General features: G+C 69.5%; 49 protein-coding genes, 2 tRNA genes and 1 pseudogene (2 of these 52 only partly in view). 8 read left to right on the top strand and 44 right to left on the bottom strand.

The window, feature by feature from the left end; all coding sequences use genetic code 11:
* The 6 genes from NRF20_RS30590 to hrcA form a co-directional block, all read right to left on the bottom strand.
* On the bottom strand, positions 1-1171 hold the 5' portion of the coding sequence (locus NRF20_RS30590; protein ID WP_413753678.1) for a S41 family peptidase. It extends 2063 nt beyond the left edge of the window; the window shows 1171 of its 3234 coding nt (coding positions 1-1171); the start codon lies at positions 1169-1171; the stop codon falls past the left edge of the window.
* 80 nt (positions 1172-1251) lie between these two features.
* Positions 1252-1785: a hypothetical protein gene (locus NRF20_RS30585; RefSeq protein WP_398628686.1), complete on the bottom strand. Its 534-nt coding sequence runs from the start codon at positions 1783-1785 to the stop codon at positions 1252-1254.
* 313 nt (positions 1786-2098) lie between these two features.
* A complete protein-coding gene (locus tag NRF20_RS30580) occupies positions 2099-2845 on the bottom strand; it encodes a 16S rRNA (uracil(1498)-N(3))-methyltransferase (protein WP_413753677.1) in 747 nt (248 codons plus the stop codon).
* Positions 2842-3918 (bottom strand): nitronate monooxygenase, encoded by a 1077-nt coding sequence (locus NRF20_RS30575; protein ID WP_413753676.1) that lies wholly within the window; start codon positions 3916-3918, stop codon positions 2842-2844. The genes NRF20_RS30580 and NRF20_RS30575 overlap by 4 nt, the downstream gene beginning before the upstream one ends.
* A gap of 124 nt (positions 3919-4042) precedes the next feature.
* Positions 4043-5179 carry a molecular chaperone DnaJ gene (gene dnaJ / locus NRF20_RS30570; RefSeq protein WP_398628689.1) on the bottom strand — a complete coding sequence of 379 codons (1137 nt, stop codon included), beginning with the start codon at positions 5177-5179 and terminating at the stop codon, positions 4043-4045.
* Positions 5180-6196 carry a heat-inducible transcriptional repressor HrcA gene (gene hrcA, locus NRF20_RS30565; protein ID WP_072483581.1) on the bottom strand — a complete coding sequence of 339 codons (1017 nt, stop codon included), beginning with the start codon at positions 6194-6196 and terminating at the stop codon, positions 5180-5182.
* A gap of 197 nt (positions 6197-6393) precedes the next feature.
* On the opposite strand from hrcA, the gene NRF20_RS30560 reads away from it, so the two are divergent.
* Positions 6394-7116, top strand: coding sequence for an MBL fold metallo-hydrolase (locus NRF20_RS30560; protein ID WP_398628690.1), 723 nt, complete (start codon positions 6394-6396; stop codon positions 7114-7116).
* 25 nt (positions 7117-7141) lie between these two features.
* A complete protein-coding gene (locus tag NRF20_RS30555; protein ID WP_398628691.1) occupies positions 7142-7963 on the top strand; it encodes a DUF3097 domain-containing protein in 822 nt (273 codons plus the stop codon).
* A 144-nt stretch (positions 7964-8107) separates the two neighbouring features.
* Here NRF20_RS30555 and hemW read toward each other — a convergent pair whose 3' ends face one another.
* From hemW to lepA, 4 genes are all read right to left on the bottom strand, one after another.
* Positions 8108-9349 (bottom strand): radical SAM family heme chaperone HemW, encoded by a 1242-nt coding sequence (hemW, locus tag NRF20_RS30550; protein ID WP_398628692.1) that lies wholly within the window; start codon positions 9347-9349, stop codon positions 8108-8110.
* 119 nt (positions 9350-9468) lie between these two features.
* Positions 9469-11394 (bottom strand): SpoIIE family protein phosphatase, encoded by a 1926-nt coding sequence (locus tag NRF20_RS30545; protein WP_398628952.1) that lies wholly within the window; start codon positions 11392-11394, stop codon positions 9469-9471.
* Positions 11395-11599: 205 nt separating this feature from the next.
* On the bottom strand, positions 11600-13489 hold the full coding sequence (locus tag NRF20_RS30540) for an AMP-dependent synthetase/ligase (protein ID WP_398628693.1): 1890 nt from the start codon (positions 13487-13489) through the stop codon (positions 11600-11602).
* A 366-nt stretch (positions 13490-13855) separates the two neighbouring features.
* Positions 13856-15730, bottom strand: a complete 1875-nt coding sequence (lepA, locus tag NRF20_RS30535) for a translation elongation factor 4 (RefSeq protein WP_398628694.1) — start codon at positions 15728-15730, stop codon at positions 13856-13858.
* A 215-nt stretch (positions 15731-15945) separates the two neighbouring features.
* On the opposite strand from lepA, the gene rpsT reads away from it, so the two are divergent.
* Positions 15946-16212 carry a 30S ribosomal protein S20 gene (gene rpsT, locus NRF20_RS30530; RefSeq protein WP_093897085.1) on the top strand — a complete coding sequence of 89 codons (267 nt, stop codon included), beginning with the start codon at positions 15946-15948 and terminating at the stop codon, positions 16210-16212.
* A gap of 276 nt (positions 16213-16488) precedes the next feature.
* Here the strand turns inward: rpsT and holA are convergent, their stop codons facing one another.
* On the bottom strand, positions 16489-17475 hold the full coding sequence (holA, locus tag NRF20_RS30525) for a DNA polymerase III subunit delta (protein ID WP_093897084.1): 987 nt from the start codon (positions 17473-17475) through the stop codon (positions 16489-16491).
* Positions 17476-17552: 77 nt separating this feature from the next.
* On the opposite strand from holA, the gene NRF20_RS30520 reads away from it, so the two are divergent.
* Complete coding sequence (locus tag NRF20_RS30520) at positions 17553-17798, top strand: hypothetical protein (RefSeq protein WP_176740249.1); 246 nt, start codon at positions 17553-17555, stop codon at positions 17796-17798.
* Positions 17799-17822: 24 nt separating this feature from the next.
* Here NRF20_RS30520 and NRF20_RS30515 read toward each other — a convergent pair whose 3' ends face one another.
* The 6 genes from NRF20_RS30515 to leuS all read right to left on the bottom strand — a co-directional run bounded on the left by NRF20_RS30515 (position 17823) and on the right by leuS (position 27506).
* The gene (locus NRF20_RS30515; protein ID WP_398628695.1) at positions 17823-18707 is read right to left on the bottom strand and encodes a YceI family protein; all 885 of its coding nucleotides are present in this window, start codon (positions 18705-18707) and stop codon (positions 17823-17825) included.
* 247 nt (positions 18708-18954) lie between these two features.
* A complete protein-coding gene (locus tag NRF20_RS30510; protein ID WP_413753675.1) occupies positions 18955-21528 on the bottom strand; it encodes a ComEC/Rec2 family competence protein in 2574 nt (857 codons plus the stop codon).
* Entirely contained in the window at positions 21525-22025 is a 501-nt protein-coding gene (locus NRF20_RS30505; RefSeq protein ID WP_413753674.1) for a helix-hairpin-helix domain-containing protein, read from the bottom strand. The genes NRF20_RS30510 and NRF20_RS30505 overlap by 4 nt, the downstream gene beginning before the upstream one ends.
* Positions 22026-22732: 707 nt before the next feature.
* Entirely contained in the window at positions 22733-23578 is an 846-nt protein-coding gene (locus NRF20_RS30500) for a DegV family protein (protein WP_266361565.1), read from the bottom strand.
* 130 nt (positions 23579-23708) lie between these two features.
* Positions 23709-24434 carry a hypothetical protein gene (locus NRF20_RS30495; RefSeq protein ID WP_413753673.1) on the bottom strand — a complete coding sequence of 242 codons (726 nt, stop codon included), beginning with the start codon at positions 24432-24434 and terminating at the stop codon, positions 23709-23711.
* 198 nt (positions 24435-24632) lie between these two features.
* Complete coding sequence (leuS, locus tag NRF20_RS30490) at positions 24633-27506, bottom strand: leucine--tRNA ligase (protein ID WP_413753672.1); 2874 nt, start codon at positions 27504-27506, stop codon at positions 24633-24635.
* A 369-nt stretch (positions 27507-27875) separates the two neighbouring features.
* Here leuS and NRF20_RS30485 point away from each other — a divergent pair.
* A pseudogene (locus tag NRF20_RS30485) lies at positions 27876-28829 on the top strand (ferredoxin); the annotation flags it as partial.
* Between the two features lie 60 nt (positions 28830-28889).
* Here the strand turns inward: NRF20_RS30485 and NRF20_RS30480 are convergent.
* The 3 genes from NRF20_RS30480 to NRF20_RS30470 form a co-directional block, all read right to left on the bottom strand.
* Positions 28890-28962 (bottom strand) — tRNA-Ala (locus tag NRF20_RS30480).
* A gap of 135 nt (positions 28963-29097) precedes the next feature.
* Positions 29098-29331, bottom strand: coding sequence for a hypothetical protein (locus NRF20_RS30475; protein ID WP_015608461.1), 234 nt, complete (start codon positions 29329-29331; stop codon positions 29098-29100).
* 259 nt (positions 29332-29590) lie between these two features.
* Positions 29591-31039: an MFS transporter gene (locus NRF20_RS30470; RefSeq protein WP_413753671.1), complete on the bottom strand. Its 1449-nt coding sequence runs from the start codon at positions 31037-31039 to the stop codon at positions 29591-29593.
* Between the two features lie 108 nt (positions 31040-31147).
* On the opposite strand from NRF20_RS30470, the gene NRF20_RS30465 reads away from it, so the two are divergent.
* A complete protein-coding gene (locus NRF20_RS30465; RefSeq protein ID WP_413754623.1) occupies positions 31148-32002 on the top strand; it encodes a helix-turn-helix transcriptional regulator in 855 nt (284 codons plus the stop codon).
* Positions 32003-32105: 103 nt separating this feature from the next.
* Here NRF20_RS30465 and NRF20_RS30460 read toward each other — a convergent pair.
* The 7 genes from NRF20_RS30460 to NRF20_RS30430 form a co-directional block, all read right to left on the bottom strand.
* Positions 32106-32178 (bottom strand) — tRNA-Ala (locus tag NRF20_RS30460).
* A 166-nt stretch (positions 32179-32344) separates the two neighbouring features.
* Positions 32345-32998, bottom strand: a complete 654-nt coding sequence (locus tag NRF20_RS30455) for a histidine phosphatase family protein (RefSeq protein ID WP_398628953.1) — start codon at positions 32996-32998, stop codon at positions 32345-32347.
* Positions 32995-33426: a ribosome silencing factor gene (gene rsfS / locus NRF20_RS30450; RefSeq protein WP_266361561.1), complete on the bottom strand. Its 432-nt coding sequence runs from the start codon at positions 33424-33426 to the stop codon at positions 32995-32997. The genes NRF20_RS30455 and rsfS overlap by 4 nt, the downstream gene beginning before the upstream one ends.
* Before the next feature lie 114 nt (positions 33427-33540).
* Positions 33541-35307 (bottom strand): LytR C-terminal domain-containing protein, encoded by a 1767-nt coding sequence (locus tag NRF20_RS30445; RefSeq protein ID WP_413753670.1) that lies wholly within the window; start codon positions 35305-35307, stop codon positions 33541-33543.
* 19 nt (positions 35308-35326) lie between these two features.
* Positions 35327-35944, bottom strand: a complete 618-nt coding sequence (gene nadD / locus NRF20_RS30440; protein ID WP_093897071.1) for a nicotinate-nucleotide adenylyltransferase — start codon at positions 35942-35944, stop codon at positions 35327-35329.
* Positions 35945-35982: 38 nt separating this feature from the next.
* Entirely contained in the window at positions 35983-36147 is a 165-nt protein-coding gene (locus NRF20_RS30435) for a hypothetical protein (protein WP_093897070.1), read from the bottom strand.
* Positions 36148-36231: 84 nt separating this feature from the next.
* The gene (locus NRF20_RS30430) at positions 36232-36384 is read right to left on the bottom strand and encodes a hypothetical protein (RefSeq protein ID WP_176740246.1); all 153 of its coding nucleotides are present in this window, start codon (positions 36382-36384) and stop codon (positions 36232-36234) included.
* A 110-nt stretch (positions 36385-36494) separates the two neighbouring features.
* Between NRF20_RS30430 and NRF20_RS30425 the strand changes: the two genes are divergently transcribed.
* The gene (locus tag NRF20_RS30425; protein WP_398628702.1) at positions 36495-37622 is read left to right on the top strand and encodes a M48 family metallopeptidase; all 1128 of its coding nucleotides are present in this window, start codon (positions 36495-36497) and stop codon (positions 37620-37622) included.
* Here NRF20_RS30425 and NRF20_RS30420 read toward each other — a convergent pair.
* The 17 genes from NRF20_RS30420 to rplU form a co-directional block, all read right to left on the bottom strand.
* Positions 37555-38676, bottom strand: coding sequence for a hypothetical protein (locus NRF20_RS30420; protein ID WP_266361558.1), 1122 nt, complete (start codon positions 38674-38676; stop codon positions 37555-37557). The two genes, NRF20_RS30425 and NRF20_RS30420, sit on opposite strands and share 68 nt — an antisense overlap.
* A gap of 248 nt (positions 38677-38924) precedes the next feature.
* Positions 38925-39530: a hypothetical protein gene (locus NRF20_RS30415; RefSeq protein WP_413753669.1), complete on the bottom strand. Its 606-nt coding sequence runs from the start codon at positions 39528-39530 to the stop codon at positions 38925-38927.
* Between the two features lie 67 nt (positions 39531-39597).
* On the bottom strand, positions 39598-40881 hold the full coding sequence (locus NRF20_RS30410; protein ID WP_383070360.1) for a glutamate-5-semialdehyde dehydrogenase: 1284 nt from the start codon (positions 40879-40881) through the stop codon (positions 39598-39600).
* Between the two features lie 83 nt (positions 40882-40964).
* Complete coding sequence (locus NRF20_RS30405) at positions 40965-41465, bottom strand: hypothetical protein (RefSeq protein ID WP_413753668.1); 501 nt, start codon at positions 41463-41465, stop codon at positions 40965-40967.
* Between the two features lie 144 nt (positions 41466-41609).
* A complete protein-coding gene (gene proB, locus NRF20_RS30400) occupies positions 41610-42695 on the bottom strand; it encodes a glutamate 5-kinase (protein ID WP_398628954.1) in 1086 nt (361 codons plus the stop codon).
* Between the two features lie 165 nt (positions 42696-42860).
* A complete protein-coding gene (rfbC, locus tag NRF20_RS30395; RefSeq protein WP_266361554.1) occupies positions 42861-43457 on the bottom strand; it encodes a dTDP-4-dehydrorhamnose 3,5-epimerase in 597 nt (198 codons plus the stop codon).
* A gap of 63 nt (positions 43458-43520) precedes the next feature.
* Entirely contained in the window at positions 43521-45494 is a 1974-nt protein-coding gene (locus NRF20_RS30390; protein WP_413753667.1) for a glycosyltransferase family 2 protein, read from the bottom strand.
* A gap of 136 nt (positions 45495-45630) precedes the next feature.
* Complete coding sequence (locus NRF20_RS30385; RefSeq protein WP_398628706.1) at positions 45631-46425, bottom strand: class I SAM-dependent methyltransferase; 795 nt, start codon at positions 46423-46425, stop codon at positions 45631-45633.
* 155 nt (positions 46426-46580) lie between these two features.
* Positions 46581-47465, bottom strand: coding sequence for a dTDP-4-dehydrorhamnose reductase (gene rfbD / locus NRF20_RS30380; protein ID WP_398628707.1), 885 nt, complete (start codon positions 47463-47465; stop codon positions 46581-46583).
* On the bottom strand, positions 47462-48448 hold the full coding sequence (gene rfbB / locus NRF20_RS30375; RefSeq protein WP_114244465.1) for a dTDP-glucose 4,6-dehydratase: 987 nt from the start codon (positions 48446-48448) through the stop codon (positions 47462-47464). The genes rfbD and rfbB overlap by 4 nt, the downstream gene beginning before the upstream one ends.
* Positions 48445-49515: a glucose-1-phosphate thymidylyltransferase gene (locus tag NRF20_RS30370; RefSeq protein WP_266365607.1), complete on the bottom strand. Its 1071-nt coding sequence runs from the start codon at positions 49513-49515 to the stop codon at positions 48445-48447. Before NRF20_RS30370 ends, rfbB begins: the two co-directional genes overlap by 4 nt.
* A gap of 143 nt (positions 49516-49658) precedes the next feature.
* Positions 49659-50876: a glycosyltransferase family 2 protein gene (locus NRF20_RS30365; protein ID WP_413753666.1), complete on the bottom strand. Its 1218-nt coding sequence runs from the start codon at positions 50874-50876 to the stop codon at positions 49659-49661.
* Positions 50877-51028: 152 nt separating this feature from the next.
* On the bottom strand, positions 51029-53053 hold the full coding sequence (locus NRF20_RS30360; protein WP_398628708.1) for a hypothetical protein: 2025 nt from the start codon (positions 53051-53053) through the stop codon (positions 51029-51031).
* A gap of 153 nt (positions 53054-53206) precedes the next feature.
* Positions 53207-54706 (bottom strand): bifunctional cytidylyltransferase/SDR family oxidoreductase, encoded by a 1500-nt coding sequence (locus NRF20_RS30355; protein WP_266361548.1) that lies wholly within the window; start codon positions 54704-54706, stop codon positions 53207-53209.
* Between the two features lie 289 nt (positions 54707-54995).
* Complete coding sequence (obgE, locus tag NRF20_RS30350; RefSeq protein ID WP_398628710.1) at positions 54996-56432, bottom strand: GTPase ObgE; 1437 nt, start codon at positions 56430-56432, stop codon at positions 54996-54998.
* Positions 56433-56594: 162 nt separating this feature from the next.
* On the bottom strand, positions 56595-56852 hold the full coding sequence (gene rpmA / locus NRF20_RS30345; protein WP_018103204.1) for a 50S ribosomal protein L27: 258 nt from the start codon (positions 56850-56852) through the stop codon (positions 56595-56597).
* Positions 56853-56866: 14 nt separating this feature from the next.
* Complete coding sequence (rplU, locus tag NRF20_RS30340) at positions 56867-57187, bottom strand: 50S ribosomal protein L21 (protein WP_030921216.1); 321 nt, start codon at positions 57185-57187, stop codon at positions 56867-56869.
* A gap of 274 nt (positions 57188-57461) precedes the next feature.
* Here rplU and NRF20_RS30335 point away from each other — a divergent pair, with 274 nt between their 5' ends.
* Positions 57462-57671, top strand: the beginning of a protein-coding gene (locus NRF20_RS30335; protein WP_413753665.1) for a hypothetical protein. It continues 1065 nt past the right edge of the window; the window shows 210 of its 1275 coding nt (coding positions 1-210); it begins with the start codon at positions 57462-57464; its stop codon lies off the right edge, out of view.

Raw genomic sequence — 57671 nt, 5'->3', positions numbered from 1 at the left:
CCGCCTCCAGGTCGAGGACCCTGCCGATACGGCCCGCGGCGAGGCGGCGCGGTACGGCGCCCGGCGCGGTGCCGGTGGCGGGTGCGCACTCCAGGGCGTCGTCGCCCTCGGCGTCGGTGACCCAGACGGCGTGCTGGTCGCCGTCGGCCTGGAAGGTGCGGGGCATCCGGGCACGTACGCCCGGTTCGACGGCGAGCGCCCGGGCCGGGCCCTCGCGGTGGGTGACCCAGTGGACGGCGCCGCGCGTCCCGACGGCACTGCCGCGGCCCGTACGGTCCGGGCACGCGGAGTCGAGGTGGCTGCCGGCGTGCACCGAGTGGGGCTGGAGGTCGGCGCGCTGGCCGCCGAGCCGGATGTCGACACGACGGGGCTCGGAGCCTTCGAGGTCGTCCAGCAGCCGGAGTTCACCCGCCGAGGAGTAGCCGACGCGGGTTCCGTCGGTGGTCGCGTGGCGGGCGTAGAACCCCTCGATGCCGGTGTGCCGGCGCAGATCCGAGCCGTCGGGGAGCGAGGAGTAGAGCGCGCCCACGCCTTCGTGGTCGGAAAGGAAGGCGACGCGGTCACCCACCCACATCGGGGATTCGATGTTCCCGTCGAGGTCCTCGTGCAGCCGTACGAACTCCGCCGGGCCGTCGGTCGCGCCCGCTCCCGCGATCCACAACTTGCCCGCGGTGCCGCCCCGGTAGCGCTTCCAGGCGGCGGCCTCGCGCCCCATGGTGGCCGAGAGCAGCAGGACCCGTCCGCCGGGCCCGTACGCGAGGGAGCCGACCGGCCCGTACGGCAGGGTCCGCGCGGGCCCGCCGTCGACCGGGACGGCCCTGGCCCAGCTGCGCCGCAGCGACGCCTGCCCCTGGGTGCTGATGACCAGTACGTCGCCCTCGGGCGTCCAGCCGCGTACGGAGGTCCGCGGGTCGCCCCAGTACGTGAGCCGCTTGGAGGGGCCACCGTCGACCGGTGCGACATGTACTTCGGGCACCCCGTCCCGGGTGGACGTCCAGGCGACGCGGGTTCCGTCGGGAGATATCCGCGGGTTGGTGACAGGTCGGTTGTCGGCGCTGACGCGCCAGGCTCGGCCGCCGTCCAGCGGCGCCAGCCAGACATCGTCCTCGGCGGTGAAGGCGATCAAATCGCCCTGGACATGGGGGTATCGGAGGTAGGCAGGCTGCGTCACACGGATCACCCTAGGCCGCTGACGTGCTCCGCGGAACTGGGTTGGCCGGAGTCCGCCGGGTGGTCCGGTGCCGGGCACACTCACTTGCCCAGGGGTGATTCGGTCACCGTGACCGTCACGGTGACCGTCGGCCGGGCGCCGCCACTGCCGCTGCCCCGGGGCGGATTCGCCCCGAAGGTCGACGGGGCGGCGTTGCAGTTGCCGAGCACATTTGCCCGGAAGACGGCCTTCCCGCCGGTCCTGGCGGTCAGGTCGCCCCGCACACATCGCCCGTCGAGAGCCTGGGTCACTGTGCCGGTGATCGTGATGTCCTTGCCGCTCCCCGTCCTTCCGGTGCAGTCGACGTCCGCGATCCGACGCGTGGAGGCGGAGGGCGACGCACCCTGGAGCCGGTCCCCGACGACGTCGGCCGTGCAGTTCAGCCACCGCACATCGACCCCGTTGCGCTCCAGGGCGCTGGTGCCGGTCAGGTCGGTGGTCACGGCGATGGATGCGGAGTTCAGGCTGCCCGTCGGCTCACAGGCCACAACACCTGCGACCGCCGCGCCCGCGAGTGCGGACGCGGCCAGAAAGCGACGGGTTCTTCCCTGACCCCATGCCCTTGATGTCCCCATACGGGCAGCTTCCCACCGTTCCCCCATGACGCGGTAGACGGCTTGCGGCCACAACGGGGCGGCTCCGGCGCACCGGCGGGGGCTTAGACCGACCGGCAAATGGGGGGTGGGAGAAGGAGCGGGGCTGGGTGCGTGCAGCTGCAAGGCGGAGGAGGGAGGCAATGCGATGGGGTCTCCCCTGCTCGAGCGAAGCCGAGAGCTTGGGGAAGTTGGTGATTGACGACAACGCCGGAGGGGGTCCCCCCTGGCCCTTAATGCCTTGGGGGAGTGCGTGCCCAGCCCCGCGACGCCGCCCCCCATTTGCCGGTCGGTCTTACGCCCAGCGACCGGTGCGCCCCAGCAGCAGTGCCGTCGCCGCCGTGCCCGCCGTCGAGGTGCGCAGGACGGACGCTCCGAGCCGGCAGGTCCGGGCGCCCGCCGCGTCGAAGGCCGCCAGTTCGTCCGGCGACACACCGCCCTCGGGGCCGACGACCAGCACGATCTCGCCCTGGGTGGGGAGCTGGACGGTGGCCAGCGGCTCACTGTCGTGGCCCCGGTCCTCGTGCAGGACGGCGGCGAAGTCCGCCGCGGCCAGAAGTGCGGCAACCTGTTTGGTCGTCAGTGCGTCCGCCACCTCGGGGAAACGCACCCGGCGCGACTGCTTGCCCGCCTCCCGGGCGGTGTTGCGCCACTTCGTGAGGGCCTTGAGGCCGCGGTCGCCCTTCCACTGCGTGATGCAGCGCGACGCCTGCCAGGGCACGATCGCGTCGACACCGGTCTCCGTCATCGTCTCGACGGCGACCTCGCCGCGGTCCCCCTTGGGCAGTGCCTGGACGACGGTGATACGGGGTGTGGGCCAGGGCTCCTCATGAATCGTCGCCAGGCCGGCGACCACGAGCCGGTCCTTGCCCTCGGCGGCCCTGACGACGCCTTCCGTCCAACGGCCGCGGCCGTCCGTCAGCACGACGTCCTCACCGGCGTGCAGCCGCTTCACCGATACGGCATGTCGACCCTCGGGTCCTTCCAGGACGAACTCGGGCCCATCGGGGACCTGTTCGACGACGAAGACCGGTGCGGTCACTGCGTACTCCCTGTGCTCACTGCCGCCCGTGCGGCGTCCAGTTCTTCGGCGAGCAGTCCGATCAGCCGGCCGGCGGGCAGCTCGCGTGCCATCCGGTGCCCCTGCCCCGCCCACAGTGCCATGCCCTGGGCGTCCCCGGCCTTTGCCGCCGCCGTGCGCAGCCCGGCCGTCAGGTAGTGGACCTGCGGGTAGGCGGCGGGGGCGTACGGGCCGTGCTCGCGCATGAAGCGGTTGACCAGACCGCGGGCCGGGCGGCCGGAGAACGCCCGGGTCAGGGCGGTCCGTACGAACAGCGGGTTGGTCAGTGCCTGCTTGTGCAGCAGATTGGCCCCGGACTCGGGGCAGACGAGGAACGCCGTGCCGAGCTGCGCCGCCTCCGCGCCCGCGGCGAGCACCGCGGCGATCTGGGACCCGCGCATCAGCCCGCCCGCGGCGATGATCGGCACCTGTACGGTCTCACGGACCTGGGACACCAGGGAGAGCAGTCCGATCCCGGTGCCGTCGGTCTGCGGGTCGTCGCGGTGGGTGGACTGGTGACCGCCCGCCTCTATGCCCTGGACACAGACCGCGTCGGCCCCTGCCCACTGGGCGGCCTGGGCCTCCTCGGGCGTGGTGACCGTCACGACGGTGTACGTGCCGACGCCGGCGAACGCGTCGAGGGTGTCGCGTGTTGGGCAGCCGAAGGCGAACGAGACTGCCGGGACCGGGTCCTCCAGAAGGATGGCGAGCTTGGCCTCGTAGCCGTCGTCGCCACCGCTGGAGTCCGGGTCGCCGAGCGGGGTCTCGTACCAGGCGGCCTCACCGGCCAGCTGATGCCGGTACACCTCGACGGCGCACGGGTCGGCGAGGCCCGGCTGCGGCATGAAGAGATTGACGCCGAAAGGCCGACCGGTCAGCCCGCGCAGCTGTTTGATCTCGTTGTACATGCCGTCCGCCGTCTTGTACCCGGCGGCGAGGAAGCCCAGCCCGCCCGCTTCGGCGACGGCCGCGACGAGCTGCGGACAGGACGCACCACCCGCCATCGGGGCCTGCACGACCGGATACCGGCAGAGATCGGTCAACACGGATGACATGACCGCATCGTGTCACGTCCGGCATGCCTGGGCGTGCGCGGCCTGCGGTCCATTTTGTCCTCAAACGCCGGACGGGCTCGGCAGACGAGCCCGTCCGGCGGCAGGGAACGGTGTGCGGGGGCCGTCAGCGCCCGTTGAAGGCGTCCTTCAACCGGGAGAACAGCCCCTGCTGCCCGGGCTGGAACTGGCCGGTGGGCCGCTCCTCGCCGCGCACCTTCGCCAGGTCCCGCAGCAGTCGCTCCTGCTCCGGGTCCAGCTTCATCGGGGTCATGACCTCGACGTGCACGATCAGATCGCCGCGTCCGCCGCCCCGCAGATGCGTGATCCCGCGGCCGTGCAGCGGTACCGACTGGCCGGACTGGGTGCCGGGCCGGATGTCGACCTCCTCCAGGCCGTCGAGCGTCTCCAGCGGCACCTTGGTGCCGAGCGCGCCCGCTGTCATGGGGATGGTGACCGTGCAGTGCAGGTCGTCGCCGCGGCGCTGGAACACCGAGTGCGGCAGCTCATGGATCTCCACGTACAGATCGCCGGCCGGGCCGCCGCCGGGGCCGACCTCGCCCTCGCCCGCGAGCTGGATGCGGGTGCCGTTGTCGACACCGGCGGGGATCTTCACGGTGAGCGTGCGCCGCGAACGGATGCGGCCGTCGCCGGCGCACTCCGGGCACGGGGTCGGCACGACCGTACCGAAGCCCTGGCACTGCGGGCAGGGCCGCGAGGTCATGACCTGCCCCAGGAAGGACCGGGTGACCTGGGAGACCTCGCCGCGGCCGCGGCACATGTCACAGGTCTGGGCGGAGGTGCCGGGTGCGGCGCCCTCGCCGCTGCAGGTCGTACAGACGACGGCCGTGTCGACCTGGATGTCCTTGGTGGTGCCGAACGCGGCCTCGGCGAGATCGATCTCCAGCCGGATCATCGCGTCCTGGCCGCGCCGGGTGCGCGAACGCGGTCCGCGCTGCGACGACGTACCGAAGAACGCGTCCATGATGTCGGAGAAGTTGCCGAAGCCACCCTGTCCGAATCCGCCCGCGCCACCGCCGCCGGAGGCGGACAGCGGGTCGCCGCCGAGGTCGTAGACCTGCTTCTTCTGCGGGTCCGACAACACCTCGTAGGCGGCGTTGATCTCCTTGAACCGCTCCTGGGTCTTCGGATCGGGGTTCACATCCGGATGCAGCTCGCGAGCGAGCCGACGGAATGCCTTCTTGATCTCGTCCTGAGATGCGTCGCGGCGCACGCCGAGTACGGCGTAGTAGTCCGTGGCCACTTACGACTCCGCCAGGATCTGTCCGACGTAACGTGCCACTGCGCGTACCGCTCCCATCGTTCCGGGGTAGTCCATGCGGGTCGGTCCGACCACGCCGAGTTTGGCGACTGCCTCGTCGCCCGAACCGTAGCCGACCGCGACGACGGACGTGGAGTTGAGCCCCTCGTGGGCGTTCTCGTGCCCGATCCGTACGGTCATGCCCGAGTCCTTGGCCTCGCCGAGCAGCTTCAGCAGCACGACCTGCTCCTCCAATGCCTCCAGCACCGGCCGGATCATCACAGGGAAGTCGTGCCCGAAGCGGGTGAGGTTGGAGGTGCCGCCGATCATCAGCCGCTCCTCCGTCTCCTCGACGAGGGTTTCGAGCAGGGTGGAGAGCACGGTGGACACGGTTCCCCGGTCCTCGCTCTCGAAGGATTCCGGCAGATCCTGCACCAGCTGCGGGACATCCGCGAAACGGCGTCCGACGACCCGGCTGTTGAGCCGGGCCCGCAGATCGGCGAGAGAGGTCTCACCGAACGGAGCGGGGCAGTCGATCATGCGCTGCTCGACCCGGCCGGTGTCCGTGATCAGCACGAGCATCAGCCGGGCGGCTGCCAGTGACAGCAGCTCCACATGCCGAACCGTCGACCGGGTCAGCGAGGGGTACTGCACGATGGCGACCTGCCGGGTCAGCTGCGCGAGCAGCCGTACGGTGCGGCCCACGACATCGTCGAGGTCGACCGCGCCGTCGAGGAAATTGTGAATGGCACGACGTTCCGGCGACGAGAGGGGCTTGACGCCCGCAAGCTTGTCGACGAAGAGCCGGTAGCCCTTGTCCGTCGGGATGCGACCCGCGCTGGTGTGGGGCTGGGCGATGAAACCCTCGTCCTCCAGCACAGCCATGTCGTTGCGAACGGTGGCCGGGGAGACCCCCAGCTTGTGCCGCTCTGTGAGCGCTTTGGAGCCCACGGGCTCCTCGGTGCCGACATAGTCCTGGACGATGGCGCGCAGCACTTCGAGTCTGCGTTCGCTGAGCATCGCGCACACCTCCAGCTGTGTTTCCTCGGTGGTTCTCGGGCCGTTCCTGCTTCATTCCCAGGAATCCCCCTGGCACTCTGTCCTCACGAGTGCCAGCAATCCCCCGGCCAGTGTACGGCGGCCGAGTGGGGGCCTAGCAAGGGCGACCGGTCACGCTACCGCGAGACTGCGCAGGTCGTTGCCGATAGCGTCGCGGTATGGACGTCTCTTGGGAAGAGTTCGGCTGGGAGCGACTCGGTCACGGAGTGGGCCGACGGCGCCTCCCCGGATGGGATGCGACAGTCGCACTGGTGGTCGGAGCGGCTGGAGTGCTGCTCTACGACACCGGATCAACACTCCGCGAAGGTGAGGAAATACGGGCCCAGGCACAGGCCCTGCTCGGCCGGAGAGTGACGCATATCGCACTCAGCCACCCCCATTTCGATCATGTACTGGGCACCGCCGCGTTTCCCGGCACCCAGGTGTACGGAGCGGTCGGCATGGCCGGGCTGATGAAGCTCGGGGCGGACGATCTGCACGCCTCGGCGGTGCGCCACGGAGTGTCCGAAAGCGATGCGGCCGAGGCCGCCGCTGCGCTGGTGGCGCCGCATCATGAAGTGCGCGGCGAGTGGACGCTCGATCTGGGCGGCGGCCGTCAGGTGCTGCTGGCGAATGTGGGCCCCGCCCACAGCAGCCACGATCTGGCGGTGCTCGTCCCCGGCTCCCCCGCGGTGGTGCTCTGCGGCGACCTGGTCGAGGAGTCCGGCGAACCGCAGGCGGGACGGGACGCCGTCCCGTCCCGCTGGCCGGCCGCGCTGGACCGGCTGCTGGCGCTGGGCGGCGAGGAGGCGGTGTACGTTCCGGGGCACGGAGCGGCGGTGGACGCGGCGTTCGTCAGGGACCAGCGTGACCGACTGGCCGTCCTCTTCGGCGTGTCGTGACGTGTTGTCGTCTTATCGTCATCCGATGCGCAGCTATCAGCCGGACCTGACCCCGCCGTGGAAGAAGTCCGCCCCCGCTCCCGAGGTCCCCGCCGATCCCGATCTGGTCGTGGAGGAGGTCTCCACGGGATTCTGCGGTGCGGTGATCCGCTGCGAGAAGACGGCCCAGGGTCCCACGGTGACCCTGGAGGACCGCTTCGGCAAGCACCGGGTTTTCCCGATGGAGCCGCGCGGCTTCCTGCTGGAGGGCCGGGTGGTCACGCTCGTGCGCCCGTCGGCGGCCGGTCCCGTACGCCCCACGCGTACGGCATCGGGTTCGGTCGCAGTCCCCGGGGCGCGCGCCCGGGTCGCGCGGGCGGGCCGGATCTATGTGGAGGGCCGCCACGACGCGGAGCTGGTCGAGCGGGTCTGGGGCGACGACCTGCGGATCGAGGGCGTGGTCGTCGAATACCTCGAGGGCATCGACGACCTGCCGGCCATCGTGCGCGAGTTCTCCCCCGGCCCGGACGCCAGGCTGGGCGTCCTGGTCGACCACCTGGTCCCGGGCTCCAAGGAGTCCCGGATCGCCTCCCAGGTCTCGGACGCGAACGTGCTGGTGGTCGGCCACCCCTACATCGACGTGTGGGAGGCGGTGAAGCCGTCGTCCGCGGGCATCGCCGCCTGGCCGGTGGTCCCGCGCGGCCAGGACTGGAAGACGGGCGTGTGCCGCGCGCTGGGCTGGCCGGAGAACACGGGCGCGGCCTGGCAGCGAATCCTGTCCACGGTGCGCTCGTACCGGGATCTGGAACCGGCGCTGCTGGGCTCCGTGGAGCACCTGATCGACTTCGTGACGGCGCCGCCTCAGTAGCCCCTCCGCCGGACCTCCCCAGCCCCTCCGGCGTTCGAGGAGTGGAGGGTCCGGGGGCGGAGCCCCGGTTGCGGGAAGGAGCGGGCGGAGGAACAGGCCCGCCGCAGGCGCACCCGCACCCCGCCCGGCGCCGCGCCTGCCCCCTCAGTCCACCAGATCCCGCACCACCGCATCCGCCAGCAACCGCCCCCGCAACGTAAGCACCGCCCGTCCCTCTCCATACGGCACCCGCTCCAGCAGCCCGTCCTCCACCGCCCGTCCCGCCGCGGCCAGCCCCGCCGGTGCCAGCAGCGACAACGGACACCCGTCCACGAGCCGCAGTTCCAGCAGGATCCGCTCGACCCGCCGGTCCTCGGCGGAGAGGATCTCGCGCCCGGCCCCCGGCGACCGCCCCTCGGCCAGAGCCTGCGCATACGCCCCCGGATGCTTCACGTTCCACCAGCGCACCCCGCCGACATGGCTGTGCGCCCCGGGACCGGCGCCCCACCAGTCGGCTCCGCGCCAGTACAGCTCGTTGTGCAGGCACCGGCCCTCGGGCGTGCGGGCCCAGTTCGACACCTCGTACCAGGAGAAGCCCGCCGCGGCCATCGCCTCGTCCGCGATCAGGTACCGGTCCGCATGGGCGTCGTCATCGGTCATCGGGATCTCGCCGCGCCGGATCCGCCGGGCCAGCTGCGTCCCCTCCTCGACGATCAGCGCGTACGCGGACACATGGTCCGGGCCCGCACCGATCGCCGCGTCCAGCGAGGCCCGCCAGTCGTCGTCGGACTCCCCGGGAGTGCCGTAGATCAGATCGAGGTTGACGTGCTCGAAGCCCGCCTCCCGCGCCTCGGCGACACACGCCTCGGGCCGCCCCGGCGTATGCGTACGGTCCAGGATCTTCAGCACATGCTGCCGCGCGCTCTGCATCCCGAACGAGATCCGGTTGAAGCCGCCCTCCCGCAGCTCGGCCAGATACGCCGGATCGACGGATTCCGGGTTGGCCTCGGTGGTGATCTCGGCATCGTCCGCGAGCCCGAACTCGTCGCGGATCGCCCCCAGCATCCGTACCAGGTCCCCGGCGGCCAGCAGGGTCGGTGTGCCGCCGCCGACGAAGACCGTACGGACCGGACGCGGATCGTCACCGAGGACCTTGCGGGCCTGGCGGACCTCGCCGATCAGATGGGCAGCGTAGTTGTCCCGGGAGGCCAGCGCACCGCCGGAGCCGCGCAGCTCGGTGGCGGTGTAGGTGTTGAAGTCGCAGTAGCCGCAGCGGGTCGCGCAGTAGGGCACATGCAGGTAGAAACCGAGCGGCCGGTCGGCGGCGCCTTCCAGGGCATGGCGGGGCAGCGCCCCGTCGTCGGGTACGGGTTCACCATCGGGCAGTACGGAAGGCATACCGCCCATTGTGACTCGCCGCCGGGGACCTCCGAGCCACGTCCATGATCACGAAAGGTCACGCGCCCACGGACCGCACCGACGCCACCCGGACGGCAGCAAGCACCCCCGGCCGCCCCGCCGCGCCCTCACCCCGCCTGCAGCACCAGCAGCGCCAGATCGTCATCGGGCGGCCGCTCGGCGAATTCGTGCACGGCCCGCTTGATCCGGTCCGCGATCCCGTCCGCCGACAGCCCGGTACAGTCGGCCAGCGCCCGGGCCAGACCGTCCCCGTCGTCGAACATCAGCGCCCCGGAGCGCCGCTCCGTCACGCCGTCCGTGACACACAGCAGGCTGTCGCCGGGCGCCAGCTCGAAGCTCTGGCTCTCGTACGCGACGTCGTCGAAGATTCCGAGCAGCATCTGCGGCTCGGCGGCCGGGCGCACCTCGCCGCCGGGGCGCAGCAGCAGCGGCAGCGGGTGGCCGGCGCTGGCGAGGGTGCAGCGCACACCACCGCCGGGCAGCGGCACGAGCTCCCCGTACAGCAGGGAGAGAAAGCGGGACTGCCCGGTGTCCGCCGTCTGCTGGCCGCCCGCCGCGGCCACCATGAGCGCGGCCGCCTCGGCAGCCTCCATCGCATCGTCGAGGAGCAGCCGGTTGAGCCGGTCCAGCACCTCGCCGACGCCGAAACCCTCACGGGCCAGCAGTCGCAGCCAGGGCCGGGCGAGGCCGGTGACGACGGCGGCTTCGGGGCCGCTGCCCTGCACATCACCGAGGACGAAGCACCAGCGGTCGCCGGGGCACGGGAAGATGTCGTAGAAGTCGCCGCCGACGACCCCGTCGTCGCTGGGCTCGTACACCAGTGAGCTGGTGACGCCGGGTATGTCGGCGACCTTGCTGGGCAGCAGTGCGCGCTGCAGGATGCGGCTGATGGTGGCCTGCCGGGTGTAGGCGCGGGCGGCTCCGACGGCGAGGCCGACACGGCGTACGAAGTCCTCGATCAGAGCGGTCACTTCGTCGGGGACACGTGCCGTGCCCTCTCTGCCGAGGAGTACGGCGCCGAGTGTCCGGCCGCCCGATGTGATCCGGTAGGCGAGAGCGGATCCGGTGCGCCCGTCGGATTCCCCGCCGTCCTCCTCGCCGCCGGGCCAGGGCAGGGAGACGGGCCCGGTGCCCACCCGTTCGGGCAGCCGGATCGGGTCCTCTTCCAGCACCGTACGCAGCTGCCCGGTCTCGGCCTCGTCCCGGTGCCAGGTGCTGGCGAGCCGGGGGACGGCCGCGGGGCCGCCGTTCTCGGGCTCCAGCCAGATCGCGCACCAGTCGGCAAGTCTGGGCACCAGTAACTGTCCGGCGAGGGCCGCGACGATGTCCTCGTCGAGCTGGCCTGCGAGCAGGTCCGAGGCCTCGGCGAGGAACGAGAGCGCGCCGCGGCCGGCCCAGTCCGCGTCGTCGCGCAGGGCCCGCCGGGCGGTGGGGGCGAGCAGCTCGGCTGCGCGCAGCCCCTGCTGGAATCCGGACTCGGCCGACGGTTCGGGGAACGGGTTCCAGTCGTCGACGGGAAGCCGGGCCCAGACGGTCTTGAGGCCGGTGCGGTAGGTGATGCCCCAGCGCTCGGCGAGGGTACCGACGAGCTGGAGCCCGCGACCGTACTCGGCGGGCTCCTCGGGGCCGGTGCGGGCATCGCCCTCCGCCGTGTCCGTCGTGCTGCCGGCCTCCGGGCGTTCGCTGCGTACGGCACGGGCCGGGTGGTGGTCGGAGACCTCCAGCACCAGGGCCGCTGCCTCGTCCTCGGCGGCCTCCTCGAGCCGGCAGAGCAGCTCGACATTGGTCCCGGCGTGCACGACCGCGTTGGTGACCAGCTCGCTGACGACGACCGCCGCATCATCGGCCAGACGTTCGCTGAAACCCACGGCCGCCGGCAGTCCCAGCCCGGTCCACTCGGTGAGCGCCGCCCGGACGAACCGGCGGGCGGCGGAGGGCGCGAGGAGGTTTCCGGGCAGGGACGTACGGGCGACCGGCCGCGCATCCGCATGGCCGACGGTGATACCGGGACGCTGAACGATGTCCCGCTGCAAGGGAATGGGCCCCACGGTGCAGCTCCTGACCTGTTCTCGCTCTGTCTGTCTGTTCTCGTTCTGTTCTCGCTGGGTGCCGTTGACGACACCGACAGAGTGACAGATGGACCATGCCCATAAGCAACGAGTTGCCGAAGTGAGCAGAGAAAGTGAGCAGAGAAAACGGAAGCAGCCGCACCGTGCGGCCGGTCGGTGAGGACCCGTACTACGCCTCGCGGGCTCCCGCGTACATGTCGTCGATGAGGCCCTTGTACTCACGCTCGACGACCGGCCGCTTCAGCTTGAGACTGGGCGTCAGTTCGCCGTGCTCGATGTCGAGATCGCGGGGCAGCAGCCGGAACTTCTTGATGGTCTGCCAGCGCTGCAGCCCCTCGTTGAGCCGCTTCACATAGCCCTCGATGAGCGCGACGGCCTGCGGGGACGCCACCACCTCGGCGTACGGCTTCCCGCCCAGGCCGTTCTCGGCGGCCCAGCCGAGGATGGTCGGCTCGTCGAGTGCGATCAGGGCGGTGCAGAAGTTACGGTCAGCGCCGTGCACCAGGATGTTGGAGACGAACGGGCAGACCGCCTTGAACTGTCCCTCGACCTCCGCCGGGGCGATGTACTTGCCGCCAGAGGTCTTGATCAGGTCCTTCTTGCGGTCGGTGATCCGGAGATAGCCGTCCACGGACAGCTCGCCGATGTCGCCGGTGTGGAACCAGCCGTCCGCCTCCAGCACCTCGGCGGTCTTCTCCGGGAGCCCCTGGTAGCCCTGCATCACGCCGGGGCCGCGCAGCAGGATCTCGCCGTCGTCGGCGATCCGTACCTCGGTGCCGGGGAGCGGCTTGCCCACGGTGCCGGTGCGGTAGGCCTCGCCCGGGTTGACGAAGGAGGCGGCGCTGGTCTCGGTGAGGCCGTAGCCCTCCAGGATGTGGATGCCGGCGCCCGCGAAGAAGTAGCCGATGTCGGGGGCGAGCGCCGCGGAGCCGGAGACACACGCGCGCAGCCGGCCGCCGAAGGCCTCGCGGATCTTGGCGAAGACGAGGGCGTCGGCGACCTTGTGCTTGGCGCCGAGCGCGAACGGGACGGAGGCCGTGCCGGTGCGCCGGAAGTTGTCCTGCGAGACCGTCGCGTACTCGCGGGCGACCCCGGCCGCCCACTGGAAGATCTTGTACTTGGCCCCGCCACCGGCCCGCGCCTTGGCGGCGACACCGTTGTAGACCTTTTCGAAGATACGGGGGACGGCGGCCATGTACGTCGGCTGGACCACCGGCAGATTCTCGATGATCTTGTCGACCCGGCCGTCGACGGCGGTGACGTGGCCGACCTCGATCTGGCCGGAGGTGAGGACCTTGCCGAAGACGTGCGCGAGCGGCAGCCAGAGGTACTGGACGTCGTCCTTGGTGATCAGGCCGGTCGCCACGGTGGCCTTGGCCATGTACGACCAGTTGTCGTGCGGCAGGCGTACGCCCTTGGGGCGGCCGGTGGTGCCCGAGGTGTAGATCAGGGTGGCCAGCTGGTCGGCCGTGATGGCGGCGACCCGCTCCTTGACCGCATCGGGGTTCTTCGCCAGGTGTTCGGCGCCGCGGGCCTCCAGATCGGCAAGGGTGAGCACCCAGCCCTCGGGGTCACCCTCGGCGGGTCCGGCGCCCTCGGGGTCGATGACGACGACATGGGCGAGGTCCGGCAGCTCGGCGCGGCGCTCGCGGGCCTTGGCCAGTTGGCCGGCGTTCTCGGCGATCAGGACCCGGCTCTCGGAGTCCGAGAGGATGAACGCCGACTCCTCGGCGTTGGTCGACGGGTAGATCGTCGTGGTGGCGGCGCCCGCGCACATCACACCGAGGTCGACGAGGATCCATTCCACTCGTGTGCCGGCGGCGAGCGCGATCCGCTCCTCCGGCTGCACGCCCAGACCGATCAGCCCTGCCGCGACGGAGTACACCCGCTCGGCGGCCTGTGCCCAGCTCAGCGACTTCCACTCATCGGGCCCCTCTCCGGTGGCCGCAGGGACGGGGTAGCGGTAGGCCTCCCCGTCCGGGGTGGCCGCCACGCGGTCGATGAAGAGGTTCGCCACGGAGGGCGGTCGGTTCTCGATCAAGGTCTGTGTGTCGCTCACGACATCCTCCGGGCCTGCGGCAGTGCTTCACGACCGGCTGCTGATTGCTGCTTGTTCCTACGTGTGTTCCCGCGCACCCCGTGCGCTTGGTCCTGCGTTACTTGGTCCTGCGGCGCTTGTCCTGTTGCTTGTCCTGCGGCACTCGGCCCCGCTTGTTTAACTGGCGAGTAACTACGAGGCCGTGATCAGGGTAGAGCGCCCGCGTCCGCCGCGTAAGGGGCAATGGGCCGCCGCTTCATAACAAACGGGCCCCTGCGTCGCAGTGCACTGCGACGCAGGGGCCCGTTGGGCTACCACCGGGTAGGGGCGGACGGAACCGGGGTGGCGGCCGGGGCGGGAGTTGCTTCTCGGCCCTGCGGCGGAAAGCTACTTCTTGGCCTTGCTGTCCCCGCCCGACTCGTCCGTCGACAGCACGGCGATGAAGGCCTCCTGCGGCACCTCCACATTGCCGACCATCTTCATCCGCTTCTTGCCTTCCTTCTGCTTCTCCAGCAGCTTCCGCTTACGGGAGATGTCACCGCCGTAGCACTTGGCGAGGACGTCCTTGCGGATGGCGCGGACGGTCTCACGGGCGATGACCCGGGAGCCGATGGCGGCCTGGATCGGCACCTCGAAGTTCTGCCGCGGGATCAGCTCGCGCAGCTTGGCGACGAGCCGCACACCGTACGCGTACGCCTTGTCCTTGTGCGTGACCGCGGAGAACGCGTCGACCTTGTCGCCGTGCAGCAGGATGTCGACCTTGACGAGCTGGGCGGACTGCTCGCCGGTGGGCTCGTAGTCGAGGGAGGCGTAACCCCGCGTCTTGGACTTCAGCTGGTCGAAGAAGTCGAAGACGATCTCGGCGAGCGGCAGGGTGTAGCGGATCTCGACCCGGTCCTCGGAGAGGTAGTCCATGCCGAGCAGGGTGCCGCGCCGGTTCTGGCAGAGCTCCATGATCGCGCCGATGAACTCGCTGGGGGCCAGGACCGTGGCGCGCACGACGGGCTCGTGCACCTTGTCGATCTTGCCCTCGGGGAATTCGCTCGGGTTGGTGACGGTGTGCTCGGTGCCGTCCTCCATCTCGACGCGGTAGACCACGTTGGGCGCGGTGGCGATGAGTTCGAGACCGAACTCGCGCTCCAGCCGCTCGCGGATCACATCGAGGTGGAGCAGACCGAGGAAGCCGACGCGGAAGCCGAAGCCGAGCGCGGCGGAGGTCTCCGGCTCGTACACCAGGGCGGCGTCGTTGAGCTGGAGCTTGTCGAGCGCCTCGCGCAGGTCCGGGTAGTCCGAGCCGTCCAGCGGGTACAGGCCCGAGAACACCATTGGCTTGGGGTCCTTGTAGCCGCCCAGCGCCTCGGTCGCGCCCTTGCTCAGGGAGGTGATGGTGTCACCGACCTTGGACTGCCGGACGTCCTTCACACCGGTGATGATGTAGCCCACTTCGCCCACACCGAGGCCGTCGGCCGGGGTCATCTCCGGGGAGGAGACCCCGATCTCCAGCAGCTCGTGGGTGGCGCCGGTGGACATCATCTTGATGCGCTCACGCTTGTTGAGCTGACCGTCGACGACACGGACGTACGTGACGACACCGCGGTACGAGTCGTAGACCGAGTCGAAGATCATCGCGCGGGCCGGAGCGTCGGCCTGGCCGATCGGGGCCGGGACGTCCTTGACCACCCGGTCGAGCAGTACGTCCACGCCGACACCGGTCTTCGCGGAGACCTTGAGCACGTCCTCCGGCTGGCAGCCGATGAGGTTGGCCAGCTCCTCGGAGAACTTCTCGGGCTGCGCGGCCGGCAGGTCGATCTTGTTGAGCACCGGGACGATGGTGAGGTCGTTCTCCATCGCCAGGTAGAGGTTGGCCAGCGTCTGGGCCTCGATGCCCTGCGCGGCGTCGACCAGCAGGACCGTGCCCTCACAGGCGGCGAGCGAGCGGGAGACCTCATAGGTGAAGTCCACGTGGCCCGGGGTGTCGATCATGTTGAGGACGTGGGTGCGGCCCTGGTCCTCGCCCGTGTTGGGCGCCCAGGGCAGACGTACCGCCTGGGACTTGATGGTGATGCCGCGCTCGCGCTCGATGTCCATCCGGTCGAGGTACTGAGCGCGCATCTGCCGCTGGTCGACCACGCCCGTCAGCTGAAGCATCCGGTCGGCAAGGGTCGACTTGCCGTGGTCGATGTGCGCGATGATGCAGAAGTTGCGGATCAGCGCCGGGTCGGTACGGCTCGGCTCGGGCACGTTGGTAGGAGTCGCGGGCACGCAGGGTCCTGATTCTTGAGACGCCGAACGCCGTGTCTCGGGTCGATGTCGGTTCGGTCGGATCGATACGTAGCCTCCATCGTCCCATGGTTGCGGGGCGGAGACCGGTTTGGGCCTGTCGGAGCGGGGCTGGTACCGTTGACAGCTGTGCCTCGCGACTCTCTCAGGCCGCGGGGCGCACATCGAAGATCCAACGAACCTGAAAAGGCTCTTTCGTGGCGAACATCAAGTCCCAGATCAAGCGGAACAAGACGAACGAGAAGGCGCGCCTGCGCAACAAGGCCGTCAAGTCCTCGCTCAAGACCGCTATCCGCAAGGCCCGTGAGGCTGCCGTCGCCGGTGACGTCGAGAAGGCCACCACGGCCGCTCGCGACGCCTCCCGCGCGCTCGACAAGGCCGTCTCGAAGGGTGTCATCCACAAGAACGCCGCCGCCAACAAGAAGTCGGCGCTGGCCTCCAAGGTTGCCTCCCTCCAGGGCTGAGCTTTCTGATGTAACCGCCGGAACGGACCAGCGGGCCCTCTCTCCCGCCCCTGCCCGGCCCCCGCGCCGCACACCGAACCTGCGTTCGCCACGCGGGTGCGGCGCACCAAGCGTGAACCGAAGGCCCCGGGCCTCGCTCTCCCCAGAGCGAAGCCCGGGGCCTTCGGCGTACCCGCTTCGAGCTCGTCCGGTTTCGAGCTCGTCCGGTTTTGAGCCCGTCCGGCGCTTGAGGGCAGAGCAGCCGCCGGACGAACCCGGCGCCCTCGCCCCGCCCGGCTACCGCCCCGACCGCGCCGCCCGCGCCACCGCGACCACGGCCTTCTCCAGCGCGTACTCCGGATCGTCGCCGCCCCCCTTGACGCCCGCGTCCGCATCCGCGACCGCCCGCAGCGCCACCGCCACGCCGTCCGGCGTCCACCCACGCATCTGCTGGCGCACCCGGTCGATCTTCCACGGCGGCATGCCCAGCTCACGGGCGAGGTCCGCGGGCCGCCCTCCGCGCGCCGAGGACAGCTTTCCGATCGCCCGTACGCCCTGTGCCAGCGCGCTGGTGATCAGCACGGGCGCCACCCCGGTGGACAGCGACCAGCGCAACGCCTCGAGCGCCTCCGCAGCCCGCCCCTCCACTGCGCGGTCGGCGACCGTGAAACTCGATGCCTCCGCACGGCCCGTGTAGTAACGGGCGACGACCGCCTCGTCGATCGTGCCCTCGACATCCGCGACGAGCTGCGAAACCGCACTCGCCAGCTCCCGCAGATCGCTGCCGATGGAGTCGACCAGCGCCTGGCACGCCTCGGGCGTCGCCGAGCGCCCCAGCGCCCGGAACTCCGACCGCACGAACGAGAGCCGCTCGGCCGGCTTGGTCGTCTTCGGACATGCGACCTCCCGCGCCCCGGCCTTGCGCGCCGCGTCCAGCAGGCCCTTGCCCTTCGCACCGCCCGCATGCAGCAGAACAAGGGTGATCTCCTCGACCGGATCGCCGAGGTACGCCTTGACGTCCTTGATCGTGTCGGCGGAGAGATCCTGCGCATTGCGCACGATCACCACCTTGCGCTCGGCGAAGAGCGACGGGCTCGTCAGCTCGGCAAGGGTGCCGGGCTGGAGCTGGTCGGAGGTGAGATCGCGGACATCCGTGTCGGGGTCGGAGGCACGGGCCGCCGCCACCACCTGTTGCACGGCGCGGTCGAGGAGCAGGTCCTCCTGGCCCACGGCGAGCGTGAGGGGGGCGAGCGGATCGTCGGTGGAATTCCTTCTGGTGGCCATCGCTGTCCAGCATCCCACGCGCCGCTGACAACCCCATCGCCGGAACAACGGCGTACACCGTACGGGAGAATGGGCAGGTGAGCGATGTAAGACATGTGCTGGTGCTGCCCGACCGCGATGCCGCGGAGGAGGTGGCCGCGGAACTCGGCGACCGCTTCGGGGTCACCGAGGAACCCCAGCTCGTACGCGATGCACTGGCCGGCGAGGACGATGCCGAGGACGCCCAGTGGCTGGTGGTCGTGGAGGACCCGTCGGGGCGGCTGGACTCCTTGGCACTCGATGCGTTCGCCGCGGAGTACGAGGGGTGGCTCGAGGCGCCCTAGAAGGGCGCCGCAGCACCCAGGGGCTCAGCCCTTGGGGACGATCTGGATGTCCATGTCGATGGAGATACTGGAGCCGACGGCCGCGATGCCGCGGGCCAGCATGGTCTGCCAGGTGAGGGTGAAGTCCTCGCGGTGCAGCTCCGTGGTGGCCCGGCAGGCGGCGCGGGTCTCGCCCTCCAAGCCGTTGCCCACTCCGAGGTACTGGGTGTCCAGCGTGACGGTACGGCTGACGCCGTGCAGTGTGAGCGCGCCGGTCACGCCCCAGCGGGTACCGCCTCGGTGGACGAAGCGGTCGCTGTAGAACTCCAGCGTCGGATAACGCCCGACGTCGAGGAAGTCGCCGGAGCGCAGATGGTCGTCGCGCATCTGGACATTCGTGTCGATCGACGCGGCATCGATGATCACGTGCATGGCCGAGTTCTCCATGCGGTCGGCGATCCGGACAGCACCGGCGAAGGTGTTGAAGCGGCCGTGGATACGCGCCATGCCGATGTGCCGGGCCGTGAAGCCGATCTGCGAGTGCATCGGCTCGACCTCCCACTCGCCGGGGCCGGGCAGTTGTGGGGGCACGGACAGTTGCAGGGTCACATCGCCGAGGCTCGCATGGCCTCCCTCGACGACCGTGGCCGCGCCGTGGAACGGGGTGAAGCCCTCAGCCGTGACGGCCAGCCGGTATTCGCCGGCCGGGACGGTGGCAAGGACATTGCCGTACGGGTCCGTCTCACCGCCGAAGACCTTGCGGCCCACGCTGTCCGTGACCACGAACTCGGCCTGCTGCACGACCTCGCTGACGGGGTCGAGCACTCGGCAACTGAGCACTCCGGCAGTGCGCGGCACCTCAAGTCCCGTGAGGGCGTTGCCGCGCGCGGCACCCGTCGCTCCCCTGCTTCCCAGCCAACGGCCGAACATCTTCTACCTACCCCCGGGGGCGATTCACCTTGGGGCCTGACGGCTGGACGTCCTCGTCGGAGCAGCGGCCCACCGACGAGCATGCATTCGATCACCATTGTGGCGTTCGAGGCAAACAGAGCAGCTAGCAAGGGCTTGGGTAGAGGTGTTACCGAAGGTCCGAATTGGTCGTGCCACTTGCGCGCGTCACTCATCCTGTGCGCATCGCTCCGTCGCATTCTGTTCGCGTCACTCATTCGGACAGTGCTCATGACTGACCCACCGCCCGCAGCCCCCGCCCTGCACCCGTCACGGCGATCGCGCCGTCGGTGTCCGTACGCAGCACCACCGCGCCGCCGGCTCCGAGCGCATCGACGGTGCGCGCGGCCGGGTGACCGTACGGGTTGTCCCTGCCCACACTCACCAGGGCGAGTCTCGGGTGCGCGCTGCGCAGCAGAGCGGGGTCCTGGTGGGCGGAGCCGTGATGGGCGACCTTGAGAACGTCCACCCGTGGCAGCGCGGGATACCTGCGCAACAGCCCCTGCTGGGCCGGAGGTTCGAGGTCGCCCAGGAGCAAAAGGGTCAGCCCGCCGGACCGGACGTACAGGGTGACACTGGCGTCATTCGGCTCCTGCGGTACGGGTCCGGCCCCCGGGTCCGCCGATGCACCGCCCGCCCCCGTGCCGCCCGCCGGCCAGAGGACCCGCCAGTCGAGCGGCCCGATCCGGCGGCGTTCACCGGGGACGGCCCGCACCAGGGGGACGTCCGACGCGGCAGCCGTTCTCCGTACGAACGCGACCTGGTCCGACGGTTCGTCCAGGCTCGTCGTCTGGATCGCCCCCACCGCTCTGCCCCGCAGCACACCGGGCAACCCCCGTACATGGTCCGCGTGGAAGTGCGTGAGGACCAGGAGCGGTACCTCGGTGATGCCCAGGTCGCGCAGGCACCGGTCGGCGAGCCGGGGATCGGGACCGGTGTCGACGACCACACCCGTGCCCTCCCCCGCGGCCAGCACCAGGGCGTCGCCCTGCCCCACGTCGCACATCGCGAACGCCCAGTCCGGCGGCGGCCATCCGGTCAGTACCCGGGTGAGCGGCACCGGGCGCAGCACCGCAAGGATCAGCAGCAGCGCGGCGGCCGAACAGACCCAGGGGTGGCGCACGATACGACGGGCGAACAGCACCACCAGAGCTGTCAGCGCGGTGAGCAGAAGCGCGCCCTTCCCGCCGTCGGGCCAGTCGATCTCCGCCCCGGGCAGGGCCGCCCCGGTGCGGGCCACCGAGGCGATCCACCCGGTCGGCCAACCCGCGATCCGGGCGAGCAGCTCTGCCACCGGCATGGCCACCGGCGCCAGGGCGAGCGCGGCGAACCCGAGGACCGTGGCCGGCGCCACCGCGAACTCGGCCAGCAGATTGCACGGGATCGCCACCAGGCTGACCCGGGAGGCGAGCAGCACGACGACCGGTGCGCACACCGCCTGCGCCGCAGCGGCCGCGGCCAGCGCCTCGGCAAGCCTGGGCGCAACCCGGCGCCGTTGCAGCGCGTCGCTCCACTTCGGGGCGATGACGAGCAGGGCGCCGGTGGCCAGGACGGAGAGAACGAAGCCGTAACTGCGCGCCATCCACGGGTCGTACAGCACCAGCAGCAGAACCGCGGCGGCCAGCGCGGGGATCAGTGATCTGCGGCGCCCCGTGCCGATGGCGAGCAGGGTGATCAGTCCGCAGGCCGCGGACCGCAGCACGCTCGGCTCGGGTCGGCAGACGATGACGAAGGCGAGTGTGAGCCCGCCGCCGAGCAACGCCGTCATTCGCAGCGAGATCCCCAACCGGGGTGCCAGACCGCGCCGTTCGACGCGCGACGCTGTGCCCGGCGGTCCGATCAGGATGACGAGCAGGATCGCCAGGTTGGCACCGGAGACCGCCATCAGGTGGGTGAGATCGGCCGCTTGGAAGGCATCGTGCAGTTCGGGGGTGACCCGTGAGGTGTCGCCGACCACGAGGCCCGGCAGAAGCGCCCGCGCATCGGGATCCAGCCGCTCGGTCGCCTGCCGCAGACCACCACGCAGAGCACCCGCCGTGCGCTGGAGAAAGGAAGGTGGCCCGGTGATGTGGGGCGGGCCTTTGCCCTCGGGCCGCAGTACGGCGGCGTTGCGCTCCCCTTCGTGCATCGTTGGCGACAGTCGGCCGCCGATGTGCAGTTGCGTGGAAGGAAGCAACTGCTGCCACCGGGCCATCGACCCGCCGGGCGAGACGATCAGCAGCACCGGCGTACGCAGCCGGGTGACCGCGCCGTCGGGTCCGGTCAGTCGCGTGATCTCGGCGTCCATGAGGAGCGAGGCGGGCGTGCTGTGGTCGCCTCTCACCCGGGGCTGGGTCTGCCGGGCGTCGGACGTCACCGTCACCTCCGCCTCGACCCTCGCGAACCGCTGGGCCAGCCCATGGATCGGCCCCTGCCGTACGTCCGCGCCGTGCAACCCGGCCGACGCAGCCCCGGCCGCCGCACAGAGCAGCGCCGCAGCAGTGGCGGTAGCGGTGGTGTGCGGCCGCCGCCGGTTGCGCACCGCGCTCTCGTCGTCCGTCGCCCCTCCCCCGGCGTCGGCCGGCAGCCTGCGCATCGCACGGGCCGCCGATGCTCCCGACATCGCCAGGAGCACCATGGCTGCGCCGGTGCAGAGCATCACGCCCGCCGTCGTCCACCGCGCCGGCGCGCTCAGCGCGAGCGCCGCTCCGGCCCAGGCCGCCATGGCCGGCGGGACCAGCCGGAGGTCGACCGGGCCCTCCTGCCGCGGGTCGGAGGCACCCAGCCTCCGGCCCGACGCCGCATGGACGTCCGGGGGATTCATGGCCCCACCAGCGGTTGGAGGTCGGCGAACCGGCGGTCACCGATCCCGTTGACCTCGCGGAGCTCATCGACGGAACGGAAACCGCCGTGCTGTGTGCGGTAGTCGACGATGTGCTGGGCGAGAACCGGGCCGACGCCGGGCAGGGTGTCGAGTTGTTCCAGGGTCGCGCGGTTGAGGCTGACCGGTCCGCTCGTGGGGCTGCCGCTGCCGCCCGCAGCGGCTCCTCCCGCGCTGCCGGCGGCAGGAGGGCCGGGCACACCCACCACGATCTGCTCCCCGTCCATGAGTACCCGCGCCCGGTTGATCCCGGTGAGGTCGACGCCCGGCCGGGCTCCGCCCGCCGCACGCAGCGCATCGGCGACCCTTGCGCCGGACGGCAGTTGATGGATCCCCGGACTTCGCACCTTCCCGCTCACATCGACCACGATGTGCCCGCCCGGCCCCGTCGTCGGTGGCGGCCCCGGTGACGACTCGGGCACTCCGACGTCATCCGTCACCGGGCCCGAAGTCCTGGCGTGCGCAGCCTCGTTGACCTGTTCAGGAGCACGTACGGAGTGGGGGCGCGCGGACCGGAAATGCACCGCGGCAAAGACCGCGGCCGCGATCAGGACAACGACCAGTGCGGTAAGGGCCCTTGGCTCCAAACCACATCTGAGCTGCAGCCATACCGGAATCCGCTCCCGCAGTGCCGGAACCAGCCTCTCCCGCCACCCCGGCACCCTGGCGACCTGCGCCGGGGTCGAAGGCGAGGTCGGGGCCGGGGCCGGGGTCGGCTCAGAAGCCGCAGCCGGAGCGGGACTTGGCATCGAGGGCGGGCTCGGGGCCGAGACCGCAGCGGGAGCCGAAGCCACCCCCAGCACAGGCCGCGCGACCCGTCCGCCGTACGCACCTCCCATGAGGGCGTCCGCCCGGCGGCGCGAAGCCGCCGCTACTACGTCAGCACGCCCGCGCGACGACCGTCGCCGTCCGGGTCCGAGGCCGGGACCGCCACGGGCGCGCCCGTCCGAGGCCGGGGCGCGGCCAGGGCCGCTGCCGCTGCCGCTGCCGCTGCCGCTGCCGCTGGTTGCACGATGTGATCGGGGAGCCATGCCTCACGACGGTAGGCACATCCGTCCGAACCTGCTGAGCAGGCCCAATTTCGGTGGACAACCAACCAGTTGTGGACAACTCGACCACCCCGAGGGGTGACGTCGGCGAACCGGCTTCAGCGCGGCGAAACCACTGCCCCGAGCAGACCGGGCCCAGTATGCGCACCGATCACCGCGCCCACCTCACTGACATGCAGATCGACCAGACCCGGCACCCGCTCACGCAGCCGCTCGGCGAGCCGCTCGGCCCGCTCGGGTGCCGCCAGGTGATGCACGGCGACGTCCACCCGGCTACTGCCCGCCCGTTCCACGACGATCTCCTCCAGACGCGCGATCGCCTTCGAGGCCGTCCGAACCTTCTCCAGCAGTTCGATACGGCCGCCGTCCAGCTGGAGCAGCGGCTTCACGGCGAGCGCCGATCCCAGCAGAGCCTGCGCGGCACCGATGCGACCGCCGCGGCGCAGATAGTCCAGCGTGTCGACGTAGAAGTACGCGGAGGTGCCCGCTGCCCGCTTCTCCGCGGCTGCGACGGCCTCGTCCAGGCTTCCGCCCGCCTCTGCCGTCTCCGCCGCCGCCAGGGCGCAGAATCCGAGGGCCATAGCGACCATCCCGGTGTCCACCACCCGTACCGGAACCGGTGCGTCCTTCGCCGCGAGCACAGCCGCGTCGTACGTACCCGAGATCTCGGCCGAGAGGTGCAGCGAGACGATGCCGGTGGCTCCGGCCCCGGCCACCGCCCTGTACGCGGCGGCGAAGACCTCCGGGCTGGGCCGGGAAGTCGTCACGGGGCGACGCTTCTGGAGCGCCACCGCGAGGGAACGGGCCGAGATCTCGGTGCCGTCCTCCAGAGCCTGATCACCGAGGACGACGGTCAGCGGCACCGCGGTGATGCCGTGCCCCTCCATCGCCTCGGGCGGCAGGTAGGCCGTGGAATCGGTGACGATCGCGACATGGCGGGACATGAGCGGGAGGTTACCTGGAGAGTCTGCGGCTCGGCAGTCCGACCCCGACCGAATGATCGCTCCCGATCGCTTCGGACCGCTTCCTGTCACCGCCGGTTGCCGGACGCCTCACCACCGGTCAGCGAATGCCTCAGTTCGTCGTTTCGGGCCGAGCCGCCTTCTGCCACGGGTATTCGGTATGCGGTCGCGGGTCCGGAGCCGTGATCGCCTGTGCCACATCATCGACCGGCCCACACCCCTGACCTTGCCGCTGTCCCTGGTCGCGCCCGTCGCCCTGCGGCTTCTCCTGCCCGCGGGCCGGCTCGTCCGGCTCCACCGTCCAGTGCCGCAGCGCCCCGGCCTCCACATCGATCTGCGCGTTCAGCGCGTCCAGATCGTCGTCGGCGAACTGTCGCGCCCGGTCCCGCGCGGCCCACCGCAGCGAATCCGCAGAGTGCGTGATCCGCTCCGTACGCTGCTTCAGTCCCGGCAGCAGCGAGGCAACCGTCGCCCGGTCGGGCTCGCGCTCCAGTTTCTTCAGCTCGTCGTCCAGCTCGCGCCCGTGCACACTCAACCGCTGGAAGAGGCCCAGTGACTCCGAGAGCGAGGCATCCTCGGCGGCTCCCGACTGCAACGCCTCCTGCGTGGCGCGCATGGATGTGCGCAGCGCGAGCCGCAGCTGTGCCAGCTCTCCGCCGACACCCGCCTGGCCATAGCTCTTTGCCCGCAGCGTGGTGTCCTCGACGGTGCGGCGCGCCTGGGTGATCGTACGGTCGACACCCCGCTTCGCCGCGCCGATGGCCTTGACGCCCAGGTACACGCCCAGAGCCATGAAGGCGAAAAAGAGCAACCCCAGAATCAGGATCACGGCTTCCATGAGCGCCCCTCGGATGTCGTTTCAGCTGCCGGGTGCCGGCCCCTCCACCGTAAACGGAAAGGGCAGGCCGAGGGTTCCTTCGGAACCCCCAACCTGCCCGTAGGGGAACGCCCCCACACCGCCGTACAGCAATCGGCGGCTACGCGACGACCGTCACGCGGGGACGATGAGCACCCCCGCGCGGGACGATCAGCGGCGTCACGCCGGAACGATATTGACCAGCTTCGGCGCGCGCACGATCACCTTGCGGATACCCGCGCCGTCCAGCGCCGCGACCACGGCCGGGTCGGCCAGGGCCAGTGCTTCCAGCTCCTCGTCCGCGATCGACGGGGAGATCTCCAGGCGTGCCTTGACCTTGCCCTTGACCTGCACGACGCAGGTCACGGTCTCGTCCACGACGTACGCCGGGTCGGCGACCGGGAAGTCCTGGTGCACGACCGACTCGGTGTGGCCCAGCCGGCGCCACAGCTCCTCCGCGATGTGCGGCGCCAGCGGCGCCACCAGCAGCACCAGCGACTCGGCGACACTCCGGGACAGCGGGCCGCCCGCCTTGGTCAGGTGGTTGTTCAGCTCGGTGACCTTGGCGATGGCCGTGTTGAAGCGCATCCCGGCCATGTCCTGGCCGACCCCGTCGATCGCCTTGTGCAGCGCTCGCAGCGTCTCCTCGCCCGGCTCCGTGTCGACGACGGTGACCTCACCGGTCTCCTCGTCCACGACGTTGCGCCACAGCCGCTGCAGCAGCCGGTACTGACCGACGACGGCACGCGTGTCCCACGGCCGCGACACGTCCAGGGGGCCCATCGCCATCTCGTACAGGCGCAGCGTGTCGGCACCGTACTCGGCGCAGATCTCGTCCGGCGTGACAGCGTTCTTCAGGGACTTGCCCATCTTGCCCAGGACGCGGCTGACCTTCTCGCCCTGGTAATAGAACTTTCCGTCCCGCTCCTCGACCTCGGCCGCCGGGACCGCGATGCCGCGGCTGTCCCGGTAGACGAACGCCTGGATCATGCCCTGGTTGTACAGCTTGTGGAACGGCTCGGCGGACGAGATGTGCCCCAGGTCGTGCAGCACCTTGGACCAGAAGCGGGCGTACAGCAGGTGCAGTACGGCGTGCTCGGCGCCGCCGACGTACAGGTCGACACCACCGGTCGGCTGCCCCTCGCGCGGGCCCATCCAGTACTGCTCGATCGCCGGGTCGACCAGCTGCCGGCCGTTGTTCGGGTCCAGGTAGCGCAGCTCGTACCAGCAGGAGCCGGCCCAGTTGGGCATGGTGTTGGTCTCGCGGCGGTACTTCTTCGGGCCGTTGCCGTCGCCCAGGTCCAGGGTGACGTTGACCCAGTCGGCGTTCCGGGACAGCGGAGTCTCGGGCTGGGTGTCGGCGTCCTCGGGGTCGAATGTGCGCGGCGAGTAGTCGTCGACCTCCGGCAGCTCCAGGGGCAGCATCGACTCGGGCAGCGGGTGGGCGATGCCGTCCTCGTCGTAGACGATCGGGAAGGGCTCGCCCCAGTAGCGCTGGCGGCTGAACAGCCAGTCGCGCAGCCGGAAGTTGACGGTGCCCTCACCCACGCCGTGCGCCTTCAGCCACTCGGTGATCTTCGCCTTGGCGTCGATGACGCCCAGACCGTCCAGCGAGATCTCGTCATTGGCGGAGTTGACCAGCTTCGCTTCGTACGAGGCGAAGGCGTCGTCCCACGTAGAGGGGTCCGTGCCGCGGTCGTCCGACGGCTCGACGACACAGCGCATCGGCAGCTCGAAGGCGCGCGCGAAGGCGAAGTCGCGTGCATCGTGCGCCGGTACGGCCATGATCGCGCCGGTGCCGTAACCCATCAGTACGTAGTCGGCGATGAAGACGGGCGCCTTCTCGCCACTGACCGGGTTCGTCGCGTACGCACCGGTGAAGACACCTGTCTTGTCCTTGGCCTCGGCCTGCCGCTCCACGTCGGACTTGGCGGCGGCCAGCTTGCGGTACGCGGTGACGGCCTCGGCCGGGGACGCGTGCCCGCCGGTCCACACCGGGTGGGTGCCCTCGGGCCAGGCGGCCGGAATGATCCGCTCGACCAGCTCGTGCTCGGGCGCCAGCACCATGTAGGTGGCACCGAACAGGGTGTCCTGGCGGGTGGTGAAGACGGTGATGTCGCCCGCACCGTCGACCGGGAAGTCGACGCGTGCGCCTTCGGAACGCCCGATCCAGTTGCGCTGCTGCAGCTTGATTGCCTCGGGCCAGTCCAGCCCGTCCAGGTCGTTCAGCAGCCGGTCGGCGTAGGCGGTGATGCGCATGTTCCACTGGCGCAGCTTGGCCTTGAAGACGGGGAAGTTGCCCCGCTCGGAGCGGCCGTCGGCCGTCACTTCTTCATTGGCCAGTACGGTGCCCAGGCCCGGCGACCAGTTGACCGGCGCGTCGGAGGCGTACGCCAGGCGGTACTCGCCCAGGACGTCCGCGCGCTCGGCGGCACTCAGCGCGCTCCAGTCACGGCCGTCCGGGGTGGGACGCGAACCGCTCTCGAACTGTGCGACCAGCTCGGCGATCGGGCGGGCCCGGTCGGCCTCGGTGTCGTACCAGGAGTTGAAGATCTGCAGGAAGATCCACTGCGTCCACTTGTAGTACTCGGACTCGATCGTGGCGAACGAGCGGCGCTTGTCGTGGCCCAGGCCCAGCCGGCGCAGCTGGGCGGTCATGTTCTCGATGTTGGCCTCGGTGGAGACCCGCGGGTGCGTGCCGGTCTGCACGGCGTACTGCTCCGCGGGCAGGCCGAAGGCGTCGAAGCCCAAGGTGTGCAGCACGTTGTGCCCGGTCATCCGCTGGTGGCGGGCGAAGACATCGGTGGCGATGTAGCCCAGCGGGTGACCGACGTGCAGGCCCGCACCCGAGGGGTACGGGAACATGTCCATGATGAACTTCTTCGGCTTGGCGGCCAGTTCCGGATTGCCCGCCAGGTCACCGGTCGGATTCGGCGCCTCGTACGTGCCCTCGGCGTCCCAGAAGTCCTGCCAGCGTGCCTCGATGTCGGCGGCCATCGCCGCCGTGTAGCGGTGCGGCGCAGCTGTCTCGGCTGCGGAATTCGTCTCGCTCATGATCCTCAAAGCTCCATCGATCGTCATCTGCCGGCGCCCACGTCTACGGACACGCGTCTACGGAAACGAAAAATCCCCTCGCACAGGAGGGGACGCCGCGCCGATTCCGACCAGGCATTCTCACCGGTCGGGACTGATCAGCGCGGCTCGCTAAGCAGAAGGCGTACGGCACGCATGGCGTCAGGGTACCGCACGGGCCCGGAACCGGTCCGGGCCCGGCCGGTCCGTGGACGGGACGGGGGAGCGACCGCACGACGGAACGTCCGGGAAGCAGGGGTTACTCCGCGTACCGTCCTGTACCGGGGCAACCGATCCAAGCCTGTACTGGCCGGTATGGAGCGACTTGGCATGCCGCAACGGGACCGCTTCGCCGAACCATACGCACAGCTCGCCGTCGCCGCCCGGATCGGCGCCCGCCGCTACGGGCACACCGGCCTGCCCGGCGAACCCGGCACCGTACTACTCACCCTCTCCGGAGCCGTCTCGCGCCCGATGGTCATCGAGGTCCCCACGGGTGTGCCACTGCGGTACGTGCTCCAGCTGGCCGACGCGCCGCCATTGCCGCAGGGCGTGCTGACCGGCGGCTATCACGGCAACTGGATCGACGCGATGGCCTCGCACGATGCCGTGGTGTCCCGGGAGTCCCTGGCCGCGGCAGGCGGCGCACTGGGAGCGGGGGCGATCCTGCCGATCGGGCCCGAGAGCTGCCCGCTCGGCGAGTCCCTGCGGGTGGCGAACTGGCTCGCCGCCGAGACCGCGGGCCAGTACGGTCCCTGCAAGCTGGGGCTGCCGGCCCGGCGGCCGGGCTGTCCGACGTGCTGAACGGCGGCGGGCCCGCGGCCCCGGAAGCGCTGCGCGAAGTGACCCGGGCAGTGAAGGGCCGGGGCGCATGCAAGCATCCGGACGGCTCGGCGCGCTTTCTGACCTCGACGCTGTCCGCCTTCACGGACGACCTGGCGGAACATGTCCTTGACGGCGGCTGCGGCCGCGAGACGCTCGGGGTTCTGCCCCTCCCCGCGCCCGGCCGACAGAGCCTGGAGGAGTCCATTCCGAGTGGCGGGCAGCTGGCGGTGGACTGGACGCTCTGCCAGGGCCACGGGCTCTGCGCGGACATCGTCCCTGAGTTGATCGGGCTGGGCCCCGACGGGTACCCGGCGCTCGCGGACGCAGCGGTTCCGATGCATCTGAGGGGGCGCGCACAGCGCACAGCGCGCAGTGCGCCGGTGTCCCGCGCTGGCGCTCCGCATCGAGCAGGAGGCGGAGGAACGCCCCGCGCCGCCTCCGGTCATAAGCAGGAAGGCCCTTGGCAGCGGCCGCAATTGACGTACATATGCGAGAAGCGGGTCACCCTTTAAGGATGACCCGCTTCTCATTTCTTCACTGTGGAGCTAAGGAGATTTGAACTCCTGACCCCCTGCATGCCATGCAGGTGCTCTACCAACTGAGCTATAGCCCCGTGCTGCGTGCCGCCCGATTCCTCGTGGCGACATCGAGAACATTACCGGTATCCCCGCCACTCCACCAAATCGTTTCCCGTCTGCACGGCTTTGACCGAGTTTGCGGCATCTTGGTCAAGTGATGACGAGGGGGTTCACGCGGTGGCGAAGGAGTAGAAGCGCTTGAGCGTGCAGTGCTCCTCCAGCAGCCGCCCGTAGATCGGCTCCCCCTCCAGTTCCCGGTAGGTCTCGATCGGGTCGCCCTTTATGATCAGCGCCCGCGCACACTCCTCGCACCAGTACTGGTACTCCGGATTGATCGGATCCATGTCCCTGACGATGGGCGTACCGCTGCCGCACCAGTCGCACTTCCGCCTGTGTGCACCCATGGGTCAGCTCCGGCTTTGGCCGCGGGAGGTACACACGCAGGAGACTCCGCCGTTCCCGCCGAGCACGTGGACCGCATGGGACGGATCACGAGCAGGACGGCCGACGCGGACACGGCATTCGGGGACAAGGAGCAGGTCCGGGACCTCGTCGCGGCTCGCAGGCATCGCGCGCTCCCTCCCGTTCGGTCCGTCGCCCCCTCCGGCGGTCCGATTCTGCCATGACGCCGCAAGGGGGGCAGCCCGCCGGACATCCGGCCGGTCACCGACGCCGTACGAGACCCACCGACGCGCCCGCGATCGCGGCCACCGACAGCGCGAGAGCGCATTCCCACAGGGCCTGCCCCGACCCCTGCACCCCTGACGCATCAAGGCGGTTGAGATAGAGCGTGCCGAATGTCGCGACGCCGATCAGCTGGCCGAGCTGGGTGACGGTCACCAATACACCGCTTGCATCAGCAGCATCCTCCGGACGTACGTTCGCCAACACCCCCGTAAGGGTGGGACTGAAGCCCAGCGCCATACCGCTGCCCACGATCGCGAAGGCCGCATACAGCCAGGGCCCGCCGTCGCCGCCGTCCCGCATCAGCAACCCAATGGCCACGGAGGCGACGGCCACCAGGGCGAACCCGCCCGGAACCAGGGACCTTTGGAGCCTCGCGAGCCACCGGCGCCAAATCAGCCCGATCGCACCGAATACCAGCGCGGTGGGTGCGAACATCAGCCCCGTGCGCAGCGCCGAGTAGCCAAGACCGCCCTGAACGTGCAGCGTCATCGCGAAGAGGAAGCCCGCGTTGATCGCCATCACCACAAGAATGCGCAGCGCCGCCCGCGCCATGCCGGGGATGCGCAGCACCCTGGGCGCGATCAGGGGCGCACCACCGCGCGCGGCCAGCCGTGACTCATAACCGACGAACCCGGCGAAGAAGCCCTTGGAGGCGATCAGGCAGACCCAGGACCAGACCGGCCAGTCCAACTCCTGCCCGAGCACCAGGGGGACGGTGAGCAGCGTGATGGTTGCGGCGAGCAGCACCAGCCCCGGCAGATCGAGTCCGCGGGCGCGCGACTGGGCCCTGGTGTCCCTCATACGCGGTTCGCCGGGCAGCACACGGATGCCGAGCACCAGCAGAACCAGCCCGATCAGCACATTCACCAGGAAGACCGGCCGCCAGCCCGCGCCGAACAGATCGGCGCTGACCAGCACCCCGCCGACCACCTGCCCGGCGGCCGCCCCGGTGGCGAGCACCGCGCTGTAGGCACCGAGCGCCCGGATCCGTGCCTCGCCGGCGAAGTGGCGCTGAATGAGGCTGAGCACCTGCGGAATCATCACCGCCGCACCCGCTCCCTGGATCAGCCGAAAGGCGATCAACTGCCCGGTTCCGGCGGCAAGTCCGCAGGCCAGCGAGGCGGCCGTGAAGACGGCGAGTCCGGCCAGATGAGCCCGGCCGTGTCCGAGCAGACCGCCGAGCCTGGCACCGGTGATGAGCAGCACGGCGTACGTGATGGTGCAGCCGGCCACGATGAGCTGCAACCCGGCTCCGGAGGCGCCGAGTTCACTGCGGATCGTCGGGGCGGCGACGTTGACGATGAAGATGTCGAGCAGTGCCATGAACTGAGCCGCGAGCACCAGGGCAAGCACTCTGCCGGGGCGTTTGTCAGTGGTGGCGTCTTGGGTTACGGAACGTGGAGTCGCCTCCGAGGCCGTCGTCATGGCATAGAGCCTGACCTCGGTCGAGTACGGGTAACGAGAGCCCGCTGATGCTGGTACTGACAGCACCTGGCAACTCCCGTGCGGGGAAAAGACGATGGGGGTGTGACAATGGTGACGGCACATCAGCAGGGGCAACACCGGCGGCGTCCGGAACTCGCGGCCTTTCTGCGCAACCGCCGGGCGCGGGTGACACCCGCCGATGTGGGCAAGGCGCCCGGGCTGCGCCGCCGCACCCCGGACCTGCGCCGCGAGGAGGTCGCACAGCTCTCCGGCGTCGGTGTCACCTGGTACACCTGGTTGGAACAGGGCCGTCCGATCAACGCCTCACCACAGGTCCTGGACGCCGTGGCGCGCACCCTGCGACTGGACGCGCCGGAGCGCGAACACCTCTACCACCTGGCGGAGGTGGCCTACGCCCCGGGCAGACAGACCGACGCGATAGAGGTGGGGCCCGAGATCCAGGGCATCATCGACGCACTCGATCCGCACCCCGCCGCGGTCTACAACACTCGGTACGACGTCCTGGCCACCAATCCCGCCTACCGCAACCTGTTCGGCGTCCCCGAAATGGCGGGAACGGGCATACGCAATGCGCTGTGGACGCTGTTCACGGTGACCGAGGATGCCTGCCCCGTCGTCCACCGGGCCCGGGAACTGCCGATCATGGTGGCGACGCTGCGGGGAGCCTACGGACGCCATACGGGCGAGCCCTGGGAATCGTTCGTCGAACAGCTCTCGGCCGCCAGCCCGTACTTCGCCGAACTGTGGCGCAGCGGGGATGTCGCCCCGCCGGGACCGCGGGTGAAGACCTTCCGGCACTGGGCGGCGACCGACGAGATACGGATGACCTCGGTGTCGCTGTCCGTCAACGGGCTGCCTGAGTGCCGGATCGTGGCCTACACCCCGGCCGACGAGGAGAGCGGCGAGCAGGTGGCGGCGCTGCGGCGGCGCCGGGAGGCGTGACCGGACGCACGGTCAGGGCGTCGGGCGGCCGGAAGAAACCCCGGGCCGGGCAGTCGGGGAAACGCAAAGATCCCGCCCCCTGGTGGGGACGGGATCTTGATTGTGGAGCTAAGGAGAATTGAACTCCTGACCCCCTGCATGCCATGCAGGTGCTCTACCAACTGAGCTATAGCCCCGCTGCTCGCCGTATTTCCCTGCGTTTCCGCGCTGCGAACAAGAAGAACTTTAGCCTGTGACCAGCCAGAAAGTGAAATCCGGCCGACGCCGCCCGGAGGTGGCCTCCGAGCGCCGTCCGGGCCCGCCCCGCAGGCAGGCCCATGGCACCCCCAGGCCCCGGCGCTCCTACGTGTCGTCGCCGAGCACCGGCTCCGGCAGCGTGCCGGCATTGTGCTCCAGCAGGCGCCAGCCCCGCGCGCCCTCGCCCAGCACCGACCAGCAGCAGTTGGAGAGCCCGCCGAGCCCTTCCCAGTGGTGCGCCTCCAGACCCAGCAGTCGACCGATGGTGGTGCGGATGGTGCCGCCGTGGCTGACCACTACGAGCGTGCCACTGTCGGGCAGCTTTTCGGCGTGTCCGAGTACGACCGGGGCGGCCCGGTCGGCGACCTCGGTCTCCAGCTCACCGCCGCCGCGGCGCACGGGCTCGCCGCGCTTCCATGCGGCGTACTGCTCGCCGTACAGCTCCACGATCTCCTCGTGGGTGAGGCCCTGCCAGGCGCCCGCGTAGGTCTCGCGCAGTCCCGCGTCGTGCGCTACTTCGAGGCCGGTGATCGCGGCGAGCTCGGCGGCCGTGGCCGCCGCCCGCCGCAGATCGGAGGCGACGATCGCAGCCGGCTTCAGCGAGGCGAGCAGCCGGGCGGCCCGCTGGGCCTGCCCGACGCCGGCCTCGGTGAGTGCGATGTCCGTGGAGCCCTGGAACCGACGCTCCAGATTCCAAGCCGTCTGGCCGTGTCGCCAGAGGACGATCCTGCGGCCCCTGCCGCTTCCGCTGCCGTTCAGCTCTGCTCACCTTCCGTGCTGCCGGTGAGCTGGGCGTGCTCCGCGGCCTTGCCTCGGGTCTTGACGGCGTCCTCGGGGAGCGCGATCTCGGGGCAGTCCTTCCAGAGGCGCTCCAGCGCGTAGAAGACCCGCTCCTCGCTGTGCTGGACATGGATGACGATGTCGACGTAGTCGAGGAGGATCCAGCGCGCGTCGCGGTCGCCCTCACGGCGTACCGGCTTGGCGCCGAGTTCCTTCTGGAGCCGCTCCTCGATCTCGTCGACGATCGACTTGACCTGGCGGTCGTTGGGGGCCGAAGCCAGCAGGAAGGCGTCTGTGATCGACAGCACGTCGCTGACGTCGTACGCGATGATGTCGTGCGCGAGCCGGTCGGCGGCCGCCTGAGCGGCGGCGTTGATGAGCTCGATGGAGCGGTCCGTGGCGGTCACAAGCAGGCTTTCGTCGGCGGTCAGATCAACCTCTAGGGTCTCACGGACCGCCGACAGCCCACGCAGCGAACGTTCGAAGATCGAATCGCCATCATCCGGGCGGTGCGGTCCCGGTCATTTGATCTCGTAGTCCTGGCCGAGCACGACGGACACATCCGCGTTCGCGGCGGGCTTGCCCTGCTTCAGCGCGCTCGTCGGCAGACCCAGGGTCTTGGCGACCTGCGTCGCCTTGCCCTTGTCCGCCGCGGTCTTGTAGACGACCTCGGACAGCGCCGCGGTCTCGGCCGTTCCGCCGCCGACGAAGGCATAGCCGCCGTTGACCAGCTTGATCCGGGCGGACTCCGCGCCGTCCTTGTCACCGGAGGCGTTCTTGATCCCGACCCGCACCGCCGCACCGGCGTCCGGAGCCTTCACCGTGCCGCCCAGGATGTCCTTGACGACACTCTCGGTGGCCGCGTCGGTGAGGGTGCCGTCGGCCTGCACCGGCAGCAGTGCCGTCTTGTAGTCGCCGCCCTTGGCGTGCTGGGCGAGCTTCGCCAGCGAGGCACCCAGATCCTTCTCGGGGAGCGACGGGTCGAGGATCTGCGCCATCGTCTGCACGGTGACCGTGGCGGCCTTCGGGTCGCCCGAGATCTTCCGCAGAACGCCCCGCATGACCTCCCCGAAGCGCATGAGCTGCTTCGCCTCGGCCTCACCCGGTGCCCGGTAGGTGGCGTATGCAACGGCCATCTGGCCGCTCAGGGTCTGCGCCTCACCCTTCCTCACCAGAGGGGAAGCGCCCTTCTTCGTGTCGGGCACTTCGATGTCGGTGTCGACCTCGATGGTGCCGACCAGATCGACGAGTGTCTCCAGATAGGGGGTGTCGAGCCGCCACGTGCCGCTGATCTTGGTGCCGAGCAGTGTGTCGATGGAATCGCGGGTGCCCGTGGTGCCGTCGTCCTCGACGGACTTGCCGAGGGTGGTCGTGGCGCCCTCGTCGTCGGCGACCGCGAGGGAGTTGGGGAGCAGGACCGTGGTCCCCTGTTTGGTCGTCACATTGTCGACGAGCAGCGCCGTGGAGGTGCCACCCTTCTTGGTGTCGTGCAGATGGAGCACGATGACGTCCCGCTGCTGCGGGCCCGTCGATGCGGTGTTGTCCTTCTCCGAGCCGGAGAGGCCGGGGATCTTGTCGGCGGACCAGAGGTAGCCGACACCGCCGACCACCACCAGAACCACCACGACTATCAGCGCGACCATGCGGTTGCGGCCGCGACGCCGTGCCTCTTCGCGCCGCTCGCTGCGGCTCTCGGTGAACTTCAGCCAGTCGATGACGTCTTCGGAGTCCTCGTCGGGCTCCTCGATGAAGGAGAACTGCTCTGTGCGGTAGTCGCGGTCGGCTCGGCGCTGCCCGGGGACAGCCGGTTCCGGGTCGGCCTCGAAGTCGGGCTCGGGCTCCTGCCGGGCCGGCGCGGGTGGGGGCGGGGACGGCTGTGCGGCGGCCTGCTGCGGGATGTTCCACTGCTGGGTGGTGTCGACCGCGGCGGGCTGCCGGCCGGTGTCGTAGCCATAGCCGTCGTAGCCGCCGTATGCCTGCTGTTGAGGCTGCTGGGGGGCGGCGTACGGGTCGTACGGCTGCGGCTGCACGGGCTGCGGCTGCTGAGGCTGCTGAGGCTGCTGAGGCTGCTGAGGCTGCTGAGGCTGCTGAGGCTGCTGAGGCTGAGCGTACGGGTCGTATCCGTACCCCTGGTCGGCCTGATGCGGCTCCTGCTGGGACTGCTGAGGCGCATACGGGTCGTACGACTGCTGTCCGGGCTGCTGATACACCGGCTGCCCGTACTCGTCGTAGCCGATGATCTGCGGCTGCTGGTAGTACGGGTCGTACGGGTTCTGTCGGTCGTTCACCGGTGCCCCTCTGCGTGGCTCATTCACCGCGGTACAGCTGGCGCTTGTCGATGTAGCGGACCACACCGTCCGGCACCAAGTACCAGACCGGCTCCCCCTGCGCGACCCTCTCACGGCAGTCCGTGGACGAGATCGCGAGCGCGGGCACCTCCACGAGGGAGACCCCGCCCTCCGGCAGTCCGGGGTCCGCGAGCACATGCCCCGGCCGCGTCACACCGATGAAGTGGGAAAGGGAGAACAGTTCGTCGGCGTCCCGCCAGGTGAGGATCTGGGAGAGCGCGTCGGCGCCGGTGATGAAGAAGAGGTCCGCGTCGCCATGGATCGCGCGCAGGTCCCGCAGCGTATCGATGGTGTACGTCGGCCCGCTGCGGTCGATGTCGCTCCGGCTGACCGAGAACTGCGGGTTGGACGCCGTCGCGATGACCGTCATCAGATAGCGGTCCTCGGCCGGGGAGACGTGCTTGTGACTCTTCTGCCACGGCTGCCCGGTCGGCACGAAGATCACCTCGTCGAGGTGGAACTGGGCGGCCACTTCACTGGCCGCCACCAGGTGTCCATGATGAATCGGGTCAAACGTCCCGCCCATCACGCCGATTCGGCGCTTTCCGCGACCGGTAGGCACTTCCTGCTCTCCCATGCGTGCAGAGCCTACTGGCACAGCTGTACGCCTTCGCCTCAGCGGTCGCGGTTGAAGCGAGTGGTGATCCACAGCAGGAGGAGCAGCACGACGAACGCACCGCCCCCGGTGAGATACGGGCTGAGGCTTTCGTGGTTGCCACCGTGCTCGCCGCCCTCGGCGGCGAGAGTGACCAGCTGGTGCGCGGTGCTCGTGAGGCTCATCTTCGGCAGGACCTATCGATCGGGAGTCGGAAGGAAGACGTCGCGCACATCGTATGCGGGCGCCCCGGGCACGCTCACGCCGACTCAGTCGTTGTTGTCGTCGTTGCGGTATCCGCGGAGCAGGAACCAGCCGAGCAGGACAGCTCCGACGAGTGAGGCGAGCAGCACGATGCGGAGTGTGTTGCCAGGCCCCTGATCCTCGGATGCGGCGGCGAGCAGAGCAACGGTATGCGGCATGTCGGGCGTCTCCTCAGTTATCCACAGCCCCCCGCACACCGTAGCCCCAGCACCTACGCTGGGATTTGTCAGGGGGCGAGCGACGTCTCGTACGAACAGGGGGCCCATTCATGACCGAACGCAGCCACGAGAGCCACGAGAACGTGCCGAGCAGGCAGCGCAGGCGTTTCGCAGGGATCTCGTCCCGGGCCTACGAACACCCGGCGGACCGCTCGGCCCTGGTGGCCCTGCGCAAGCTGAGCGGTTTCGACACCGTGTTCAAGACCCTGAGCGGTCTGCTGCCCGAGCGCAGCCTGCGGCTGCTCTTCCTCTCCGACTCCGTCCGGGTGAGCGACGCGCAGTTCGTCCACCTCAACGACATGCTGCGGGACGCCTGTTACGTCCTGGACCTGGAAAAGGTCCCGCCGATGTACGTCAACCAGGACCCGCAGCCCAATGCCATGTGTATCGGTCTCGACGAGCCGATCATCGTGGTGACGACGGGGCTGGTGGAGCTGCTCGACGAGGAGGAGATGCGGGCCGTCATCGGCCACGAGGTGGGACACGCCCTCTCCGGCCACGCCGTGTACCGCACGATTCTGCTGTTCCTCACCAATATCGCGTTGAAGGTCGCCTGGATCCCGCTCGGCAATGTCGCGATCATGGCGATCGTGACGGCACTGCGCGAGTGGTTCCGCAAGTCGGAGCTGTCGGCAGACCGGGCGGGACTGCTGGTCGGACAGGATCTGCAGGCATCGATGCGCGGCCTGATGAAGATCGCGGGCGGCAATCATCTGCACGAGATGAATGTGGACGCCTTCCTCGCCCAGGCCGACGAGTACGAGAAGGGCGGCGATCTGCGCGACTCAGTGCTCAAGATCCTCAATCTGCTGCCTCGCTCGCACCCCTTCACCACGGTGCGCGCGGCCGAGCTGAAGAAGTGGTCCGAGACGCGCGACTACCAGCGGATCATGGACGGCCACTACCCGCGGCGCGACGAGGACAAGGACACCTCGGTGACGGACTCCTTCCGGGAGTCCGCGGCGCACTACGCGGACACGGTGCGCACCAGCAAGGATCCGCTGATGAAGCTGGTCGGCGACATAGCGGGGGGCGCCGGAGACCTGGGCGGCAAGCTCCGCGACAAGTTCACCGGTCAAGGGGGCGGGGGCGCAGCCGGCAAGGGCGGCGCTAAGGACGGCTCTGCGGAGCCCCAGGAGCCCCGGAACCCTGATGAGCCCGGGGCTGCTGGGAGCTGACCGTCAGCGTCCCGCAGAGCGCCGCAGTGGGCCGGTCCGTCGCGTACGGGTCGGTACCCGCGGGGCCGCGGGAGACGGCGTGCTGCCCGGCGAGCAGCGGCCGCAACGCACCAGTGGTGTCCGCCGGGCACGCCTGCGGTCCGGCCTGTACGTAACTGGTGCGCAGTTCCAGCCGGTGCAGCCGCAGGTCTTCCCGGTCGAAGCGGAAGTGCAGCTCGCGCCGTACGGTGAAGAGCGAGGCGCCGCCTGCCCGTTGGGGCCCTGAGACCGCCGGGCGGAGCGTGTATGTGAAGGTGTGGTCCGACACCACCTCCAGGGTGTCGGACCCCGCCTCCGTGTAGTTCAGGGTGCCCCGGACCCGTATGTCCGGAGCGGCCAGTGCCACCTTCGCCGGGTCGAAGCGCACCAGCCAGCCGGTAGAGGCATGCTGTCCGTCGTCGTCCGGTCGGCTCATGCTGCGGTCGAACTGGGCCATCTGGTCCGGGTCGAGCAGCAGTTCCACCGGCCGCACCGCGTTTCCGGTGAGGACGTCGGGGTCGAGCGATGACGCCACCAGGTAGTCCTTGACCGTGGTCAGGGCCGTCGCGACCTGGCTGTCCGAGAAGTTGCCCGTCCCTCGGATCGCCGGCAGATTGATGCCTGCGGCACCTGTTTCGAACTGTGCGGCTGGGCTCTTGGCGAGGAGGTCGGCGGCGGTTCCGCCGGGTACGGCACCCTGGGGAGCCAGGGGGACGACGGTCGACCTCAGAGGTTCGGCCCTTCTGCCGACGGGCGCCTGGTAGGGGTGGCGGAAGCCCATGTACACGGCCGTTGCGAAGGCCAGGGCGATCAGGAGGACCAGGGCGATGGCTGCCTTGGAGCCGGCGCGGAAGCCCCGGGCCGGGAGGCTGCGTACGGCACGGGCGTGGTCCCCCATGCGTTCTTGGGCGGAGAATTCCTTCAGCCGGGCAGCACGCACAAACGACTCGTCGAAGACGAGTGACCGGTACTCGTCTTCACCGCCGCCCGGCGTGCTCTCGGGCGGACCTTCTGGTGGTTCTCCGCGGTCTGCCATGACTTCTCCCGACTCCACGTCACCGACCGGGGCCGAAACGCTTCGCTCTGCGTCGGCCGGATGGCTTCGGACAGGGCCTGCCCGTCATGAGTTCGTATGACGTCGCATGACTACGCATGTACGGACGAGTGAGAAGCCCCCTCGGAGAGAGGGGTCACACCTTCAGGGTAGGTCGTTTACGACCGGGGTAAACGCCCAGCCGCGAGAGAACCGCCCGAGAGCTGCCCCGGGCCCCCGGCCGACCGCCTTCAGGACGGGCGCGGGACTGCTGAGACCGTGGAACGGGGGTAGCCGGCCGAGGCCGGCGGGACGGCGCTGGGGACGGGGCCGGGTGCACTGTCCACGCCGGTGGTGGCGGGCGGCGGGGCGGGGTCCTGGCGGTTGCCCGAGGTGTTGCGGTAGACGGCGCTGAAGGCCAGCGCGACCATTCCGATGCCCATCAGGACAGCGAGCAGCCAGGCCACCGGCCGGTGCCAGCGCGCCGCACCCCGGTAGGGGCGCAGGGCACCGCCGTGGCGCCCGTAGGGGCCGCTGCCGTACGCGTCGCCGTCATCGGGGTCCGGCGGGTCGCCGTAGGCGCTCCCGCGGCCGTATGCGCCGCCCGGCCCGTATCCCTCGTCATAGAGCTCGTCGTCCGGCGGACCGCCGCCCGCCCGCGCCCGGGACGCCTCGGCCTCGGCGCGCGCCTGCGCAGCCGCGAGCAGTCGCTCCACGGCGGTGGGTTCATGGATCTCGGCAGCCCGTACGAAGTCCTCGTCGAATACCACGGAGGCGAAGTCCTCGTCCGCGCCCCCGCGGTCGTCGTCGGGCTCCCAGCCGTCCGGGAACGGCCTGCCCCCCACGTCGTCCGGCACGGCTCCAGACTAGCCCCGCCGGGTCGTTCTGGGCAGGGAGCCCGCAACATTCACCGCACCCGGACGGTCACCGCACGTGGCCGTCGCCCGTGACGATGTACTTCGTCGAGGTCAGCTCCGGCAGGCCCATCGGGCCCCTGGCATGCAGCTTCTGCGTGGAGATGCCGATCTCGGCTCCGAAGCCGAACTGACCGCCGTCGGTGAAGCGCGTCGACGCGTTCACGGCCACCGTCGTGGAGTCCACCAACTGGGTGAAGCGGCGGGCCGCGGCCTGGGAGGTGGTCACGATCGCCTCGGTGTGACCGGAGGACCAGAGCCGGATGTGCGCGACGGCCGCGTCCAGCGACTCCACGACGGCCGCGGCGATGTCGTACGAGAGGTACTCGGTCTCCCAGTCCTCCGGCGTCGCCGCCACCACGGTGGCCTTGGACCCTTCGGCGTATTCGAGGACCCGCTCGTCGCCGTGCACCGTCACCCCGGCACCGGCCAGCGCGTCCAGTGCCCGGGGCAGGAAGTCCGCGGCGATGTCCTTGTGGACCAGGAGCGTCTCGGCGGCGTTGCAGACGCTCGGGCGCTGCGCCTTGGAGTTGATCAGGATGTCGACGGCCATGTCGAGGTCGGTCTGCGCGTCCACATACACATGACAGTTGCCAGTGCCGGTCTCGATGACCGGAACGGTGGATTCCTCGACCACTGTGCGGATCAGCGAGGCGCCGCCGCGCGGGATGAGGACGTCGACGAGGCCGCGCGCCCGCATGAGTTCCCGTACCGAGTCACGGTTCTCGCCCGGCACCAGCTGCACGGCGTCGGCCGGGAGACCGGAGCCGCCGACCGCATCGCGCAGCACCCGTACGAGCGCGACATTGGAGGCGTACGCGGAGGACGAGCCGCGCAGCAGGACGGCGTTGCCCGATTTCAGGCAGAGGGCAGCGGCGTCGACCGTCACATTGGGCCGGGCCTCGTAGATGATCCCGACCACGCCGAGCGGCACCCGGACCTGTCGCAGGTCGATGCCGTTGGGCAGGGTCGAGCCGCGGACGACTTCGCCGACCGGGTCGGGCAGCGCCGCGACGTCCCGCACATCGGCGGCGATGGCACGGATCCGTTCCGGGGTGAGGGTGAGCCGGTCGACGATCGACTCACTGGTCCCGGCCTCACGGGCGCGGGCGACGTCCTCGGCGTTGGCCGCGACGATCTCGCCCGTCCGCACTTCCAGCGCGTCCGCGATCGCCAGCAGCGCGTCGTCCTTCGCCGCGCGCGGCAGTGGTGCGATGTCGGCGGCGGCGGAGCGTGCCCGGTAGGCGGCCTGGGCGACCGGGGACATGTTGTCGTACGGCGAGAGCGTGGTCATGCCCGCAGAGTAGTGCGCACACTGCGGGCATCCTTCACGTATCCCGTGATGCGAGACAACTGCCCCGGGGGCCGCCGCCGCGCTCAGTACGGGTGCACGCCGACCGGGGCGGCCGGGGGCGGCCCGTATCCCTCGGCGACGCGCTGGTGGTACGTCTCCCGGTCGATGACTTCCAGGCCGACGATCTCCCAGGGCGGAAGCCCGGCGGTGGAGCGGTGTTCCCCCCACAGCCGCAGCGCGACGGCCGCCGCATCGTGCAGATCACGGGCCTCTTCCCAGTAGCGGATCTCTGCGTGGTCGTTGGCGTACCGGCTGGTCAGCAGGAAGGGATGGTCGTGCGCGAGCTGTTCGAGACCGCGTCTGACCTCCTTCAGCGGAATCGCTGCGCCCGAGACACTGAGCGTGATGTGCCAGAGTCTCGACGGGGTGCGTTCCTCCTTCGCCACCGTCGGCTCGGGCCCGGTGGTCCGGTCGTCCCTGCGGTCCGTGGACCGGCTCTCGTCGAAGCCGACACCGGCTCCGACACTGGTCAGGGCCCGGCCACCCGTTCCTCGGGGCGGCGCCCCCGGGCGCGCTCGTCTCACCGGCGGCCTCCTGTGAATGCGTTTGCTGTGCTGTACCCCGCTGTGCCCCCGCTACAAAGTTGACCAGTCCGCGGCCGACGATGGGGCGCTTTTCGTGAAGGTCCCTGCCCCGAGGCTGGACTTTCAGCCGTTTCAGGGGGTCTGTCAGGGGTGCAGGACGACGAGATCGTCCCTGTGTACGACCTCGCGCTCATATGCTGGACCAAGTTCACGCGCCAGGTCGCGGGTGGATCGGCCGAGCAACTGCGGAATCTCCTTGGCGTCGAAGTTGACGAGTCCGCGGGCCACGGGACGGCCTTCGAGGTCGCGCAGTTCCACCGGGTCGCCCGCGGTGAACTCGCCCTCGATCGCGGCGATTCCTGCGGGCAACAGCGAGCTGTGCCGCTCGACGACCGCCTGTACGGCCCCGTCGTCGAGGGTCAGCGAGCCCTGCGGGGTGGAGGCGTGGGCGAGCCAGAGGAGCCGGTCCGCCGAGCGGCGTCCGGTGCGATGGAAATACGTACCGGTGTCGCGTCCGGCCAGCGCGTCGGCGGCCCGGCTCGCGGAGGTGAGGACGACCGGGACTCCGGCGGCCGTGGCGATCCGGGCAGCCTCGACCTTGGTGACCATGCCGCCGGTGCCGACGCCTGCCTTCCCCGCACTGCCGATGGTGACACCCGCGAGATCCTCGGGGCCGGCCACTTCGGCGACCCGCGCGGTGCCCGGGGTGCTGGGGTCGCCGTCGTAGAGGCCGTCCACGTCCGAGAGGAGGACCAGCAGATCCGCGCGGACGAGATGGGCGACGAGCGCGGCGAGCCGGTCGTTGTCGCCGAACCGGATCTCGTCGGTGGCGACGGTGTCGTTCTCGTTGACGATCGGGAGCGCACCCATGTCCAGGAGCTGGTCGAGGGTGCGGTAGGCGTTGCGGTAGTGGGCGCGGCGGCTGGTGTCGTTGCTGGTGAGCAGCACCTGGCCGACGCGTACGCCGTAACGCGCGAAGGAGGCGGTGTAGCGGGCGACCAGCAGTCCTTGTCCGACGCTGGCCGCGGCCTGCTGTCTGGCCAGGTCCTTGGGCCTGCGGTGCAGCCCGAGCGGGGCGAGCCCGGCCGCGATGGCGCCGCTGGAGACGAGCACGATCTCGCGCTCCCCGCCGCTCCTCACCTTGGCGAGTACGTCGACGAGCGCGTCGACGCGGTCCGCGTCGAGGCCGCCCGCCGCGGTGGTGAGGGATGAGGAACCGACCTTGACCACGATCCTGCGGGCCTCTGTGACGCCCTGCCTTGCCCCTGACACGTACATCCCCAATGATTCGGCTCCGCCCGGTCCTGGCAATCTACGCGAGCGGCCGGGCGGCACGTCCGCCCGTTCCGCAGCGTGGGATGCGCGGGCCGCGCCGCCGCGCATCCCGTACGCGGCTCAGCGTGCGCGCAGCTGCTCGCGGAAGGAGACGCAGTCTTCGTAGCGGGGCAGCAGCCCCTGCCGCTCGGCCTCGGCGAGCGTCGGCGCCTGCTCGTCCTTGGGGGAGAGCAACGGCTCGATGTCCTCGGGCCAGGCGATGGCCAGTTCGGGATCGAGCGGATTGATGCCGTGCTCCCGCTCGGGCGCGTACCCCTCTGAGCAGAGGTAGACCACGGTCGCGTCGTCGCTCAGGGCGAAGAAGCCGTGGCCGAGGCCCTCCGAGAGATAGACCGCGTGGTGGTTCCGGTCGTCGAGGCGGACGATCTCCCACTGCTTGTAGGTCGGGGAACCGACCCTGATGTCGACGATGACGTCCAGGACGGCGCCGCGTACGCACTTGACGTACTTGGCCTGGCTGGGTGGCACATCGGCGAAGTGGAGACCGCGCAAGGTCCCTCGGCGGGACACGGAGCAGTTCGCCTGGACCAGGCTGAGGTCCTGGTCCGTGGCCGCACGGAAATCCGCGCCGCGGAACCACTCGTGGAAGCTGCCGCGATCGTCGGGGAACACCTTCGGCTCGTGGACCCAGGCGCCTTCGATGGACAGAGGTCGCATGCTGTTCTGCTTTCTCACTGCAAGGTGATGCCGGTTGTTGTGGTCGGCTGCGGAGCCCAGGGGCTACTTGAACAGGGTCCGCTTGATACGTCCGGCCACGCGCCGCACCAGGGACCTCTTCGGCGCGGGAGCGGTGGGCTTCTTGGCCGCCGCGGTCGTGGACATCGTTGCGTCGGCGGCAACGGCGATGGCGACCGGAAGCTTGGCCCAGCGCGGCTTTCCGCGTCGGGCGGATGGCAGGCCGATCTCGATGTTCCAGACACGTCCGGTGCCCAGCCCGTCCGGGAGGTGTGCGGAGAGGACCGCCGCGGTGGGGCCGGCCGTGAGAGTCGCGACGGTCTCGGCAGTGCTCCCGCCGGACAGGGTCTTGAAACGCAGCCTGGCGCTCTCGGTACCGACGGTGCCGTTCATCGCGAGGGGGACGGGAAGTTCGATCCGGCCGTCGGCCAGGACAGTGTCCTTCGGGGTGAGGCTCTTGAGGTCCCGGTCGAACCGGCTGGTGGCAAGGTCCACGTCGAGGGAGAGGTTGCCGTGCGGCTCGGTCCAGTACGGCAGGACCAGCCGTCGGGGCTCACCGCTCAGGGCACCGCGTCGGCCGGTCTCCACGTTCTCGGCACGGGCCGATCCGAGGCGGGTCTCCTTGGTCCAGCCGCAGGAGCTGATCCGGATCAGGACGTCCCAGATGCCGTCGCCCAGCGGTGCACCGTTGGCCGCGGACTCCGGGTCGATCGTCCCCTCGGCCCGAAGCACCAGCCGGAACGTGGTCCCGTCGTCGGAGGGGATGCGCTCACGGGTGAACTCGACCGGCTGGAAGAACTCCGCGGCGGTGGTCCTTTCCCGTACGACCAGATCGACCCTGGCCTTGGCGGCGGTCGCGAGAGGACTGGCGCCGAGACTCACGACGGCGTCCAGGGTGTCCTGCGCCAGCGGCAGGTTCAGCAGGTCCTTCTCGCCCTCGGTCCGGAAGGTCATCGGTTCGCCGTCGGTCTGGTACTCGGCGGTGAAGGCTGCCCCGAGCCGCCCGGCGTCCCACTTCAGGGACTCCAGGAAGCCGGTGGGCTTGATCCCGGCCTCCCAGCGGGCCAGTTCCTCGATGTCGGCGAGGCGGTCGGCCACGACGAGCGCGGCGACGATCTGCTGGGTGGGCTGCATCCCCCGCGCGACACCGGGTCCGAACCGTTCGGTGACGACGCCCCGGATCTCGGTGTACAACTCCTGGCGGTAGTCCTCCGGCAAGTCCAGCAGACGCTTGCCGCGAAGGCGCTCGACCATCTCATTGCGCAGCCAGCGGCGGAACATGCTGTCGCGGAGCGTGCCAGGCTCTGTGTACTTCTCGACGATGTCGAGGGCTTCCCGGAGGTTGTTGTAGTAGCCGACCGGGTCGAAGCGCTGGAAACCGGCGTTCGAGGCGTCCTCACGCTTGATGTGGTAGTAGCACAGGTAGTCGCTGAGAACCGCGATGTTGGAGGCCAGAAGGTACGTCTCGACCACGAAGACGTGGTCCTCCAGACGCCGACGGCCCTCGCGGAAGCTGATGTTGTTGCTCTCCAGGAATTCCTTGCGGAACATCTTGTGCGGCGTGAGGCTGGTCATGAGCGGGGCGCTGGAGACGTCGGCGCGCGGACGGTTCACGCGGAAGAGATCCACCGGCACCGGACGGCCCTTGCCGGCCATCTTGCCGATGACGACGTCGGCCTCGTTCTCGACGCCGTAGTTGTACATGCGCTCCAGGGCCTCGTCACCCAGCCAGTCGTCGTTGTCGACGTACATGACGAACTCGCCCTTGGCCGCGGCGGTGCCGACATTGCGGGGCTTGCCCGACCAGCCCGAGGATTCCTGGTGGATGACGTGCATGTGCGGGTACGTGGCGGCGATCTCGTCCAACCGCGCCGGAGTGGCGTCGGTGGAGCCGTCGTCGACGAAGATGGCCTCGTACTCGTCGTCCGGGAGGCTCTGCCGAAGCAGTGAGGCGATGCAGTCCTCGATGTACTCACCCGGGTTGTACACCGGGATGACGACGCTGACCTTGACGGACATGCAGTTAGCCCCAATAAGAGAGGAATACCCCGGCGTCTCATCGCCCTGGGAATATGTACGCATCAGATTATCGCGAGCACGCGGGAACGGCCCGACACGATATCGGGCCTCTCCCTCCTCGTCCGGCGCCCTCGGCTCAGCCGGTCAGCGCCTCAATCCGGCGACGCAGAGGCGCGTAGGCCGAGCGCGGGCGGCGCAGGTTGCGGGCGCGGATCAGCGAGGGCCAGAAGTCGGCTTCGAGCAGCCTCTCGGCCTGTACGGCGTTCTTGCGTACCAGCAGCTCGTCGGGGACGTCCTGCGGGTCGGGTACGACGTATTCCTCGATGATCTTGTCGTACGCGTTCTTCAGCACCGCGCTGTCCGGGTCGGCGCCGAAGACCAGCACGATACCGGTGGGCTGGGTGTCGACCTCGATCACCGTCAGGTCGGGGCGAAAGCGTCGCAGCACGGTAGCCACCTTGTAGACGTCTCCCGTCCAGGCGTCGGTGTGCCGGTCGCGGGCCGCCTCGTCGACATTGCGCGGCAGCATGTCGTCCAGCACGATCACGCTCGACCAGCGGGCGTGCTTCTCGACGTTCATGAAGTCGCGCAGGGCGTACTCGAAGAGGTGCATGCCGTCGATGAAGGCGAGCTCCAGCTTCGGATCCCCGCCGAGCACATTGAGGGGATCGCGGCGGGCGAGGGCGCGGAACGGGTTGCGGCCGTTGCGCAGGTGCAGCAGCGGGTCCTTGCGGGCGAAGAAGCCGTCGCTCGTCGCCTTGACCAGGTGGACGTCGCAGCTGATGTCCGTCACCACGCGGAAGGCGGGGTCGACGGCGACGGAGGGCACTCGCGAGAGGGCCAGGCTCCTGCCGTCGTTGACCCCGATCTCCAAATAGTTCCGAGGCCGGTAGACGCGGTGCAATTGACGCAGAAAGTCATGGCGGTTCACGTGGAGCAGCCCTTCGGAGGAAACCAACTGGTCTGGTCCCCGGCGAAGTTACCCCATGACCGCACTGTGATGTAAGCGTTCTCCCCTATGTAAACCTTCGTTGTTCACATCTTTGGAATTCAAGGAACTTGACCACCGATACGATCATTTGACGATCATGACCGCTCTGCTGCGACGAGTGTCGGGAATGCCTCTTCCAGTGCCGCCCGCCAGTCCCGGATCGGTTCGATCCCGGCCACTGCCCAGCGGTCGTGTCCCAGCACGCTGAAAGCGGGACGGGGAGCCGGCCGCACGAAGGCCTCGCTGGTGGTGGGGCGGACGCGCGCAGGGTCGGTGCCGAGCAGCCGGAAGATCTCCCGGGTGAAGCCGAACCAGGTCGTCTCGCCGCCGCTGGTGCCGTGGTAGACACCCGCGGGGGCGGTGCCCGCGAGGGCGGCCTGTCCGAGCCTGACCAGCCGGTCGGCCAGATCGACGGTCCAGGTGGGCTGTCCGCGCTGGTCGTCCACCACGTCGAGGGTCTCCTTGATGCCCTCCAGCTTGATCATCGTACGGACGAAGTTGCCGCCGCCCGCGCCGTACAGCCAGGCGGTACGGACCACGTAACCGGTGTCCGGCAGGGTGTCGAGCACGGTCTGCTCGCCGGCCAGTTTGGTGCGGCCGTAGGCGCTGCGCGGTCCGGTGGGGCCGTCCTCGGCGTACGGCTTCTCGCCGTCCCCGGCGAAGACGTAGTCGGTCGAGACCTGGAGGAGGACGGCACCGCGTTCACGGCAGGCCGCGGCAAGGACCTCGGGGCCTGCGCCGTTGACCCGCAGCGCGGCGTCCTCCTGGGACTCGGCGTCGTCGACAGCGGTCCAGGCGGCGCAGTTCACCACGACGGCGGGTCGGTGCTCGTCGAAGCCGGCGCGCACCGATCCGGGGTCCGCAATGTCCATGGCCGCGCGGTCCGCGGCGACCGCGGTGATGTCCTCACGGGCGAGCCGGGCCAGGACGTCCTGACCCAGCATCCCGGCGGCTCCGGTGACCAGCCAGACGGCGCTCACAGCGCGGCCCGGTCCTTGAGCGGCTCCCACCAGGCGCGGTTGTCGCGGTACCACTGCACGGTCTCGGCGAGGCCGGTGCGGAAGTCCTTGCGGGGCTCGTAACCGAGCTCCTCGCGGATCTTGGTGCAGTCGACCGAGTAGCGGCGGTCGTGGCCCTTGCGGTCCTCGACGTAGGTGACGCTGGTGTCCCAGTCGGCCCCGCAGGCGTCCAGCAGCAGACCGGTCAGCTCCTTGTTGGAGAGCTCGGTGCCGCCGCCGATGTTGTAGACCTCACCGGGCCGGCCCTTCGTACGGACCAGTTCGATGCCCTGGACGTGGTCGTCGATGTGCAGCCAGTCGCGGACGTTGGCGCCGTCGCCGTACAGCGGGACCGTCTTGCCGTCCAGCAGGTTGGTGACGAACAGCGGGATGACCTTCTCGGGGAAGTGGTGGTGTCCGTAGTTGTTGGAGCAGCGGGTCACCCGCACGTCGAGGCCGTGGGTGCGGTGGTACGAGAGCGCGATCAGGTCGCTGGACGCCTTGGCCGCGGAGTACGGCGAGTTGGGCGCGAGCGGGTCGGTCTCGGGCCAGGAGCCCTCGTCGATCGAGCCGTAGACCTCGTCGGTGGAGATGTGCACGAAGGTCTTGATGCCGGCCAGGTGCGCGGCGTGGATCAGGGTGTGGGTGCCCACGACGTTCGTACGGACGAATTCGGCGCCGCCGTCGATGGAGCGGTCCACATGGGATTCGGCGGCGAAGTGCACCACCTGGTCGTGCTCGGCCATCAGCTTGGAGACCAGCTCGGGATCACAGATGTCGCCCTGTACGAACCTGAAACCGGGGTGGTCGCGCACCTCGTCGAGGTTGGCCGGGTTGCCCGCGTAGGTGAGCTTGTCGAGCACGGTCACGGCGATGTCGCCGGGACCCTCGGGGCCGAGCACCGTACGGACATAGTGCGAGCCGATGAAACCGGCGCCGCCGGTCACCAGGATGTTGGTGGTCATGAAGAGATCTGCACCTTGCTGTGGTCGCCGAGTACGAGTCGGTGGGCGGACGGGGAACGGGGCGCGGGAGTCACCTCGACGTCACGGCCGATGAGCGACGCCTCCACTCGGCGGACACCGGCGATGGAGGCGCCCCGCAGAACGATGGAGTACTCGATCTCGCTGTCTTCGATCCGGCAGTCCTCCGAGACCGAGGTGAACGGGCCCACGTACGCGCCGCGGATCACCGACCGGGCGCCGATGATCACGGGCCCGACGATGCGGCTGCCGCTGACCTTGGCGCCCGGCTCGATCCGCACCCGGCCGATGATCTCGCTGTCCTCGTCGACCTCGGCCTCCTCGTGGGACGGCTCGATGGTCTCCAGCACGGTCCGGTTGACCTCCAGCATGTCGGTGACATTGCCGGTGTCCTTCCAGTACCCGCGGATCGTGGTGGAGCGCACGTCGCGCTTCTGGTCGATCAGCCACTGGATGGCGTGCGTGATCTCCAACTCGCCCCGCCAGGACGGCTCGATCGAGCGGACGGCCTCGTGGATGGCGGGGGTGAAAAGGTAGACACCGACGAGCGCCAGATCACTCTTGGGCTCCTTCGGCTTCTCCTCCAGGGACGCCACCCGGCCGTCGGCGTCGAGCTCCGCGACACCGAAGGAGGTCGGGTTGGGCACCTGGGTCAGCAGGATCTGCGCATCGGGCTTGTCGGTGCGGAACTCCTCCACCAGACCGGTGATCCCGCCGACGATGAAGTTGTCACCGAGGTACATGACGAAGTCGTCGTCCGCCAGGAAGTCGCGGGCGATCAGCACCGCGTGGGCGAGGCCGAGCGGCTCGTCCTGCGGGATGTACGTGACCTCGATGCCGAGCTGGGAACCGTCGCCGACCGCCTCGCGGATCTCCTGGGCGGTGTCACCCACGATGATGCCGACCTCGGTGATACCCGCTTCCGCGATGGCTTCCAGGCCGTAGAACAGCACGGGCTTGTTCGCCACGGGCACCAGTTGCTTGGCCGAGGTGTGTGTGATGGGACGCAGGCGGGTGCCGGCCCCTCCGGATAGTACGAGAGCCTTCACGTGGCCAGTCCCCATGGTTGAGATATCGGTCGCGGCTGCGACCTGCTGTGCAACTTTACTGAGAATTGCTGCGCGATTCGTAGTGCGTCAACTCCGCCGATGGGATATGGACACACACCCGGGGCAGGACGGGGCCGGCATGGTCATCCTGTACTGATCCGCGACTTCCAGCGCCGCACGTCCCGCCGCATACGCCGGATGACGCGCCGCGACAGTGACGCCCTGCGTGCTACGGCCTCGGGCTTCTCGATGCGCTTGCCGTCGTGCCAGTCGGGCACGGTGACCTCGAAATCGGAGTCCGAAAGTCCGCTCGAACGGTCCCGGAAGTGCGGGTACGCGAGGAAGAGCTTGTCCCCCTTTCCTGAACTGACCACATCCGGAACGGTCTTCTCCCGCAGATACGTCAGCATGTCCACCAGCACGTCGGCCCGGCCCTGCGCGACAGCGGCGAGCCGCAGTCTCTCGGCGACCTTGATCCGGCGCGCCACCCCGTCGTTCCAGTACATGTCCATGAGCGGCGCCGCGAGCTCCATCTTGTGGCGCCGGACCTCCTGGGAGTCCCGGAGGAAATTGGGGCCGAACTGCTGCATCATGCCGACCGTGAAGGGCCGGACCATCAAGAAGTCCCGCTTCGGCCCGACGGGTTCGAGCCGGTGGATGAGCGTCATCATGGCCCGCATGGAGTCGAAGCGCCATTCATAGGTGCCGCTCTTGGTGACGTGCTTTCCGTCGTCCCGGCCGACCAGGTAATAACAGATGTAATTGGAGATGACGGATACCCCGGCACCCCGCAGGTATGCCTCCATGGTGAAGAGCGCGTCCTCACCGGTCTTGAGTCCCTCATCGAATCGCAGGCCGATTCGCTCCAGCAGTTCACGCCGGAAGAGTTTCTGCGCACTCAGCGTGTAAATGACCTTTGAATTGTATACATTGACCCGGTCCTTGGTGGCTGTCCACATCGACCGGGGCGCCCCGCGATTGACCCCGACCACCCTGCCGAGCACCACGTCGGTGTTCGCCCGGTCGGCCCTCGCGACCATCCGCTCCAGAGCCTCTTCACCGAAGTAGTCGTCCGCGTCGAGGAAGAAGACATAGCGGCCCCGCGCCATGCCGAGACCCACATTGCGCGGCCCACTGGGGCCGCCTGAATTCGCCTGCCTGACCACCCTCGTCGGAACCGCGGTCCGGGCCGCGAACTCCTCCAGGTATTCACCGGTGCCATCGGTCGAACCGTCATCGACCGCCACGATCTCGATCCGGTGTGCGCCGATGGTCTGGGTCTCCACCGATTCGAGGCAGCGAATGAGGTAGGGCATCGCCTCATATGCGCCGATGATCACAGTTACATCGGGAACTGGCATCTCGTTCACATCAACAGAAGACAGTCACCCCCGGGTGTTGGTTGCCTGGACACCACACGCCCGAAGTGTGACCCTTATCACAAAGGCCCGGCACAACCCTTTTACGGGCTATGCCGGGCCGGATGGATCGTGTTAATGGACCAGGTGGATCCTCAGCCACTCACGCGTTCGCCGACGTTTCTCGCCAGGCCCGCGTTCCGGGCCTCGGACCTGGCTGCGAGCGCCTTCACGGCCGCGTCGAACTGCTCGATCGAGGTGGGCTCGTCGGGGCCGAGGAGGTATTCCTTCAGCTCGCGCCGGTCGGCTGCCAGGGTGTCCGCGGCAGGATCCACCACCGCAGTGAGCAGGGCGTCCAGCTCGGTCGCGGCATTGGACAGGATGACCGCGGCACGGACCGCGGTGTTCTGTCGGCGGAATTCGTCCTCGCCCAGCGCAGCCGAATCGGTGACCGCGTACGGCTTGCCGCTCGCGATGAAGTCCGACACCACGCTGGAGATGTCCGAGACCATGGCGTCCGACTCGTTGAAGCAGTCGTACAGGCGCATCCGGGCGCCCGTGATGACCTTGTGCTCCCACCAGCCGAGCGCGCGCCAGGAGGCAGCGTTCCACTCGTCCTTGAGCCGCGCGATCTCGGCCTCGCGCGCCGGGTCGGCCAGCGAGTCGCGGGACATCTCGGCCTCGTCCCCGGCGACGTGGCCGCCGCTCGACAGCGCCTCGAGCCGCGCTTCGATACGGGCCAGTTCGGCCCGTGCCTCGGCCTGCACCGGCTGGAGCGCGGCCGATTCCTTCGCCCAACGGGGGTCGGTGGCGCGCTCGACGCCCGCCTTCTCGATCATCGCGGTGATCCGCTGGTGCACGGCCTTGGCCTTGGCGCTGCGGGTGCCCGTGAAGGGGTGCGGCTTGTAGAGCAGCCGGACCGGCTTCTCGGAGTTCAGCAGCCGCTTGACGATGTTCTCGCCGGCCAGCAGCAGCGAGGTGTTGCCCGGGTTGTCGTCCCAGCCTTCCCAGGTGGGGGCGTACAGCACGGTCGGGATCGGGTTCTTCTGCGCACCGGTCCACGGCTGGATGGTGGCCAGCTGCGGGCGGCCCACCTCGACGATGTCCTCGTCGCGCACACCGACATCGGCCAGTGCGTAACGGTCCCGGCCGGCCCGGCCCGCGGTCCACACCTCGTCGTAGGCCTTGCTGTACGGGTTGACGCTGGCGAGCTTGTCGCTGTCGCCGTGGCCGATGAAGACGTGCTTCATCGTCGGCACCCGGAGCAGGTGGATGTTCTTGCCGACGTTGGCCGCGTAGAGCGCGACCCGAACCGACGAGAGGTCCATATTCATCAGGTGGACGCCGCCGGGCACACAGAGCACCGGCACCGATGTCGTGTTCAGCTGAGGCACTATCGTGCGCTCACGCAGCAGGATCAGCGGGCGCCCGTCGAGCTGCGCCATGGTCTCCAGCCACATGTTGACCTGGTAGGCCGAATCCTTGGAGCCGGAGAAGTAGAGAGCCACGGTCGGCTGGTACTCGCGCAGCCAGTTGTCCACCGCGCCCAGCACCTTGGCCTCGGGCGCCACAAGCCGCTTCGGACGGATGTACGGGAGAAGCGCCGCCAGGTAGCCGACCGCGAGAACCAGTGTGGTGGCGAGGCCCGCATAGGCGAAGCCGTTCACGTCGGTCTCGAGCGCAACCAGCACACCCACCATCGCGAAGATGTCCAGATGAAGCATCTTCTCCGCAGGGCGGTTCATCAGCAGCGCCGGCGGGGCGTCCGGGATCCGCACCTGCTCCAGATCGATGTTGTGTGTGACCACCGGGAGCTTGCGGCGGAGCTTGATGAGGGTGACCGTCGCACTCTGCGGCGCCTGAAGACCGTAGAAGGCGAGCAGGCAGGCGACCGTCACGTAGAACAGCGTCTGCTCTCCGTACCCCATACGGGAGAGCAGCAGGATCAGCAGCAGCTGGCGGACCAGGAAGCGGATCGAGAGCCCCGCACGGACCGCGGCGAGCCGGTTGACCAGGTAACTGCCACAGTGGTGCAGATACTGGTCGGCGATATAGGTCACCGCGGCAGCGCCTGCGAAGAACCAAAGATTGGGGATTATTGCCGCGAGCATTACGCACGGGAATCCCAGGGCAAGGAGAAGAGCGGCGGCCAGCTCCGAACCACTGCCCACTCGAGCCATGCGAATGGCTTTCGAAATCACGAAGTACCGCTCCCGAGGATGCCGACTTATTACCTTGCGGGGGAAATGTGAAGCCCGAGCTTCACGAATTCGGACCCCTGCAGTTCGCACGCGGCGTCCACAGAGGTCCGAATAGTCGATTGTCAAGCAGTATTACACATCGGCCTGTCGATCCAGGACAGCGGCCAGCGCCTGTTCGAAGCCCGATGCTTCGGAGGCGCCACGGGTCGGGTCCTGCTGCCGTACGTCGATGACATGGCCGGTCATCTCGGAGAGCAGGACGTCGAGGGAGGTCCTGGCGACCGCCTCGGAGGAGAGGAGCGTGCCCGCGGGCTCGTCACCGAACGCCTTGGTGCGCATCGGGGTGGCGGTGCGCTCGGGGTTCACGCAGTTCACCCGCACTCCGTCGCCCGCCCACTCGTCCGAGAGCGCCTGGGTGAGGTTCACCATCGCGGCCTTGGTCGACGAGTAGAGGCTGTACTCCGCGCGGCCCCGGGTGTAGCTGCTGGAGGTGTAGAGCAGCAGCTGGCCCTTGGTCTCGGCGAGGTACTTGTACGAGGCGCGGGCGATCTGCACGGGCGCCAGGTAGTTGACGTTCAACGCTTCCTGGATGGTCGTGCTGTCCGTCTCGGCCAGCTTGCCGATGCGGAGCACGCCCGCGGTGTTGATCACGTAGTCGACGCGGCCGGTGTCCGCATACGCCTTGGAGAGCGCGTCGTCGACGTGCTCCGGGTTCTCCACGTGCGTACCGGTGGTGGAGCGACCCAGGGCGTAGACGGTGGCGCCGTAGGACTCGGCGAGCGCCGCGATGTCCGCGCCGATGCCGTACGAACCGCCGAAGACGACGAGGGTCTTGCCGGTGAGCAGCTCACGGTAGGCGGCGTCGTCGGTCGGCTGCGGGACGGCCGTGGAGGCCAGCTGGAAGAGCTTGTCCGCGATGAAGACGTCGACCGGCTGGGTGACCTTCATGTTGTACTCGTCGCCCGCGACCACGTAGATCGGTACGTCGGGGAGGTACTTCAGGACGACCGAGCAGTCATCGGTGGCCTGGAAGTTCGGGTCGCCCGCGGCGACCTCGTACGCCCGGCGGATCGTGGAGAGCTTGAAGGCCTGCGGCGTCTGGCCGCGGCGCAGCCGGGAGCGGTCGGGCACGTCGGTGATGAACTCGCCGTCGCCGCCGTGGGTGCGGGTCACGATGATCGTGTCCGCGGACGGGATGGCGACGTCGACCGCCTGGTAGCGGTCCAGGGCGTCGACGCAGTCCTTGATGACGCGCTGCGAGAGCAGGGGGCGCACGGCATCGTGGAAGAGGACGTTGCGGTCCTCTCCCTCGGCCAGGCCCTCACCGAGGGCCGCGATGGCGCGCTCGGTGGTCTCGTTGCGGGTGGTGCCGCCCTCGATCACCTTGGTGACCTTGGTGAGTCCGGCCTTGGCGACGATCTTCTCCACGTCGGGCACATAGCCCGGAGCCATCAGCACGATGACGTCGTCGATGGAGTCGGCCTGCTGGAAGATCGACAGCGTGTGCTCGATGACAGCCTTGCCTGCGATCTTCAGCAGCTGCTTGGGAATGGACAGACCCACGCGCTGGCCGGTGCCGCCGGCGAGCACGACTGCTGTGGTTCGGGCTTTGGCTATGTGCTGAGCAGACACAGACGACCTACCTTGAGGGCTGGGAGATACAGCGATGGTTGCACTCTCCGTTACCGTCTCGCAAGGCGAACGTCGGCTGCTGCACGCCGTATCGAAACCTTCCGTTGCCTTGCGATCAGGGCGTATATCGGAATTGGCGCTTCTGGACCGGGTGACCGACGCCACACGGCTGAGCGGTATCAATCACCCTTGAGCGGGGTTCGGCTCCGCCGGTTGCGCGGCGGGGAGAGCAAGGCCAGGCCGCCGGACCGGCTTGCGGAACAAGCCCGTCCGGCGGCCGGTGCACGGTCTAGAACGGGTTGAAGTCGTCGAACTCGCGCTGCACCTCGTCGCGTTCCGCCCCACGGTCACGACGGCGCTGTGCTGCCGGGCGCGGCGCTTCGAGACGGTGGTCCTCGCCGCGACGGCCGAGCATCTCCGCACCCGCGGCCATGGTCGGCTCCCAGTCGAAGACGACCGCGTTGTCCTCGGCGCCGATGGCCACGCCGTCGCCCGCACGGGCGCCGGCCTTCATCAGCTCGTTCTCTACACCGAGACGGTTGAGGCGGTCCGCCAGGTAGCCGACGGCCTCGTCGTTGTTGAAGTCGGTCTGCCGCACCCAGCGCTCCGGCTTCTCGCCGCGCACCCGGTAGATGCCGTCCTCCTCCAGAGTGACGGTGAAGCCCGCGTCGTCGACGGCCTTCGGGCGGATGACGATACGGGTCGCCACCTCCACGGGCTTGGCGGCACGCGCCTCGGCGATGACGCCCGCGAGCGCGAAGGAGAGCTCCTTCAGGCCGGTACGGGCGACGGCGGACACCTCGAAGACGCGGTAGCCGCGCGCCTCCAGGTCCGGGCGGATCATGTCGGCGAGGTCCTGGCCGTCCGGGATGTCGATCTTGTTGAGGACGACGATGCGGGGCCGGTCCTCCAGGCCTCCGTACTGCTTCAGCTCTTCCTCGATCATGTCGAGGTCGGAGACCGGGTCGCGGTCCGACTCCAGCGTCGCGGTGTCCAGGACGTGCACGAGAACCGAGCAGCGCTCCACGTGCCGCAGGAACTCAAGGCCGAGTCCCCGGCCCTGGCTGGCGCCCGGGATCAGGCCCGGGACGTCGGCGATGGTGTAGACGGTGCTGCCCGCGGTGACCACGCCGAGGTTGGGGACGAGGGTCGTGAAGGGGTAGTCGGCGATCTTCGGCTTGGCCGCCGACAGGACGGAGATCAGCGAGGACTTGCCTGCGCTCGGGTAACCCACCAGCGCGACATCGGCGACGGTCTTGAGCTCCAGGACGATGTCCCGGGCCTCACCGGGCTCGCCGAGCAGCGCGAAGCCGGGGGCCTTGCGCCGGGCGGAGGCCAGCGCGGCGTTGCCGAGGCCGCCGCGGCCGCCCTGTCCGGCGACGAACGTGGTGCCCTGGCCGACCAGGTCGGCGAGCACGTTGCCGTTCCTGTCGAGCACGACCGTGCCGTCGGGAACCGGCAGGACGAGGTCCTGGCCGTCCTTGCCGGAGCGGTGGTCGCCCGCACCGGGCTGGCCGTTGGTCGCCTTGCGGTGGGGACTGTGGTGGTAGTCGAGGAGCGTGGTGATGTCCTGGTCGACGACCAGGGTCACATCGCCGCCACGGCCGCCGTTGCCACCGTCCGGGCCGCCGAGCGGCTTGAACTTCTCACGGTGAACGGAGGCACAGCCGTGGCCTCCGTTACCCGCGGCGACATGCAGCTCGACGCGGTCCACGAAGGTGGTCATGGTTGGAACCTCCAGTTACATGCATGCAGAAATGTCTCACTCGCGCTGTCCCCGCATGGGAGAAAGCCGTCTCTCATGGGAGAAACACGCGAAAGGCGGACCCGCTTCCCGTACGGGAAGTGAGGTCCGCCTCCGCAGAAACCGCTCGACGAGCGCCGAAAATCAGCCGGCGATCGGAACGATGTTCACGACCTTGCGGCCACGGTGCGTGCCGAACTCGACCGCACCGGCGGCGAGTGCGAACAGCGTGTCGTCGCCACCACGGCCGACGCCCGTGCCCGGGTGGAAGTGGGTGCCGCGCTGGCGGACCAGGATCTCACCGGCGTTGACGGCCTGACCGCCGAAGCGCTTCACGCCGAGCCGCTGAGCATTGGAATCGCGCCCGTTCCGGGTGGACGATGCGCCCTTCTTGTGTGCCATGTCTCCTCAGTCCCTTACTTCGCAGCCGCGGGGATACCGGTGACCTTGATCGCCGTGTACTGCTGACGGTGACCCTGGCGACGGCGGTAGCCGGTCTTGTTCTTGTAGCGAAGGATGTCGATCTTCGCGCCCTTGTGGTGGTCCACGACCTCGGCCTGGACCTTGATCCCGGCCAGCACCCACGGGTCGCTGGTCACGGCGTCGCCGTCGACCACGAGCAGGGTCGAGAGCTCGACCGTGTCGCCAACCTGGGCAGTGGAAATCTTGTCAACCTCAACGATGTCACCGACAGCAACCTTGTGCTGGCGGCCACCGCTGCGCACGATGGCGTACACGCGGATCTCTCTCTCGCTCGGAACGGATCCCCTGATGCCAGCCGCCCGCACAGGCCGAAGCCCGCGACGATCCGGAAGGATGAGCGGCCTCTCCTGACGGACGGGCCACCAGGAGGAATGTGCTCAGGGGTGGGCGCGCATGGGAAACACGCCGAGGGTCAAGGTTACGGGGCCGCCCCCGGGCGGTCAAACCGGGCCTCCCCGGACCGACACCCCGGCTCACGCGTGCTAACTTTTCCATTTTCGTCACTCTCCGTGCAGCATGAGGCCATTGATGCCCCGCTCCGTCCCGCTCGGTCGTACCTGGCTACTGGCCCTCGTGGTGTCCGCCGTCTATGTGCTGGCGCAGCTGACCGCCGGGACCTCCTGGACGCTCTTTCCCGACTCCTACCGGTACGCCCGTGCTGCCGAGGAGTACCTCGGAGCCGACCGGAACGAGGCGCACCGTGCCGCGCTCTCCGCCTTCTGCACGAGCCGGGCGGAG

It is taken from the genome of Streptomyces sp. R-74717 (assembly GCF_047305335.1).
Taxonomy (GTDB): Bacteria; Actinomycetota; Actinomycetes; order Streptomycetales; family Streptomycetaceae; genus Streptomyces; species Streptomyces atratus.
Note: the sequence above shows the minus strand (reverse complement) of the source record. Positions and strands in the feature narration are given on the sequence as shown.

Excerpts from the sequence above, each read along its gene's own strand:
- NRF20_RS30585 (WP_398628686.1), bottom strand. The coding sequence starts at position 1,785 with ATGGGGACATCAAGGGCATGGGGTCAGGGAAGAACCCGTCGCTTTCTG.
- NRF20_RS30575 (WP_413753676.1), bottom strand. The coding sequence starts at position 3,918 with ATGTCATCCGTGTTGACCGATCTCTGCCGGTATCCGGTCGTGCAGGCC.
- hrcA (WP_072483581.1), bottom strand. The coding sequence starts at position 6,196 with ATGCTCAGCGAACGCAGACTCGAAGTGCTGCGCGCCATCGTCCAGGAC.
- NRF20_RS30560 (WP_398628690.1), top strand. The coding sequence starts at position 6,394 with ATGGACGTCTCTTGGGAAGAGTTCGGCTGGGAGCGACTCGGTCACGGA.
- NRF20_RS30555 (WP_398628691.1), top strand. The coding sequence starts at position 7,142 with ATGCGCAGCTATCAGCCGGACCTGACCCCGCCGTGGAAGAAGTCCGCC.
- hemW (WP_398628692.1), bottom strand. The coding sequence starts at position 9,349 with ATGGGCGGTATGCCTTCCGTACTGCCCGATGGTGAACCCGTACCCGAC.
- holA (WP_093897084.1), bottom strand. The coding sequence starts at position 17,475 with ATGGCCACCAGAAGGAATTCCACCGACGATCCGCTCGCCCCCCTCACG.
- NRF20_RS30515 (WP_398628695.1), bottom strand. The coding sequence starts at position 18,707 with ATGTTCGGCCGTTGGCTGGGAAGCAGGGGAGCGACGGGTGCCGCGCGC.
- NRF20_RS30510 (WP_413753675.1), bottom strand. The coding sequence starts at position 21,528 with ATGAATCCCCCGGACGTCCATGCGGCGTCGGGCCGGAGGCTGGGTGCC.
- NRF20_RS30500 (WP_266361565.1), bottom strand. The coding sequence starts at position 23,578 with ATGTCCCGCCATGTCGCGATCGTCACCGATTCCACGGCCTACCTGCCG.
- NRF20_RS30495 (WP_413753673.1), bottom strand. The coding sequence starts at position 24,434 with ATGGAAGCCGTGATCCTGATTCTGGGGTTGCTCTTTTTCGCCTTCATG.
- leuS (WP_413753672.1), bottom strand. The coding sequence starts at position 27,506 with ATGAGCGAGACGAATTCCGCAGCCGAGACAGCTGCGCCGCACCGCTAC.
- NRF20_RS30475 (WP_015608461.1), bottom strand. The coding sequence starts at position 29,331 with ATGGGTGCACACAGGCGGAAGTGCGACTGGTGCGGCAGCGGTACGCCC.
- NRF20_RS30470 (WP_413753671.1), bottom strand. The coding sequence starts at position 31,039 with ATGACGACGGCCTCGGAGGCGACTCCACGTTCCGTAACCCAAGACGCC.
- NRF20_RS30465 (WP_413754623.1), top strand. The coding sequence starts at position 31,148 with ATGGTGACGGCACATCAGCAGGGGCAACACCGGCGGCGTCCGGAACTC.
- nadD (WP_093897071.1), bottom strand. The coding sequence starts at position 35,944 with ATGGGAGAGCAGGAAGTGCCTACCGGTCGCGGAAAGCGCCGAATCGGC.
- NRF20_RS30435 (WP_093897070.1), bottom strand. The coding sequence starts at position 36,147 with ATGAGCCTCACGAGCACCGCGCACCAGCTGGTCACTCTCGCCGCCGAG.
- NRF20_RS30430 (WP_176740246.1), bottom strand. The coding sequence starts at position 36,384 with ATGCCGCATACCGTTGCTCTGCTCGCCGCCGCATCCGAGGATCAGGGG.
- NRF20_RS30425 (WP_398628702.1), top strand. The coding sequence starts at position 36,495 with ATGACCGAACGCAGCCACGAGAGCCACGAGAACGTGCCGAGCAGGCAG.
- NRF20_RS30420 (WP_266361558.1), bottom strand. The coding sequence starts at position 38,676 with ATGGCAGACCGCGGAGAACCACCAGAAGGTCCGCCCGAGAGCACGCCG.
- NRF20_RS30410 (WP_383070360.1), bottom strand. The coding sequence starts at position 40,881 with ATGACCACGCTCTCGCCGTACGACAACATGTCCCCGGTCGCCCAGGCC.
- rfbC (WP_266361554.1), bottom strand. The coding sequence starts at position 43,457 with ATGCGACCTCTGTCCATCGAAGGCGCCTGGGTCCACGAGCCGAAGGTG.
- NRF20_RS30390 (WP_413753667.1), bottom strand. The coding sequence starts at position 45,494 with ATGTCCGTCAAGGTCAGCGTCGTCATCCCGGTGTACAACCCGGGTGAG.
- rfbB (WP_114244465.1), bottom strand. The coding sequence starts at position 48,448 with ATGACCACCAACATCCTGGTGACCGGCGGCGCCGGTTTCATCGGCTCG.
- NRF20_RS30365 (WP_413753666.1), bottom strand. The coding sequence starts at position 50,876 with ATGCCAGTTCCCGATGTAACTGTGATCATCGGCGCATATGAGGCGATG.
- NRF20_RS30360 (WP_398628708.1), bottom strand. The coding sequence starts at position 53,053 with ATGGCTCGAGTGGGCAGTGGTTCGGAGCTGGCCGCCGCTCTTCTCCTT.
- obgE (WP_398628710.1), bottom strand. The coding sequence starts at position 56,432 with ATGACCACCTTCGTGGACCGCGTCGAGCTGCATGTCGCCGCGGGTAAC.
- rpmA (WP_018103204.1), bottom strand. The coding sequence starts at position 56,852 with ATGGCACACAAGAAGGGCGCATCGTCCACCCGGAACGGGCGCGATTCC.